The organism is Frigoribacterium sp. AC759, from assembly GCF_979256015.1.
Genome location: NZ_CEEDMT010000001.1, coordinates 1 through 57,463, shown reverse-complemented (window position 1 = coordinate 57,463; position 57,463 = coordinate 1). Strand labels below are relative to the sequence as shown.

The 57,463-nt window shown below is 71.4% G+C and carries 48 protein-coding genes and 1 tRNA gene (1 of these 49 cut by a window edge); 22 read left to right on the top strand and 27 right to left on the bottom strand.

All coding sequences use genetic code 11. The annotated features are described in order from the left end of the window. From ACZ6JE_RS00245 to ACZ6JE_RS00230, 4 genes are all read right to left on the bottom strand, one after another. A protein-coding gene (locus ACZ6JE_RS00245; RefSeq protein WP_464317891.1) for a bifunctional 2-methylcitrate synthase/citrate synthase crosses the window boundary here: on the bottom strand, positions 1 to 555 show its 5' portion. 627 nt of this gene lie to the left of the window's left edge; only the first 555 of its 1,182 coding nucleotides appear in the window; the start codon lies at positions 553 to 555; the stop codon falls past the left edge of the window. A 39-nt stretch (positions 556 to 594) separates the two neighbouring features. Further along, positions 595 to 1,497 (bottom strand): methylisocitrate lyase, encoded by a 903-nt coding sequence (prpB, locus tag ACZ6JE_RS00240; RefSeq protein WP_464317890.1) that lies wholly within the window; start codon positions 1,495 to 1,497, stop codon positions 595 to 597. Continuing rightward, positions 1,497 to 3,068: an MmgE/PrpD family protein gene (locus ACZ6JE_RS00235; protein WP_464318170.1), complete on the bottom strand. Its 1,572-nt coding sequence runs from the start codon at positions 3,066 to 3,068 to the stop codon at positions 1,497 to 1,499. Before ACZ6JE_RS00235 ends, prpB begins: the two co-directional genes overlap by 1 nt. Before the next feature lie 131 nt (positions 3,069 to 3,199). Then, a complete protein-coding gene (locus ACZ6JE_RS00230) occupies positions 3,200 to 4,783 on the bottom strand; it encodes a long-chain-fatty-acid--CoA ligase (protein WP_192059495.1) in 1,584 nt (527 codons plus the stop codon). A 175-nt stretch (positions 4,784 to 4,958) separates the two neighbouring features. Here ACZ6JE_RS00230 and hrpA point away from each other — a divergent pair, with 175 nt between their 5' ends. The 7 genes from hrpA to arfA all read left to right on the top strand — a co-directional run bounded on the left by hrpA (position 4,959) and on the right by arfA (position 16,130). Continuing rightward, on the top strand, positions 4,959 to 8,819 hold the full coding sequence (gene hrpA / locus ACZ6JE_RS00225; protein WP_464317889.1) for an ATP-dependent RNA helicase HrpA: 3,861 nt from the start codon (positions 4,959 to 4,961) through the stop codon (positions 8,817 to 8,819). Between the two features lie 103 nt (positions 8,820 to 8,922). Further along, on the top strand, positions 8,923 to 9,933 hold the full coding sequence (locus tag ACZ6JE_RS00220) for a LacI family DNA-binding transcriptional regulator (RefSeq protein ID WP_464317888.1): 1,011 nt from the start codon (positions 8,923 to 8,925) through the stop codon (positions 9,931 to 9,933). Positions 9,934 to 10,084: 151 nt separating this feature from the next. Next, positions 10,085 to 10,981, top strand: coding sequence for a glucose 1-dehydrogenase (locus ACZ6JE_RS00215; protein WP_464317887.1), 897 nt, complete (start codon positions 10,085 to 10,087; stop codon positions 10,979 to 10,981). A gap of 165 nt (positions 10,982 to 11,146) precedes the next feature. Next, the gene (locus ACZ6JE_RS00210; protein ID WP_320478568.1) at positions 11,147 to 12,514 is read left to right on the top strand and encodes an extracellular solute-binding protein; all 1,368 of its coding nucleotides are present in this window, start codon (positions 11,147 to 11,149) and stop codon (positions 12,512 to 12,514) included. 181 nt (positions 12,515 to 12,695) lie between these two features. After that, positions 12,696 to 13,601: a carbohydrate ABC transporter permease gene (locus tag ACZ6JE_RS00205; RefSeq protein ID WP_243215217.1), complete on the top strand. Its 906-nt coding sequence runs from the start codon at positions 12,696 to 12,698 to the stop codon at positions 13,599 to 13,601. Then, entirely contained in the window at positions 13,598 to 14,509 is a 912-nt protein-coding gene (locus ACZ6JE_RS00200) for a carbohydrate ABC transporter permease (protein ID WP_464317886.1), read from the top strand. The genes ACZ6JE_RS00205 and ACZ6JE_RS00200 overlap by 4 nt, the downstream gene beginning before the upstream one ends. Before the next feature lie 85 nt (positions 14,510 to 14,594). After that, positions 14,595 to 16,130 carry an arabinosylfuranosidase ArfA gene (gene arfA / locus ACZ6JE_RS00195; RefSeq protein WP_192059482.1) on the top strand — a complete coding sequence of 512 codons (1,536 nt, stop codon included), beginning with the start codon at positions 14,595 to 14,597 and terminating at the stop codon, positions 16,128 to 16,130. Between the two features lie 138 nt (positions 16,131 to 16,268). Here the strand turns inward: arfA and ACZ6JE_RS00190 are convergent, their stop codons facing one another. Together ACZ6JE_RS00190 and msuE are read right to left on the bottom strand one after the other, a co-directional pair. Continuing rightward, positions 16,269 to 16,673, bottom strand: a complete 405-nt coding sequence (locus ACZ6JE_RS00190; RefSeq protein WP_192059480.1) for a hypothetical protein — start codon at positions 16,671 to 16,673, stop codon at positions 16,269 to 16,271. A gap of 38 nt (positions 16,674 to 16,711) precedes the next feature. Beyond that, positions 16,712 to 17,338 (bottom strand): FMN reductase, encoded by a 627-nt coding sequence (gene msuE / locus ACZ6JE_RS00185; protein ID WP_464317885.1) that lies wholly within the window; start codon positions 17,336 to 17,338, stop codon positions 16,712 to 16,714. 159 nt (positions 17,339 to 17,497) lie between these two features. On the opposite strand from msuE, the gene ACZ6JE_RS00180 reads away from it, so the two are divergent. Continuing rightward, positions 17,498 to 18,271 (top strand): class I SAM-dependent methyltransferase, encoded by a 774-nt coding sequence (locus ACZ6JE_RS00180; RefSeq protein ID WP_192059476.1) that lies wholly within the window; start codon positions 17,498 to 17,500, stop codon positions 18,269 to 18,271. Positions 18,272 to 18,390: 119 nt separating this feature from the next. Here ACZ6JE_RS00180 and aztD read toward each other — a convergent pair whose 3' ends face one another. Genes aztD through aztB form a run of 4 tightly spaced genes read right to left on the bottom strand, consistent with a single transcriptional unit; the run spans position 18,391 to position 23,030 of the window. After that, a complete protein-coding gene (aztD, locus tag ACZ6JE_RS00175; protein ID WP_464317884.1) occupies positions 18,391 to 19,650 on the bottom strand; it encodes a zinc metallochaperone AztD in 1,260 nt (419 codons plus the stop codon). Positions 19,651 to 19,691: 41 nt separating this feature from the next. Next, positions 19,692 to 20,666, bottom strand: coding sequence for a zinc ABC transporter substrate-binding protein AztC (aztC, locus tag ACZ6JE_RS00170; protein ID WP_414655437.1), 975 nt, complete (start codon positions 20,664 to 20,666; stop codon positions 19,692 to 19,694). Next, positions 20,663 to 22,084, bottom strand: coding sequence for an ABC transporter (locus ACZ6JE_RS00165; RefSeq protein WP_464317883.1), 1,422 nt, complete (start codon positions 22,082 to 22,084; stop codon positions 20,663 to 20,665). Before ACZ6JE_RS00165 ends, aztC begins: the two co-directional genes overlap by 4 nt. After that, positions 22,059 to 23,030, bottom strand: a complete 972-nt coding sequence (gene aztB, locus ACZ6JE_RS00160; protein WP_464317882.1) for a zinc ABC transporter permease AztB — start codon at positions 23,028 to 23,030, stop codon at positions 22,059 to 22,061. The genes ACZ6JE_RS00165 and aztB overlap by 26 nt, the downstream gene beginning before the upstream one ends. Positions 23,031 to 23,081: 51 nt before the next feature. On the opposite strand from aztB, the gene aztA reads away from it, so the two are divergent. The 3 genes from aztA to kynU all read left to right on the top strand — a co-directional run bounded on the left by aztA (position 23,082) and on the right by kynU (position 26,299). Beyond that, entirely contained in the window at positions 23,082 to 23,753 is a 672-nt protein-coding gene (aztA, locus tag ACZ6JE_RS00155; protein ID WP_320477084.1) for a zinc ABC transporter ATP-binding protein AztA, read from the top strand. Positions 23,754 to 23,915: 162 nt separating this feature from the next. Then, on the top strand, positions 23,916 to 24,974 hold the full coding sequence (locus tag ACZ6JE_RS00150; RefSeq protein ID WP_464317881.1) for an amidohydrolase family protein: 1,059 nt from the start codon (positions 23,916 to 23,918) through the stop codon (positions 24,972 to 24,974). Between the two features lie 119 nt (positions 24,975 to 25,093). Next, positions 25,094 to 26,299, top strand: a complete 1,206-nt coding sequence (kynU, locus tag ACZ6JE_RS00145) for a kynureninase (protein ID WP_464318169.1) — start codon at positions 25,094 to 25,096, stop codon at positions 26,297 to 26,299. Positions 26,300 to 26,520: 221 nt separating this feature from the next. On the opposite strand, the gene ACZ6JE_RS00140 is transcribed toward kynU, so the two are convergent. The 5 genes from ACZ6JE_RS00140 to nrdH form a co-directional block, all read right to left on the bottom strand. Further along, positions 26,521 to 27,486 (bottom strand): hypothetical protein, encoded by a 966-nt coding sequence (locus ACZ6JE_RS00140; RefSeq protein ID WP_464317880.1) that lies wholly within the window; start codon positions 27,484 to 27,486, stop codon positions 26,521 to 26,523. Between the two features lie 130 nt (positions 27,487 to 27,616). After that, positions 27,617 to 28,618: a class 1b ribonucleoside-diphosphate reductase subunit beta gene (gene nrdF, locus ACZ6JE_RS00135; RefSeq protein ID WP_055794231.1), complete on the bottom strand. Its 1,002-nt coding sequence runs from the start codon at positions 28,616 to 28,618 to the stop codon at positions 27,617 to 27,619. Positions 28,619 to 28,733: 115 nt separating this feature from the next. Beyond that, positions 28,734 to 30,839, bottom strand: a complete 2,106-nt coding sequence (gene nrdE, locus ACZ6JE_RS00130) for a class 1b ribonucleoside-diphosphate reductase subunit alpha (protein WP_192060169.1) — start codon at positions 30,837 to 30,839, stop codon at positions 28,734 to 28,736. 38 nt (positions 30,840 to 30,877) lie between these two features. Continuing rightward, a complete protein-coding gene (gene nrdI / locus ACZ6JE_RS00125) occupies positions 30,878 to 31,294 on the bottom strand; it encodes a class Ib ribonucleoside-diphosphate reductase assembly flavoprotein NrdI (RefSeq protein WP_243214827.1) in 417 nt (138 codons plus the stop codon). Positions 31,295 to 31,374: 80 nt separating this feature from the next. Then, the gene (nrdH, locus tag ACZ6JE_RS00120; protein ID WP_055794227.1) at positions 31,375 to 31,608 is read right to left on the bottom strand and encodes a glutaredoxin-like protein NrdH; all 234 of its coding nucleotides are present in this window, start codon (positions 31,606 to 31,608) and stop codon (positions 31,375 to 31,377) included. Positions 31,609 to 31,938: 330 nt separating this feature from the next. Here nrdH and ACZ6JE_RS00115 point away from each other — a divergent pair, with 330 nt between their 5' ends. The 3 genes from ACZ6JE_RS00115 to ACZ6JE_RS00105 all read left to right on the top strand — a co-directional run bounded on the left by ACZ6JE_RS00115 (position 31,939) and on the right by ACZ6JE_RS00105 (position 34,835). Then, on the top strand, positions 31,939 to 33,147 hold the full coding sequence (locus ACZ6JE_RS00115; protein WP_243214829.1) for an MFS transporter: 1,209 nt from the start codon (positions 31,939 to 31,941) through the stop codon (positions 33,145 to 33,147). Between the two features lie 32 nt (positions 33,148 to 33,179). Then, on the top strand, positions 33,180 to 34,010 hold the full coding sequence (locus ACZ6JE_RS00110; RefSeq protein ID WP_464317879.1) for an aldo/keto reductase: 831 nt from the start codon (positions 33,180 to 33,182) through the stop codon (positions 34,008 to 34,010). Between the two features lie 291 nt (positions 34,011 to 34,301). Continuing rightward, positions 34,302 to 34,835 carry a ribonuclease H family protein gene (locus tag ACZ6JE_RS00105; protein WP_464317878.1) on the top strand — a complete coding sequence of 178 codons (534 nt, stop codon included), beginning with the start codon at positions 34,302 to 34,304 and terminating at the stop codon, positions 34,833 to 34,835. Positions 34,836 to 34,854: 19 nt separating this feature from the next. Here the strand turns inward: ACZ6JE_RS00105 and ACZ6JE_RS00100 are convergent, their stop codons facing one another. Both ACZ6JE_RS00100 and ACZ6JE_RS00095 read right to left on the bottom strand, forming a co-directional pair. Beyond that, positions 34,855 to 35,616: an SDR family NAD(P)-dependent oxidoreductase gene (locus tag ACZ6JE_RS00100; RefSeq protein ID WP_192059454.1), complete on the bottom strand. Its 762-nt coding sequence runs from the start codon at positions 35,614 to 35,616 to the stop codon at positions 34,855 to 34,857. Positions 35,617 to 35,693: 77 nt separating this feature from the next. Further along, entirely contained in the window at positions 35,694 to 38,264 is a 2,571-nt protein-coding gene (locus tag ACZ6JE_RS00095) for a DEAD/DEAH box helicase (RefSeq protein ID WP_464317877.1), read from the bottom strand. 515 nt (positions 38,265 to 38,779) lie between these two features. On the opposite strand from ACZ6JE_RS00095, the gene ACZ6JE_RS00090 reads away from it, so the two are divergent. After that, a complete protein-coding gene (locus ACZ6JE_RS00090; protein ID WP_192059451.1) occupies positions 38,780 to 39,721 on the top strand; it encodes an NAD-dependent epimerase/dehydratase family protein in 942 nt (313 codons plus the stop codon). 27 nt (positions 39,722 to 39,748) lie between these two features. Here the strand turns inward: ACZ6JE_RS00090 and ACZ6JE_RS00085 are convergent, their stop codons facing one another. The 5 genes from ACZ6JE_RS00085 to galU all read right to left on the bottom strand — a co-directional run bounded on the left by ACZ6JE_RS00085 (position 39,749) and on the right by galU (position 44,563). Then, positions 39,749 to 41,365, bottom strand: a complete 1,617-nt coding sequence (locus ACZ6JE_RS00085; RefSeq protein ID WP_464317876.1) for a DUF7059 domain-containing protein — start codon at positions 41,363 to 41,365, stop codon at positions 39,749 to 39,751. 323 nt (positions 41,366 to 41,688) lie between these two features. Then, a tRNA-Ala gene (locus tag ACZ6JE_RS00080) sits at positions 41,689 to 41,761 on the bottom strand. 54 nt (positions 41,762 to 41,815) lie between these two features. Continuing rightward, positions 41,816 to 42,886, bottom strand: a complete 1,071-nt coding sequence (locus tag ACZ6JE_RS00075; RefSeq protein ID WP_464317875.1) for a hypothetical protein — start codon at positions 42,884 to 42,886, stop codon at positions 41,816 to 41,818. A 123-nt stretch (positions 42,887 to 43,009) separates the two neighbouring features. Next, positions 43,010 to 43,657, bottom strand: a complete 648-nt coding sequence (locus tag ACZ6JE_RS00070) for a GNAT family N-acetyltransferase (protein WP_192059445.1) — start codon at positions 43,655 to 43,657, stop codon at positions 43,010 to 43,012. A gap of 12 nt (positions 43,658 to 43,669) precedes the next feature. Then, positions 43,670 to 44,563: a UTP--glucose-1-phosphate uridylyltransferase GalU gene (gene galU, locus ACZ6JE_RS00065; RefSeq protein ID WP_464317874.1), complete on the bottom strand. Its 894-nt coding sequence runs from the start codon at positions 44,561 to 44,563 to the stop codon at positions 43,670 to 43,672. 66 nt (positions 44,564 to 44,629) lie between these two features. Here galU and ACZ6JE_RS00060 point away from each other — a divergent pair, with 66 nt between their 5' ends. The 3 genes from ACZ6JE_RS00060 (at position 44,630) to mscL (ending at position 46,212) form a co-directional block, all read left to right on the top strand. Then, positions 44,630 to 45,208 carry a 5-formyltetrahydrofolate cyclo-ligase gene (locus ACZ6JE_RS00060; RefSeq protein WP_192059441.1) on the top strand — a complete coding sequence of 193 codons (579 nt, stop codon included), beginning with the start codon at positions 44,630 to 44,632 and terminating at the stop codon, positions 45,206 to 45,208. 30 nt (positions 45,209 to 45,238) lie between these two features. After that, complete coding sequence (locus ACZ6JE_RS00055; protein WP_320477092.1) at positions 45,239 to 45,634, top strand: FmdB family zinc ribbon protein; 396 nt, start codon at positions 45,239 to 45,241, stop codon at positions 45,632 to 45,634. 80 nt (positions 45,635 to 45,714) lie between these two features. After that, on the top strand, positions 45,715 to 46,212 hold the full coding sequence (mscL, locus tag ACZ6JE_RS00050; RefSeq protein WP_192059438.1) for a large conductance mechanosensitive channel protein MscL: 498 nt from the start codon (positions 45,715 to 45,717) through the stop codon (positions 46,210 to 46,212). Between the two features lie 561 nt (positions 46,213 to 46,773). Here the strand turns inward: mscL and ACZ6JE_RS00045 are convergent. Then, on the bottom strand, positions 46,774 to 46,989 hold the full coding sequence (locus ACZ6JE_RS00045; protein WP_464317873.1) for a hypothetical protein: 216 nt from the start codon (positions 46,987 to 46,989) through the stop codon (positions 46,774 to 46,776). Beyond that, positions 46,986 to 50,753 (bottom strand): AAA family ATPase, encoded by a 3,768-nt coding sequence (locus ACZ6JE_RS00040; protein ID WP_192059436.1) that lies wholly within the window; start codon positions 50,751 to 50,753, stop codon positions 46,986 to 46,988. The genes ACZ6JE_RS00045 and ACZ6JE_RS00040 overlap by 4 nt, the downstream gene beginning before the upstream one ends. Positions 50,754 to 50,906: 153 nt before the next feature. Here ACZ6JE_RS00040 and ACZ6JE_RS00035 point away from each other — a divergent pair, with 153 nt between their 5' ends. From ACZ6JE_RS00035 to ACZ6JE_RS00025, 3 genes are all read left to right on the top strand, one after another. Continuing rightward, positions 50,907 to 51,398 carry a hypothetical protein gene (locus tag ACZ6JE_RS00035; protein ID WP_320477095.1) on the top strand — a complete coding sequence of 164 codons (492 nt, stop codon included), beginning with the start codon at positions 50,907 to 50,909 and terminating at the stop codon, positions 51,396 to 51,398. 200 nt (positions 51,399 to 51,598) lie between these two features. Then, a complete protein-coding gene (locus tag ACZ6JE_RS00030; RefSeq protein WP_192059433.1) occupies positions 51,599 to 51,805 on the top strand; it encodes a YegP family protein in 207 nt (68 codons plus the stop codon). 7 nt (positions 51,806 to 51,812) lie between these two features. Then, entirely contained in the window at positions 51,813 to 52,781 is a 969-nt protein-coding gene (locus ACZ6JE_RS00025; RefSeq protein ID WP_192059431.1) for an epimerase, read from the top strand. 337 nt (positions 52,782 to 53,118) lie between these two features. Here the strand turns inward: ACZ6JE_RS00025 and ACZ6JE_RS00020 are convergent, their stop codons facing one another. The 3 genes from ACZ6JE_RS00020 to ACZ6JE_RS00010 all read right to left on the bottom strand — a co-directional run bounded on the left by ACZ6JE_RS00020 (position 53,119) and on the right by ACZ6JE_RS00010 (position 55,846). Beyond that, positions 53,119 to 54,096 (bottom strand): WcbI family polysaccharide biosynthesis putative acetyltransferase, encoded by a 978-nt coding sequence (locus tag ACZ6JE_RS00020; protein WP_464317872.1) that lies wholly within the window; start codon positions 54,094 to 54,096, stop codon positions 53,119 to 53,121. 148 nt (positions 54,097 to 54,244) lie between these two features. Further along, entirely contained in the window at positions 54,245 to 55,507 is a 1,263-nt protein-coding gene (locus ACZ6JE_RS00015; protein ID WP_464317871.1) for a DUF418 domain-containing protein, read from the bottom strand. Between the two features lie 93 nt (positions 55,508 to 55,600). Further along, positions 55,601 to 55,846, bottom strand: coding sequence for a glutaredoxin family protein (locus ACZ6JE_RS00010; protein WP_192059425.1), 246 nt, complete (start codon positions 55,844 to 55,846; stop codon positions 55,601 to 55,603). A gap of 147 nt (positions 55,847 to 55,993) precedes the next feature. Between ACZ6JE_RS00010 and ACZ6JE_RS00005 the strand changes: the two genes are divergently transcribed. Continuing rightward, on the top strand, positions 55,994 to 57,313 hold the full coding sequence (locus ACZ6JE_RS00005; protein WP_464317870.1) for an amidohydrolase family protein: 1,320 nt from the start codon (positions 55,994 to 55,996) through the stop codon (positions 57,311 to 57,313). Positions 57,314 to 57,463: the final 150 nt, after the last annotated feature.

Here is a 57,463-nt window from a genome sequence, read left to right as displayed (position 1 = left end):
GACGTCGAGCGGGTCGGCCTCGCGTCCGAACACCTGGTGGAGGAAGTCGGCGCTGTAGCCGAGGTCGTCGCGCGGGGCGATCGGGGGCAGATCGTGGCGTCGGCGCTGGTCGTAGGCGATGACGGCGGGCAGCACGGCGAACAGGCGGGTGGCGAGTCGTCGCGTCGCGGCGGCGTCGTACTCGCCCGGCGCGGTGCTCGACTCGGGCTGGGCCGCGCCGATGGCGCTGACGGCGGTCCGCACGACGTCCATCGGGTGCGCCGACGTCGGGATGAGATCGATCACGTGCAGGAGGCCCGGTGCCAGCGGGCGGGCGGCCCGCAGCTCGGCGTCGAAGGCGGCCCGTTCGGCGGCGGTCGGCAGTTCGCCGTGCAGCAGCAGGTAGGCGACGTCCTCGATGTCGCGCTCGGCGGCGAGCTGCTGCACGGGGTACCCCCGGTAGAGCAGCGAGTTGCTCGCCGCGTCGACCTTCGAGACCGCGGTGCGATCGACGACGACGCCGGCCAGCCCCTTGTGCAGCTCGACGGGCGGGTCGGTCGTGATGGTGTCGGTCATGGTCACTCCTTCGTGATCGGGTGTGCGTGCGAGGCGCGGTCAGCGCTCCACGGTGAAGTCGAAGACGCCCGAGTCGAACGCCGAATAGCCCCGGTAGTCGATCAGGTCGTAGAGATCGGTGCGGTGCTGCATGGAATCGAGCAGCGCCTCCTGGGTCCCCGCCGAGTCGATCTCGTCGAGCCCGCGGGCCGCCGCGCCCATGGCGAGCCGCAGCAGCGTCACGGGGTAGATGACGATCCGCACGCCGGCGTCGCGCAGCTCGTCGGCCGTGTGCAGGCGTCCCTTGCCGAACTCCGTCATGTTGGCCAGCACGGGCACGTCGACGGCCCGGGCGATCGCCTCGAACTCGTCGAGACCGGTCATCGCCTCGGGGAACACCGCGTCGGCGCCCGCGTCGACGAGCGCCCTCGCCCGGTCGACGGCCGCCGCCAGCCCGTCGATCGCCCGCACGTCGGTGCGCGCCATGATCAGCAGATCGGGGTCGCGTCGCCCGTCGGCCGCGGCACGGATCCGCTTCAGCGCGGTGTCGAGGTTGACCACCGCCTTGCCGTCGAGATGACCGCAGCGTTTGGGGTTGACCTGGTCCTCGATGTGCAGACCGGCGACCCCGGCATCCTCCATCGTCTGCACGGTGCGGGCGACGTTCATCGGCTCGCCGAAACCCGTGTCGGCGTCGACGAGCGTCGGCAGATCGGTCATCCGGGCGATCTGGTGCGCCCGCTGGGCCACCTCGGTCAGGGTCGTGAGGCCGATGTCGGGCAGCCCGAGATCGGCGCTGACGACGGCCCCCGAGACGTAGACGCCCTCGAAGCCCTTCTGCTCGATCAGGCGCGCGCTCAGCGGGTTGAAGGCGCCGGGGAGGCGCAGCAGCTCGTCGGTGTCGTCGAGTCGGGCCCGGAGGCGGCGGCGCTTCTCGGCCGGCGTCAGCGTCGAGTACAGCATCAGAACAGCCCGTCCGGCAGGGCCTCGTCGGCCGATCGGAGCGACCCGGGAGGCGCGGTGAGGGTGAGGGTCTGCAGCTCGCCGGCCCGCAGCTCGGGCAGGCGCTGCGCCACGTCGAGGAACCTCTCGATCTCGGCCGGGTCGAGCACCCCGTCGGCGAGGGTGCGGAACTTCCGCACGTAGTCGTCGCGACCGAAGGGCCGGGCGCCGAGCGGGTGGGCGTCCGCGACGGCGATCTCGTCGACGAGACGGCGGCCGTCGACGAACGTGACCTCGAGGCGACCGCCGAAGGCCTTCTCGGCGGGGTCGATCGAGTGGTACCGGCGGGTCCACTCGGCGTCCTCCGCGGTGGTGATGCGACGCCAGAGGGCGACCGTGTCGGGGCGTGCGGCGCGCTCGGGCGCGTAGCTGCGCTCGTGGTGCCACTCGCCGTCCTGGAGGGCGACGGCGACGATGTACGGGATCGAGTGGTCGAGCGTCTCGCGGCTGGCGGTCGGGTCGTACTTCTGCGGATCCCCCGCGCCCGAGCCGATCACGACGTGCGTGTGGTGACTGGTGTGCAGCACGATCGACTCGACGGCGGCGGGGTCGCGCAGCTCGGGATGCTCGCGACCGAGTCGGCGGGCGAGGTCGATCCAGGCCTGCGCCTGGTACTCGGCGCTGTGCTCCTTCGTGTAGCTGTCGAGGATGGCGCGCTTCGACTCGCCGGGGCCGGGCAGCGGCACCCGGTAGTGCGCGTCGGGGCCGTCGAGCAGCCAGGCGATGACGCCGTCCTCGCCCTCGTAGATCGGGCTGGGGCTCGTCTGACCGCGCAAGGCCCGGTCGACGGCCTCGACGGCCTGCTTGCCGGCGAATGCCGGGGCGTAGGCCTTCCAGGTCGAGATGAGGCCCTTGCGCGACTGACGCGTCGCCGTGGTGGTGTGCAGGGCCTGCGCGATCGCCTGAGCCGTCGTCTCGGCGTCCAGTCCGAGCAGCGCGCCGATGCCGCCCGCGGCGCTCGGGCCGAGGTGCGCGACGTGGTCGATCTTGTGGGCGTGCAGGCTGATCGCCTTGACGAGGTCGATCTGCAGCTCGTAGCCGGCGGCCAGACCGCGCACCAGCTGCTCGCCCGTCGCGCCGACGTGCTGGGCCACGGCGAGCACCGGCGGGATGTTGTCGCCCGGGTGCGAGTACTCGGCGGCGAGGAACGTGTCGTGGAAGTCGAGCTCGCGCACGGCCACGCCGTTCGCCCACGCGGCCCACTCGGGCTGCACGCGGGTCGCCGGGTCGAGGCCGACGACGGTGGCGCCCTCGCGACCGCGACCGGCGGTGCCCGGTCGACCCGCGCCTCCTCGGCCATCGGCGGGGGTCTGCAGGCGCGCCGCGGCCTGCGCTCGGGCGGCCGCCACGGGGGCCCGGCCGAGACTGGCAGCCGAGACGGCGGCGTTGTCGATGACCCGGTTGACGACCATGTCGACGACGTCGGCGTCGACGGCCACGGGGTCGAGGGCGACCGCGGCCAGCTTCGCGGCCAGCTCGTCGGCCCGGGCGAGCGGGTCGTCGGAACGGTGGACGTGCACGTCGTTGAGCATCACGCCCTCGACTCTAGGCGCGACGGGCCGCATCGCGCGACGGCCGTCGCCCCCAGGAGGCGCCGGTCGCCCTCAGGAGGCGCGGGTCGGCCTCAGGAGGCACGGGTCGGCTCACGAGGCGCCGGTCGCCCTCAGGAGGCGCGGGTCGGCTCCGCCACGCCGAACCGCTCGACGAGCGCCCGCTTGAGGATCTTGCCGCTCGGGCCGAGCGGAAGGGAGTCGACGACGTGCACCACGCGCGGGAACTTGTACGCCGCGATCGCGTCGGACACGAAGGTGACGAGCTCGGCGGGCTCGACCGTGGCGCCCTCGCGCAGCACGACGGCCGCCTCGATCTCCTGACCGTGCATCTCGTGCGGCACGCCGAAGACCGCCGCCATGGTCACGTCGGGGTGCTTGGCCAGCACCTCCTCGACCTGGCGGGGGTACACGTTGTACCCGTTGCGGATGATCATGTCCTTCGTGCGGTCGACGATGGTGAGGTAGCCGTCGTCGTCCTTGGTGCCGAGGTCGCCGGTGCGGAACCAGCCGTCGACGATCGCCTCGGCGGTGTCCTCGGGCCGGTTCAGGTAGCCGTTCATCAGGTTGTGGCCGCGGATGACCAGCTCGCCGATCTCGCCGTGCGGCAGCAGGGCGATCGAGTCGGTGACGGCGGGGTCGGCGATCTCGACGTCGACACCCCAGATCGGCGTGCCGATGGTGCCGGGCCGCGGAGTGCGACCGACGTGGTTGAAGGTCGCGACGGGCGACGTCTCGGTCAGCCCGTACCCCTCGTGCAGCGGGGCGCCGAAGACCTGCTCGAACCGCTCGAGGACGGCCAGGGGCAGCGAGGCCCCGCCCGAGACGGCGTAGCGGAGGCGCGGTCTGCCCTCCGAGCGCGTGGCCGCGTCGAGCAGGGCCATGTACATCGTGGGGACGCCCATGAAGATCGCGCAGTCGTGCTCGACCATGGCGGCGAGGGCCGCGTCGCCGTCGAAGCGCGGCAGCATGACGATCGTCGCGCCGGCGCGCAGCCCGGTGTTCATGGTGCAGGTCTGACCGAAGGTGTGGAACAGCGGGAGCGCGCCGAGCAGCACGTCGCCGCGCCGCATGTCGAAGGTGCTCATCAGGTTCGTGTTGACCTGCTCGATCAGGGCGAAGTGCGACCCCTCGGCGCCCTTCGGCTGACCGGTCGTGCCGCTCGTGTAGAGGATCGTCGCGGTGTCGAACGGGTCGCGGGGCACGTACGTGTCGAGCGGCTCGGCGGCCTCGGCGAGCGCCTCGAGCCGGTCGTGCCCGGTGCCGTGCGGGTCGACGGAGGTGCCCGGGGCGAGCACCGTGACGACGTCGACGCCGGCCAGGGAGGCGCCGGCGGCGCCCTCGGCGAGCAGCGGGGCCGCGCAGACCAGGATCGTCGCGCCGCTGTCGCGCAGCACGTACTCGATCTCGTGCCGTTTGAGCAGCGCGTGGACGGGGACCGCGACGGCGCCGAGGGCGAGCGTCGCGTAGTAGACGCGGGGGAAGTCGGCGACGTTGGGCACGAGCATGGCGACGCGGTCGCCCTCGTGCACGCCCTTGGCGCGGAGTGCGCCCGCGTAGGCGAGGGTCTGCTGCCAGAGCTGCGCGTAGGAGGTGCGCTCGGCTCCCACGATGACGGCGATGTCGTCGGCGAATCGGGTGGCCGATTCGGCCAGGATCGCGGCGACCGACGCGGTCGCGCGAGAGGGGGTGCTCATGTTCGGGTGTTCTCCGTCTCCGTTGACGAGTAATGCTCGCAGGATAGTACGCCGCCTCGCCAGACCCCCACCCGGGGTCCATCGACCCGTGCCGCCTCGGCGGGGTCGCCCCTGGGGAGGACGACCGGCCCCCCGCACCAGGGGAGGGCCCGTGAGCGCTTAAGCTGGAACGCCCATGATCCCCACCATCACGTACCCGCCCGAGCTCCCGGTCAGCCAGAGGCGCGACGACATCGCCACCGCGATCCGCGACAACCAGGTCGTCATCGTCGCCGGTGCCACCGGCTCGGGCAAGACGACGCAGCTGCCGAAGATCTGCCTCGAGCTCGGCCGCACGAAGATCGGCCATACGCAGCCCCGCCGCATCGCCGCCCGCACCATCAGCGAGCGCATCGCCGAAGAGCTCGGCGACGAGGTCGGCGGTGTCGTCGGCTACCAGGTCCGGTTCACCGACAAGGTCGGCGCCGACACGCAGATCAAGCTGATGACCGACGGCATCCTGCTGAACGAGATCCACTTCGACCGCGACCTCACCCGGTACGACACGATCATCATCGACGAGGCCCACGAGCGCAGCCTCACCATCGACTTCCTCCTCGGGTACCTCAAGCAGCTCCTCCCCCGCCGCCCCGACCTCAAGCTCATCATCACGAGCGCGACCATCGACCCGCAGTCGTTCTCGAAGCACTTCGGCGACGCCCCCATCGTCGAGGTCTCGGGCCGCACCTACCCGGTCGAGGTCCGCTACCGGCCACTCGTCGCCGACGACACCACGGGCGACGACGACGGCGACACCGACCCCGACGACGACCGTCAGGAGGCGCGGGCCGGCGACCGCAGACAGCGCGCCGACGACAAGGACTACCTGCAGGGCATCAACGAGGGCCTCGACGAGCTCGCCCGCGAGAGCACCGGCGACGTGCTGGTGTTCCTCAGCGGCGAGAACGAGATCCGCGACGCCGAAGAGAGCATCCGCGGCCGCAACCTGCCGCACACCGAGGTGCTGCCGCTCTACGGCCGCCTCAGCGCCGCCGATCAGCACCGCGTCTTCCAGCCCAGCGCCACCGCGGGCACCCGCCGCCGCATCGTCCTCGCCACGAACGTCGCCGAGACCAGCCTCACCGTGCCCGGCATCAAGTACGTGATCGACGCCGGCACCGCCCGCATCAGCCGCTACTCGACCCGCGCCAAGGTGCAGCGCCTCCCGATCGAGGCCATCTCGCAGGCCAGCGCCAACCAGCGCTCCGGCCGCTCGGGCCGCACGAGCAGCGGCATCGCGATCCGCCTCTACAGCGAGACGGACTTCGAGAAGCGCCCCGAGTACACCGAGCCCGAGATCCTCCGCACGAACCTCGCCGCGGTCATCCTGCAGATGATCTCTCTCGACCTCGGCGACATCGCGGCCTTCCCCTTCCTCCAGCCGCCCGACTCCCGCGGCATCAAAGACGGCCTCGACCTGTTGCGCGAGCTCGGCGCCGTCACCCAGGGCGGCAACATCACCCGCATCGGCAAGCAGCTGACCCGGCTGCCGATCGACCCGCGCCTCGCCCGCATGGTCGTCGAGTCGAAGACGCACGGCACGACCCGCGAGGTGCTCGCCATCGTCGCGGCCCTCAGCATCCAGGACCCTCGCGAGCGCCCGCTCGAGAGACGCGCCCAGGCCGACGAGAAGCACGCACGGTTCCGCGACCCGGCCGGCGACTTCATGACCCTGCTGAACCTCTGGAACCACCTCGAAGACAAGCAGAAGGAGCTCAGCGGCAACGCCTTCAAGCGCCTCTGCCGCGACGAGTTCCTCAACTACCTGCGGATCCGCGAATGGCAAGACGTATACCGCCAGCTGTCGCGCGCCTCCCGCCCCCTCGGTCTGCACATCGGCGAGCGCAGCACGAACCCCGACGGGGTGCACCGCAGCCTGCTCGCCGGTCTGCTCAGCCAGATCGGCCTGTTCGACCCGCAGAAGAAGGACTACGTCGGGGCGCGGCAGTCGCGTTTCGTGGTGTTCCCGGGCAGCGCGCTCGCGAAGAAGCAGCCCGCGGCGATCATGAGCGCCGAGCTGGTCGAGACGAGCCGCCTGTTCGCGCGCGTCAACGGCGCCATCGACCCCGCGTGGGCCGAGCCGCTCGCCCTCGATCTCGTGAAGCGCAGCTACGGCGAGCCGCACTGGGAGAAGAAGCAGGGCGCCGTCGTCGCCTACGAGCGGGTCACGCTCTACGGCGTGCCGATCGTGCCGAGGAGGCGCGTGCAGTTCTCGCGCATCGACCCGGCCTACGCGCGTGAGCTGTTCATCCGGCACGCCCTCGTCGAGGGCGACTGGGAGTCTCAGCAGGCCTTCGAGCGCAAGAACGAGCAGCTGATCCGCGAGCTGACCGAGGTGGAGGAGCGCACCCGCCGCCGCGACATCCTCGTCGACGGCGACGCGGCGTTCGAGTTCTTCCAGCGGCGGATCCCGGCCGACGTGTTCAGCACCCGCGACTTCGAGGGCTGGTGGCGCAAGGCGCAGAAGGACACCCCCGATCTGCTGACCATGACGGCGGCCGACCTGCTCGGCGACGACGAGCCCGACGTCGACGAGCAGGGGTTCCCCAGCACCTGGCAGCAGGGCGACCAGACGCTGACGCTGCGCTACCGGTTCGAGCCCGGCGCCGACGACGACGGCGTGACGGTGGTCGTGCCCCTGCCGCTGCTGCCGCGCCTCCGTCCGGTCGGGTTCGACTGGCAGGTGCCGGGTCTCCGCGACGAGCTGGTGACCTCGCTGATCAAGTCGCTGCCGAAGCAGATCCGCAAGAACGTCGTGCCCGCCGCCGACTGGGCGAAGAAGATCACCGACGAGCTGCCCGACGCTCCCCCGGCCGACACCGCCGAGCCGTTCACGGCGACCCTCGCGGCGGTCATCAAGAGGCTCACCTACACGCCCGTCGCGGTCGACGACTTCGACCTCGATCGCGTGCCCGCGCACCTCCGGGTGTCGTACGCCGTGGTCGACGACCGCGGTCGCGAGGTCGGCAGCGACAAAGACCTCGGAGCCCTGCAGCACCGGCTGCGCGACGCCACCCGCGACAGCGTCGCGCGCGTCACGCAGGGCGGCGGTCGCGACGCCCGCCGTCGCGGAGGCCGAGGAGGCGCGGGTCGGGTCGCCGACGCCGGTCAGCGCCCCGCGAACTCCCTCGAGCGCACCGGCATCACCTCGTGGGACTTCGACGAGCTGCCCGCCGTGGTCGACACCCGGCACGGCGACACGGTGATCCGCGCGTACCCGGCGCTGGTCGACCACGGCGACTCCGTCTCGATCACGCTGATGGCGACGCCGGTCGACCAGGCGCAGGCGACGCCGAAGGGCGTGCGGCGACTGCTGATGCTCGCGACCCCGTCTCCGATCGCGTACGTGCAGCAGCACCTGACGAGCCCCGAGAAGCTGATCCTCGCGACGAGTCCGTACCAGAACACGGCGGCGCTCTTCGCCGACTGCCTCGTCGCGGTCGTCGACGACGTCCTGTTCCGGGTGAAGCCCGACGGCATGGTGATGACCAAGAAGGAGTTCCTCTCGGCCCGCGACCGCGTCTCGAGCGCCGTCATGGACCAGATGTTCCAGACCGTGTCGCTGGTGGCGCGCACCCTGACGGCCGCCCGCGACGCCGACAAGGCGCTCAAGGGCGCGACGTCGATGAACCTCCTCGCGGCGCTGACCGACATGCGCCAGCAGCGCGATCGGCTCGTCCACCCCGGCTTCGTCTCGGCGACCGGGCTGCAGCAGCTGCAGCGCGTGCCGGTGTACCTCGTCGGCATCACCCGGCGCACGACGAAGCTGCTCGAGAACCCGCAGCGCGACCGCGTCTGGCTGAGCGAGGTGCAGCAGGCGACCGAGCGGTACGAGACCGCGGGCGGGACGTTCCCTCTGCCCGACACCGCGCCTCCTGCACTCGCCCGCGCGCGGTGGATGCTCGAGGAGTTCCGCCTCAGCCTGTTCGCTCAAGACCTGCGGCCGAGCGAGAGCGTCTCGCTGCAGCGCATCGTGAAGGTGCTCGCCTCGGCCTGAGCAGCTCCGACGCCGAGACCCCGCTCATCCGCCGAGACCCCGCCGCGCGCGCCGGGGTCTCAGCGCGTTCCCGGGGTCTCGTGGCCGCGACTAGCCTTGGCGCATGCGCGCGACGGTGAAGGACGTGGCGGCACTCGCCGGGGTGTCGCCGAAGACCGTCTCGAACGTCATCAACGGCGTCGTGTTCGTGCGACCCGAGACCCGCGAGCGCGTCGAACAGGCGCTGGCCGAGCTCGACTACGTGCCGAACCTCAGCGCCCGGGGGCTCCGCAACGGACGCACAGGGTCGATCGCCCTGGCGTTCCCCGACCTGACCACGCCGTACAGCGCCGAGATGTCGCACTGGTTCGTCGAGGTCGCGCACGAGCGCGGCTGGGCGGTGCAGCTCGAGCAGACCGGCACGCGCCCCGAACGCGAGGGCGAGCTGCTGCTGCGCGGCAAGGAGCACCTCGTCGACGGTCTCGTGCTCAACCCGACCAGCCTCGACGAGAGCGCGATCGTCGGCGCCGAGAGCCTGCCCCCGCTCGTCGTGATCGGCGAGGTCGAGCAGACCCTCGTCGACCAGGTGCGCGTCGACAGCGTCGCCGCGGCCCGCGACATGACCGAGCACCTGATCGGGCTCGGCCATCGCCGCATCGCCGTGCTCGGCAGCTCGGGTCGCGACTTCGACACGGCGACGGCGCGCGCCCGCACCCAGGGCTGGTCCGAGGCCATGGCCGCCGCCGGCCTCGCGGTCGACGAGGGCCTGCGCTGGTCGTGCGACGCGTGGTCGCCCGCCGCCGCCTCCGCCGCCGTGACCGAGGCCCTCGCCCGGCACGACGCGCCCGACGCGCTCTTCTGCTTCACCGACTCGCTGGCCATCGGCGCCGTGCACGCGCTCTGGTCGGCGGGCCTCCGCGTGCCGGGCGACGTGTCCGTCGCCGGGTTCGACGACATCGCCGACGGCCGCTTCGTGCTGCCGCCGCTCAGCACCGTGGCCCTCGACAAGCGGCTGTTCGCCGAACGCACCCTGGAGCTGCTGGCCGCCCGCATCGCCGAGCGCGACCGGCCGACCGAGCTCGTGATCATCCCGCACACGATCGTCGCGAGAGCCAGCACGGCTGCACGCCGCTGACCGGCTGGTCGACCGCCCGGGCCGCCCCGCGCCTCCTGCCGTTCCGTTCGTCGTCGGGATAGACGACGGCCGTTCTCCAGCGGCCCCCTCACGAGGAGGCGCGGCGAGGCCTACCGTCGGACCTCCCCTGCCGAGATCGAGAGGCTCCACCATGTCTGCAGACCAGTACGCATTCGAAGACCCCACCAAGAAGTTCGCCGACATCACCCCGAAGGCCCAGTACCTCGAGGGCGCCGGCACCGATGAGGAGCTCAGCTCGCCCGCCGACCACGGCGAGGAGACCTACCGCGGCTCGGGCCGCCTCGAGGGCCGCAGGGCTCTCGTCACCGGCGGCGACTCGGGCATCGGCGCGGCCGTCGCCATCGCCTACGCCCGCGAAGGCGCCGACGTCGCCATCAGCTACCTCGCCGAAGAGAAGGAGGACGCTCAGCGGATCGTCGCCCTCATCGAGGCCGCCGGTCGCAAGGCCGTCGCCCTGCCCGGCGACATCAAGAGCCGCGAGGTGTGCCTCGACATCGTGCAGAAGACCGTCGACGCGCTCGGCGGCCTCGACATCCTCGTGAACAACGCCGGCAAGCAGCAGCACGTCGAGGACTTCGCCGACCTCGACGACCAGAACTTCGACGACACCTACAAGACCAACGTGTACGCCATGTTCTGGATCACCAAGGCCGCCCTGCCGCACCTCGCCCCCGGCTCGACGATCATCAACACGACGTCGATCCAGGCGTACCAGCCGGCCCCGATGCTCGTCGACTACGCCTCGACGAAGGCCGCGATCAACACCTTCTCGAAGGGTCTCGCCATGCAGCTCGCGCCGAAGGGCATCCGCGTCAACGCGGTCGCGCCCGGCCCGATCTGGACCCCGCTGCAGCCCGCGGGCGGTCAGCCGTCCGACGCGCTGCCCGACGTCGGCAGCCAGACGGCCCTCGGCCGCTGGGGCCAGCCGGCCGAGCTCGCCCCCGCCTACGTGTTCCTCGCGTCGGGCGAGTCGAGCTACGTCGTCGGCGAGACGCTGCACGTCGACGGCGGCATGCCCACGCCGTAGGCGTCACGTCCGCCGAGGAGGCGCGGGTCGGGTCGCACCCGGCCCGCGCCTCCTCGCGTCCCACCCCACGGGCCACTCCGCGACGACGCCGGAGAAAGCTCTTGCGTTTGTATTACAACGATGTAATGCTGTCGGCAGTCGACGACTCACAAAGGAGTGAACCCGATGACCCCACGTTCCACGACGCCCGGCACACCGAGCGAGGCATCCGCGCCCCGCAGCCTCAGCCGCCGCAATCTGCTGGTCGGCGGTGCGGCCCTGCTGGGCGGCGCCTTCGCCGTCGGCGGTCTCGCCGGCTGCTCGACCGGGGTCACGGCCGGCTCCGGCGGTGTCGCGAGCCTCAGCTTCTGGCATCTGCTGAGCGGGGGCGACGGCATCAAGATGTCCGCCCTCGTCGACGAGGCCAACGCCCAGAACCCCGAGTTCGAGGCCACCCAGACGGTGCTCGCCTGGGGCACGCCGTACTACACGAAGCTCGCCATGGCCTCGGCCGGCGGCCGCGCCCCCGACGTCGCGATCATGCACGCATCCCGCGTGCCCGGCTACGCCCCCGGCGGACTGCTCGACCCGTGGGACGTCGAGAAGCTCGCCTCGTACGGCGTGCGCGAGCAGGACTTCGCCCCCGCCGTCTGGAAGGCCGGCTTCAGCGGCGACGAGCTCTTCTCGGTCGCCCTCGACTCGCACCCGTTCATCCTCCTGTACAACACCGAGATCGCCGAGAAGGCCGGGGCCCTCGGCAGCGACGGGCGCCTGGTCGAGATCACGAGCCCCGAGCAGTTCCTCGAGGTCGCCAACGCCATGCAGGCGGTCACCGGCAAGCACGGCGCCTCGTGGGGCTACCTCAATGACGGCGCCCAGCTGTGGCGCATGTTCTACACGTTCTACAAGCAGCAGGGCGCCGACATGGTGCTCACCGAGGGCGGAACGGTCGAGTACGACGAGGCGGCCGCCGTCACCGCTCTCGAGTTCATGCAGAAGATGACCGACGGCACGGCGATGGCCACCGCGAGCGACATCCAGTCGGGCATCGCCGAGTTCGTCAGCGGCGACAGCGGCATGCTCTTCACCGGCGTGTGGGAGGTGCCCAGCGCCCAGAAGGCCGGCATCCCGTTCGACGCGAGCATCATCCCGACCCTGTTCGGCACACCCGCCGTCTACGCCGACTCGCACTCGTTCGTGCTGCCCCGACAGGGCGAGGTCGACGAGGTGAAGCGAGAAGACGTCTACAAGATGGTCTCGACCATCCTGAAGGACTCCATCTCGTGGGCCGAGGCCGGTCACATCCCGGCGTACGGACCGGTCGTCGACAGCGCGGCCTACGCCGAACTGCAGCCGCAGGCCAACTACGCCGAGGCGGCCGAGTACCTCAACTACGACCCGCCCGCCTGGTTCAGCGGCTCGGGGTCCGACTTCCAGACGTACTTCCTCGACACGGTGCAGTCCGTGATCCTGTCGAAGAACGACGCCGCCGCGGGCATGCGCGCGTTCGTCGCCCGCGTGAACACGCAGCTCTCGCGACCGGCACCGGTGTGACCGGGCCCACCCGCTCCTCCTTGGCCCAGGCCCTCCAGGAGGCGCGGCTCCAGCGGTCGTCGCACCCGGCACCGCAGCACCCCACGACGCACGACGACGAAGGAGTCGACCTGTGACCAGCACGACGGTCAAGGCCCCCGCGGCCGCGCCGGGCACGACGCGATCGGCGGCACCCGCACGGGTGCGGACCGGCTCGCGCCTGAAGCCCGGGGCCCACAAAGACAACCGGATCGGCTGGGGGTTCGCGGCGCCGTTCGCGATCCTCTTCGGGCTGTTCCTGGTCTGGCCCGTCATCCACGGGCTGTACCTCAGCTTCACCGGGCAGAGCCTCACGGGCTCGGGCGGCGAGCTGATCGGCGTCGCCAACTACGCCGAGGCCTTCGCCGACGGCGACATGTGGCGCTCGATGGCGAACACTCTGTGGTTCACCGTGCTGAGCACGATCCCGCTCGTCGTCGTCGCCCTGCTGCTGGCGCTGCTCGTCAACACCGGTCTGCCCGGTCAGTGGCTCTGGCGGCTGAGCTTCTTCCTGCCGTATCTGCTGGCGTCGACCGTCGTCTCGCTGTTCTGGATCCAGCTCTACAGCCCCACGCTGGGGCCCATCAACAACGTGCTCGCGACCCTCGGGCTGCCGCAGCCGGCCTGGCTGCAAGACCCCAGCACGGCCATGATCGCCGTCGTCGCGACCACCGTGTGGTGGACGGTCGGCTTCAACTTCCTGCTGTATCTGGCCGCGCTGCAGAACATCCCCGACCAGCAGTACGAGGCCGCATCGCTCGACGGCGCCGGTCGGTGGCGCTCGCTGCTGTCGATCACCATCCCCCAGCTCGGCCCGACCACCGGTCTGATCGTCATCCTGCAGATCCTCGCCTCGCTGAAGGTCTTCGACCAGATCTACCAGATGACCACCGGCGGCCCGGCGGGCAGCACCCGCTCGGCCGTGCAGTACATCTTCGACACCGGGTTCACCGGCTACCGGTTCGGCTACTCGTCGGCCATCTCGTACATCTTCTTCGCCCTGATCATCGTCATCTCGGTCGCGCAGTTCGCCATCGCCGCGCAGCGCCGGAAAGGAGCCCAGCGATGACCGCCCCCGCCGTCGCCCCGGGCAGCGGACTCCGCGCCCCCACCGCCGACCGGGCCCCGCGTCCGCACAAGCCGGGTCAGCGCCGGTTCGGCCCGCTCGCCGTCGCCAGCGTGATCGTCCTGATCGTGCTCGCCGTCCTCTGGCTGCTGCCGTTCCTCTGGTCGCTGTCGACCTCGTTCAAGAGCGAGGCCGACGCCGCGGCGACACCGCAGACCTGGCTGCCGGCCGGAGGCTTCACCCTCGACGCCTACCGCGCGGTGCTGACCGAGGGCAACATCCCCGTCTGGCTCTTCAACAGCCTGCTGACCTCGATCGTCATCACCTTGATCGTCGTCGCGACCTCGGCTCTCGTGGCCTACGCGTTCTCGCGTCTCGACTTCGCCGGCAAGAAGTGGCTCTACGTCGCGACCATCGCGTCGATCATCATCCCGCCGCAGGTGCTGATCGTGCCGCTGTTCTACCAGATGCTCGCCTTCAACATGGTCGACACGTACTGGGGCGTGATCCTGCCGCAGGCCATCGCGCCGGCCATGGTCTTCGTGCTCAAGAAGTTCTTCGACCAGGTGCCCATCGAGCTCGAAGACGCGGCCCGCGTCGACGGCGCCGGCCGGATCCGGGTGTTCTTCACCATCCTCCTGCCGCTGTCGCGGCCCATCCTCGGCGCCGTGTCGATCTTCGTGTTCATCGGCGCGTGGAACAACTTCCTCTGGCCGTTCATCGTCACGAACGACTCCGCCCTGCTCACGCTGCCGGTCGGGCTGCAGACCATCGAGAGCGCCTACGGCATCCAGTACGCCCAGAACATGGCGTCGGCGATCCTGGCCGCGCTGCCGCTCATCCTGGTGTTCCTGTTCTTCCAGCGGCAGATCATCAAGGGCATCTCGACCACCGGCTTCGGGGGGCAGTGACCACCCGACCCGCGCCTCCCCCATCCCTCTCCGACCACGACACCGCACACACGTCATCGCACGCCACGACCTCCTGAGGAGTCCCATGTCCACCGCCCGCATCACCGTCGACCGCGAGTTCACGATCGGCGAGGTCCCCCGCCGCATCTTCGGCTCGTTCGTCGAGCACATGGGCCGCTGCGTCTACACCGGCATCTACGAGCCCGGTCACGCCACCGCCGACGAGAGCGGCTTCCGCCACGACGTCCTCGAGCTGACCAAGGAGCTCGGCGCCACCGTGATCCGCTACCCCGGCGGCAACTTCGTCTCCGGTTACAACTGGGAGGACGGCGTCGGCCCGGTCGACCAGCGCCCCCGCCGACTCGACGGCGCGTGGCACACCGTCGAGACGAACGCCTTCGGCCTGCACGAGTTCGTCGAGTGGTCGAAGCTGGCCGGCACCGAGGTCATGGAGGCCGTGAACCTCGGCACCCGCGGCGTCGACGCCGCCCGCGAGCTCGTCGAGTACGCGAACCACCCCGGCGGCACCGCCCTCAGCGACCGCCGCATCGCGAACGGGGCGAAGGATCCGTTCGACATCAAGCTCTGGTGCCTCGGCAACGAACTCGACGGCCCGTGGCAGATCGGCCACAAGACGGCCACCGAGTACGGCCGCCTGGCGCAGGAGGCCGCGAAGGCGATGAAGTTCGTCGACCCGACCATCGAGCTCGTCGCCGTCGGCAGCTCGGGTCGCGGCATGCCCACCTTCGGCGCCTGGGAGCACGAGGTGCTGACCCACGCCTACGACGAGGTCGAGTACGTCTCGATGCACGCCTACTACCAGGAGCACGACGGCGACGCGAAGAGCTTCCTCGCGACCGCGGTCGACATGGACGCCTTCATCGAGGAGGTCGTCTCGACCATCGACGGCGTCAAGGCGGCCGGCAAGCACAGCAAGCAGGTCGACATCTCGTTCGACGAGTGGAACGTCTGGTACCAGACCGGCCTCGACACCGACGACCAGCCGCACAACGTCTCGAAGGGCTGGGTCGAGCACCCTCGCCTGATCGAGGACCAGTACAACGTCACCGACGCCGTCGTGGTCGGCACGTTCCTCAACTCGCTGCTGCGCCACGGCGACCGGGTGAAGATCGCGAACCAGGCGCAGCTGGTGAACGTCATCGCGCCGATCCGCAGCGAGCAGGGCGGGCCGGCCTGGCGTCAGACGATCTTCTGGCCGTTCGCCCGCATGGCGGCGCTCGCGTCGGGTCAGATCCTCCGCACGCTCGTCACGAGCGACAAGGTCGACACGGCGAAGTACGGCGACGCCGACCTGGTCGACGTCAGCTCGACCTACGACGAGGAGACCGGGCGCGTCGCGTTCTTCCTCGCGAACCGCGGTCTGGACGAGGCGGCGGACGTCGAGCTCGCTCTGCGCGGGTTCTCGGGCGCACGCGTCACGCGCGCCGAGCTGCTCACGGTGCCCGAGGGCGGCGACCGCTTCACCTCGAACACCGAGCAGGCGCAGGACGCCGTCGGCCTGGTGCCGCTCGAGGGCGTCACCGTCGACGGGGGCTCGGCGCGGCTGACGCTGCCCGCCCTGTCGTGGGCCGTCGTCGAGTTCGAGGTCGGCAAGGCGTAATCCCCGCGGTCGTCACCGAGGAGGCGCGGCGCCGGTTCGACCGGCACCGCGCCTCCTGCGCTCCGCGAGACCCCACGGAATCGACGAGACCCCCGTGCGCGCACGGGGGTCTCTGCGTTCTCGTGGGGTCTCGGCGATTCAGCCGCGGGGGCGGAACAGCCGCGAGATGCTGTCGCGCACCGACTCCTCGATGGTGTCGGTGAAGCCGTTCGCCATGCCGAGCGCGTCGGCGGGGGCGGAGGCCGCCGTCATCGACGCCACGAGACGCTCACCGTGGTACGCCCGCGCCGCCTTGACCGACGCGAAGCCCAGCCCCAGCGTCGCGGCCGCCTCGGCGAGCAGCTCGGTGCGCTGTTCGTCGGTGCGGGTCAACGCGTCGGCGAGGGCCGTCACCGACGGGTCGTCGAGCCCGTCGGCCACCCACTGCTGCGCGCGGAGGGGCAGCGCCCCGGGGGCCAGCATGCCGAGCAGACGCTTCGCCTCGTCGTCTCGGAGCTCGGCGCGGGCGACCCCCGCGTCACGGGGCGTGGGCGAATCGGTCATGCTGCGACGATACCGGTCGGCCGGGCGCCGCCCGCGTCTCAGCTGTACAGCCGGGTCGGCGTCGCCGCGGCTCCCTCGAGCTCGGGCGCGACGTCGTCGTCCCGCTCGCCGAGCAGCTCGCGTTCGATGCGCTGCTTCTCGGCGATGCTCGACCGGATCAGGGGCAGCCCGCGCGCGATGGCGTTGCGGATCCGCTCCTGCAGCAGAGGGGCGGTGACGCGCCGGTCGGTGAAGTCGCTCGCGTGGGCGTAGACGCCGAGCGGCAGGGTCAGCGCCTGGAAGAACCCGAACAGCGGTCGCAGCGAGTGCTCGAGGATCAGCGCGTGCCGCTCGCTGCCGCCGGTCGCGGCCAGCAGCACGGGCACGTCGACGAGGGCGTACTGCTCGACGAAGTCGAAGAGGTGCTTGAACAGACCGGTGAAGGAGGCGCGGTAGACGGGCGAGGCGGCGATCAGCAGGTCGGCGGACTCGATGGCGCGGAGCTCGCGCTCGACGCGTTCGTCGAGCTGGTCGCGGGTGAGGGCGCCGGCGAAGAGCGGCCCGAGCTCGCTCACCCGGATGACATGGCGCTCGATCGGCAGCACCTCGGCGAGCTCGTCGAGGATGGCGTCGACCAGGGCGTCGGTCTTGGACGGCGTGCTGAGGGTGCCCGACACGGCGACCACGCGGAGCGGCTTCTGCGCGGCCGGTGAGCCCGTCGGTGCAGGCGTCGCTGCTGGAGGCGTCGGTTCAGGCGTCGGTGGAGGCGTCATCCGGACCATGCTCCCCCTCCATGCGGCGTAACAGTCGCACTGTGACGCAATGAGTCGTGCGACAGTGAGCCGGTGACGCATCAACCACTCGAGCACGGGTTCGACCCGGCCAATCCCGATTCCGATCTCGCCGCGTCGTTCGGCCTCGCCGCCGACGTGTACGAGCGCGGCCGACCGTCGTACCCGACGGAGGCCGTCGAGTGGCTCCTCCCGAGCGGCGCCTGTCACGTCGTCGACCTCGGTGCGGGCACCGGCAAGCTGACCCGCGTGCTGCTCGGCCGGGTGCCGGCGGTCACCGCCGTCGAGCCGTCGGAGGGCATGCGGCAGCAGCTCGAACGGGTCGTGCCCGCGGCGACGTCGGTCGCCGGGTCGGCCGAGTCGATGCCGCTCGACGACGACTCGGTCGACGCCGTGTTCGTGGCGCAGGCCTGGCACTGGGTCGACCCGGCACGGGCCGTGCCCGAGGTCGCCCGGGTGCTCCGCCCCGGCGGGACGCTCGCGCTGATCTGGAACATCCGCGATGAGAGCGTGCCCTGGGTGGCCGAGCTCAGCCGCGTGATGCGGCAGCCGCGCGAGCGCGACATGCAGTCGGACGCCCCACCCGTGGGCGCGCCGTTCGGCCCGATCGAACGGCACGACGTCGCGTGGGTGCACGAGATGGAGCGCGCCGACTTCCTCGACATGATCGCCTCGCGCAGCTACGTCATCACGCTGTCGCCCGGCGAACGCGCCGAGCTGCTCGCCCGGGTCGAGCATCTGCTCGACACCCACCCCGACACCCGGGGGCTCGCCCTCGTGCGGGTGCCGTACGTCGCCCGCTGCAGCCGCGCGGTGCTGCCCGGCTGACCGGCCGGCACCGCGCCTCCTCGGCTCCTAACCCGCTCGCCACCGGTCGGCGGGCACGACGACGCGAGCGGGACACCGCTGCCTGCGGTGCCTCGCTCGCGTCGCGATGCCGTTGGTGATCAGCCGGTGACCACCGCGATCTCGTTCGGGACCTCGGGCAGCTCGGTCGTGGCGAGCACCTCACCGGTGGCGACGTCGACCGCGTGGATCGACGACGCGGCCGTGTCGGTCACGTAGGCGGTGCCGCCCTGCACGATGAGGGCCGGGTGGGCGTCCTGCCACTCGGCCGGGCCCTCCCACGGGTCGATCACCGGGTACGAGGCGGTCTCGGCCCCCGTGGTCTCGTCGAGCACGTGCAGTGCGCCGTCGGTGCCGAGCACGACGATCTCGTCGTCGGGGCCGCGGGCGACGTCGCGCCAGGTGTACTCGACGCCGTCGGGCAGGTCGACGACCGTCGCGGTCTTCGCCTCGGTGTCGGTCAGCACGAGCCGGTGCAGCTCGTAGCCCTCGGCGTCGGGGTCGTCGTTGTAGTCGCCGACCGCGATGGGCGACGTGTCGGTGACGTACGCGTTGCCGGTGCGGCCGTAGGCGTCGGGGGCGTCGATCTTGGTGAACGCCCCGTCGTCGTAGACCAGCACGCCGTCGGTGCAGCCGAAGACGACGCGCTCGTCGGCCGCGGTGCCCTCGCCGTGGACGGACGGGCATTCCTCGCTGCGGGCGATCTCGGTGCGGTCGGCGTCGAGCGCCCGCGCGCCGGTGCGCTCGTCGGGGGTGCCGATCGTGGTCAGCAGGGTGCCGTCGGCGAGCTCGATCGAGACGCCGTGGTGCGCCTCCGGCGAGGAGATCGTCTCGGTCTCGGGCAGACCGCCGCTCGTGTCGAGCAGATCGGCGGAGTCGAAGACCGTGGTGTCACCCGTGCCGTCGGCGAAGAGGATCGTCCGGCCCTCGTGCCGCACGACGTGCCCGGGGGTGTCGCCCTCGAAGACGAGGTCGGTGAGCTCGGGGTCGGCGACGCGGTGCGCGCCGTCGGCGGTGGTCCAGGCGCCGGTGTCGAGCACCTGCCAACCGCCCGCGGTCGAGACCAGCACGTGACGACCGTCGCCGGCCGGGTTCAGCCGGTTGAAGCCCGCGAGGTCGATGTCGGCCTCGGTCTCGAGGGTCGCGCCGTCGAGCACGTAGAGGCCGCCGTCGTAGGTGAGGGCGATGCGCGGCTGGGCCGAGTCGACCTCGGCGCCCGCGGTCGTCGACGGGTCGTCCGCCGCCGGTCCGGAGCCCGACGAGCAGGCGGTGAGCAGCAGCGCCGACGAGGCGACGGCGGCGAGGGCGAAGGAGGCGCGGCGCACGCGGCGCGATCCCCTGCGGTCGAGGAGGTGGTTCATGTGTTCCTTTCGGTGGGGGCCGGTCGCCCGGACGCGAGGCGTCACGGCGACAGGCCGGTGGCGATGCGCTCCGTGTTCGTGCGCATCATCTGGAGGTAGGTCTCGGCGCCCTCGCCGGGTTCGCTGAGCGACTCGGTGAAGAGGTCGACGACGGCGACGTCGACCCCCGCCTCGTCGGCCAGCACCCGGGCGAGGCGGTCGGGCTGCGACGAGTCGGCGAAGATCGCGCGCACACCGGTGCGGTCGATCGCCGTCACGAGGTCGTCGAGGTCGGAGGCGCTCGGCGCGGCGAGGGTCGTCCCGCTCGGCACGACCGCTCCGATCACGTCGAAGTCGTAGCGCTCGGCGAGGTAGCCGAAGACGTGGTGATTCGTCACGAGGGCGCGCTGGCCCTCGGGGATGCCCGCGAACGCGGTGGTCATCTCGGCGTCGAGGCTCTCGAGCTCGGCCGTGTACCGGTCGGCGGCGGTCTCGAGCGCGGTGACGTCGACGTCGTCGCCGAGCTCGGTCTCCAGGGCGTCGGTCACCCCCGCGACGACCTCGACCATGCGGGTCGGGTCCGTCCAGAAGTGGGGGTCGTCGAGACCCTCGGCGTCGCCGTCGGCGTACACCAGCGGATCGATCAGGTCGCCGGCCTCGACGGTCGGCACGCCGTCGGCGGCAGCCGCGTCGACGTGCTGCTGCAGACCCTCCTCGAGCCCCAGCCCGTTGCTGACGACGAGGTCGGCTGTGCGGATGCGGGCGGCCTCCTGCGCCGATATCTCGAACGAGTGCGGGTCGGCGTTCGGGCGCATCAGCGTCATCACCTCGACCTGGTCGCCGACGAGCTCGCCCACGACGTCGCCGAGGATGTTGGTGGTCACCACCACGAGCGGGCGATCGGCGGCCGGCGTCGCGCAGCCGGCGAGCAGGCCGATCGCGAGCATCGTCGCGGTGGCTGCGGCGGTCGTGCGGGCGACCCTCCTGGCGGTGGCGGTCGCGGCGGTGGCGCGCGCGGTCGTCCGAGCCGCCCTCATCGGCCGGTCTCCGCGGCGAAGGACGGCGCGTCGACGTGGTCGAAGGTGCGCGACACCCGGCCGCCGTCGGCGTAGTCGATCTCGAAGACGGTGCCCTCGAGCGGGCCGTTCAGGTAGGCGCGGCTGGCGTCGACCGAGAGCGAGACACCGTGCAGGGCGGTGTCGTCTGCGACGGTGGAGGGCAGCAGGGGGTCCGTGGTCGCGACGAACCCGTCGTCGCGGGTGAGCACGACGACGCGCCCCGAGGTGTCGAGCCCGACGACGTGGCCGTCGGAGTCGTCGACGGCCGACACGCGTACGAGCGGCGCGGGGGTCTCGACGAGCGACCAGCTGCGCTCGCGGGTGTCGAGCAGCCAGGCGCCCCGGTCGCCCGCGACCGCCGCGACGGTCGGTCGGCCGCGACGTCCGTCGAAGGCGACGGCGCGCTCGTCGGCCGCGACGGCCTCGGGGTACGGGATGCGCTCGAACACGACCGGAGCGGAGGCCGCGGCGTCTGCGGCGTCGGACCCGGTCGCGCCCTCGCCGGCAGCACTCTCGTCGGCAGCCCCCTCGCCGTCGCCGGCATCGGCTGCGGCCTCGTCCGTCGTGGCGAGCAGGGCCCCGTCGGCGCAGCCGATCACGACGCCCACGCGGGTCTCGATGCTGCCGCGGGGGTCGACGCACTCGGCCTCGGCCCCCTCGACGAGTCGCCCCTCGCGGTCGAGCACCGCGATGACGTCCGGCCCGAGGTCGGCCACGGTGCTCGACAGCAGCGAGTCGCCGAACGGCACGAGCACGCCCTCGCCGCCGAGGGCACCGGTGCCGGCCCCGTCGAAGCGGGCCACCTCGTCGATCTCGCCGGCGCCCAGCGCCTCGGTGTCGAGCACGATCTGCTCGCCCGAGGCCGGGAACCGCACGGTGGTGAGATCCGCGCCCGGCACGACCCGCGCCTCCTCGGCTGCTCCTGCCGTCGCCTCGATCGAGCCGACCTGCCGGGCCTCGGCGCGGTAGTAGTGCGAGTGGTCGCCGTGGTCGACGGTCCAGACCCCGGTGTCGACCACGTCGACCGTTCCGGAGGCGCGGGTCGCGAACACGAACCGCCCGTCGGTCGAGAGACCGTCGGCCGGCTCCAGCTCGGCCACCGTCTCGTCGTCGCCGGTGAGCAGGTCGAGCAGGTCGACACGGCCCTCGGGGTCGATCGTGGCGAGTCTCAGCTGCGGTTCGCTGCCCTCGCTCGCTCCCTCGACGTAGCCGTGCGGGGTCGAGGCGTCGGTCGGCGCGGCGTCGTCGGAGCCGGTGTCGGAGCCGGACGACGAGCCGGGGGCGCTGCAGGCCGTGAGGACGACGAGCGTCGCGGCGGTCGCGGCGACGAGCGCGAGCGGACGGGTTCGGCGAAGGGGGCGCCGGGTCGGGTCAGACGAGGGGTCGTTCGGGTGCACGGAGGCCTTTCGGACGGGTCGGCGTGCCGACTTGGGCTGAGGTCGGCGTGCCGACGGGGGCGGAGGTCGAGGGGCCGACGGGGGCGGAGGGTGCCTCGCCGGGAGGAGGGGTCGCTCCCGGGCGGACCGCGACGGCGGAGACGAGGCGGCGGACGACGGCCGAGAGCGGCACGAGCGCGACGGCCACGCCGGCGATCGAGGCCCCGGCTGCCGTCCCGGCGTGCCAGGAGACGAGCAGCCCGACGAGGGCCGCGAGCGATCCGAACGCGGTCGCGAGCAGCATGGTCGAGGGCACCCGGCGCACCCAGTGCCCGGCGGCGACGGCCGGGGCGAGCAGCAGGGCGACGACGAGCAGCGACCCGACGGCCCCGTACGACGCCACCACGGCGATCGTCACGAGACCGACCAGCGCCACCCGGGCGAGGCGGGGTCGGAGACCGAGGGTCGAGGCGAGGCGCTCGTCGAACGCGAGGGCCACGAAAGGACGGTGCAGCACGGCGGCCAATAGCACGACGAGCACCAGGGCGCCGGTCATCAGCAGAAGGTCGCTCGTCGAGATCGCGAGCACGTCGCCGAAGAGGATGGACGTGACGTCGGTGGCGAAGGTCCGCGAGCGCGACACGATGACGACGCCGAGCGAGAGCATGCCCACGAAGAGCAGCCCGATCGCGGTGTCGGCGCCGATCTTCGCCCGCCGCTCGACGACGCCCACGCCGACGCTCATCACGAGGGCGCTGACGGCCGCGCCGACGACGACGGGCAGGCCGAGCAGCGCGGCGAGCGCGACGCCCGGCAGCATGCCGTGGGCCATCGCCTCGCCGAGGAACGCCATGCCGCGCAGCACGACCCACGTGCCGACGACGCCGCAGATGGCGGCGACGAGCACGCCGCCGAGCAGGGCTCGGAGCACGAAGGAGGCGCTGAGGGGATCGGTCAACCAGGTCACGATCGACGACTGTACATGAAAACGATTATCACTATGGATAGGCTGGGGATCATGAGCACGCCGCCCTCCGCCCCTCCGCCGTCACCCCTGGCCGTCCGCGGGCTGACCGCCGCTCACGACGATCGGCGCGTCGCACTGCACGCGGTCGACCTCGAGCTGCCGCGCGCCGCCGTCACCGCGCTCGTGGGGCACAACGGCTCGGGCAAGTCGACTCTGCTGGCCGTGCTGGCGGGCACGCACCTCCCGACGAGCGGCTCGGTGGACCTGCCGGGCGTGTCGTCGATCGCCTGGGTGGTGCAGCGCAGCGCGGCGCCCGACCGGCTGCCGGTCACGGTGCGCGACGTCGTCGGCATGGGCCGATGGCGCTCGCTCGGGGCCTGGCGCCGCCCGACCCGCACCGACCGCGCGCTCGTCGACGGAGCCCTCGAGCGGCTCGGCCTCGGCCCGCTCGCCGCGCGCCCCTTCGGCGAGCTCTCGGGCGGGCAGCGGCAGCGCACCCTGCTGGCGCAGGCGCTCGCCCAGCAGGCCGACCTCGTGCTGCTCGACGAGCCGGAGGCGGGGCTCGACGCCGACGCGCAGGGCATCGTCGCCGAGGTGGTCGCCGCCGAGGTCGCCCGCGGGGCCACCGTCGTGCACGCGACCCACCACGAGTCGTCGGCGGGTCGGGCCGACCGGGTCGTGCACCTCCGCGACGGACGGGTGATGCGCGTCGCCGATCGCTGAGGGGCGGAGCGGGGCCGGTCTGCGGTGCCGGCACCGCGCCTCCTGGGCTCCCCGCACCCGACGAACGGGCGGAACGGGCGACTCCGGCCGAGGCGGGCCGCCGGCCACGACCGCTTCGGCCGGACACGCCCGCTTCGCCGGGCGGCAGCATAAAGTCGACCCATGACCCAGGAGGCGCGGTTCGTCACGGTCGATCACGCCTGGTCGGGTGCGTGGTCGGGTCGCTCGGTGGTGCGCGTCTCGGGCGACATCGACCTGCTCGGTCCGCCCCGCGCCGTGCACGACGGCCTGCCGCATCTGCCCGGCACGCTGCTCGCGCCGTTCACCGACTCGCACGTGCACCTCGGGCTGATCGATCCGCTCGCCCTCGCCTCCGGCGGCATCGCCCGGGTCGACGACCTCGGCTGGGATCCGGACACCGCGTCGCTCTGGCCCGAGCACGGGCGCCTCGACCCCCGCTGGCCCGAGGTGCGCGTCGCCGGCGGCCTGCTCTGCCCGCCCGCCGGCTACCCGAGCCGCGCCGGGTGGGCACCCGACACAGCATCCGTGGTCGTGACCGACGCCGCGAGCGCGAGACGCGAGGTCGAGCGGATGCGCGACCTCGGGGCGTCGTTCGTCAAGATCAGCCTCAACTCCGACGACGGGCCGGTGTTCGACGACGTCACGCTGCGGGCGATCGTCGACGCCGCCAACGAGCATCTGCTCGTGCCGGTCGCTCACGTGCAGGGGGTCGGGCAGGCCCGACGCGCCCTCGCGGCCGGAGTGGCCCGCTTCGCGCACACCCCCTTCAGCGAGCGTCTCGACGACGAGCTCGTCGAACGCCTCGCCGCGCGCACCAGCTGGATCAGCACCCTCGACATCCACGGACACGGCCGAGGAGGCGCGGCGCACGACATCGCCGTCGAGAACCTCTCGAGGTTCCGGGCCGCCGGCGGTCACGTGCTGTACGGCACCGACCTCGGCAACGGCGATCTGCCCGTCGGGGTCAACGCGCGCGAGCTGCGGGCCCTGCAGCGGGCCGGGCTCGGCCTCGGTCTGCTGCTGCACGCGCTGACGGCGGGCGCTCAGCTCGGCGGAGCGGGCGAGAGCGGTCGCGGCACCTCGCGAGCCACCTGGATCCCGACGCCGCCGCCCCGACCCGACGACCCCGGCGCCGCCGCCGACTGGCTGGCCACCGCCACCGTGATCACCCCCGACACCCTGCTGGAGAAGACCTCGTGACCCGCGCCTCCTCGACCCCCGGCCCTGCCGACTCCGCCGCCGACATCGGCACCGGCACCTCTGCCGCCGCCGTCGTCTCTGACGCCACCGACTCCGCCGCCGCTCCCCCGACGCCCGAGCTGCCGTCCGAGCAGCTCGACGCCGCCGATCCGCTCGCGCGGTTCGTCGACCGGTTCGCACCGGCCGGCGACGTCGTCTCGTACCTCGACGGCAACTCGCTCGGGCGGCCGCTGCGGGTCACGCCCGAGAGGATCGCGTCGTTCGTGCGGCACGACTGGGGCAGCCGGCTGATCCGCTCGTGGGACGAGCAGTGGATGGCACGGCCCACCGAGCTCGGTGACCGCATCGGGGCGGCGGCGCTCGGAGCCGCCGCAGGGCAGACGGTCGTGGGCGACTCGACGACGGTGCTGCTCTACAAGGCGATCCGGGCGATGCTGGCGGCGAGGCCCGACCGGCACGAGATCGTGATCGACGACGACCAGTTCCCGACCGACCGCTTCGTCGTCGAGGGCATCGCCCGCGAGCGGGGGGCCACCGTGCGGTGGGTGCACGTCGACCCGGCTCTCGGCGTCACGGTCGACCTGCTGGCCGACGTGGTCGGGCCGGACACGGCGGTCGTGCTCGTCAACCACGTCTCGTACCGTTCGGGCTACCTGGTCGACATGCCGGCGATCACGCGACTCGTGCACGACGCGGGCGCGCTGGTGCTGTTCGACCTGTGCCATTCGGTCGGCGTCGTGCCGATGCGGCTCGACGAATGGGGCGTCGACGTGGCCGTCTGCTGCACGTACAAGTACCTGAACGGCGGGCCCGGGGCGCCGGCGTTCCTCTACGCGCGGAGCGATCTGCTGCCGTCGCTCGAGCAGCCGATCCAGGGCTGGATGGGAGCGGCCGACGTGTTCGCGATGGCCGACGGCTACACACCGGCGTCGGGCATCCGGCGGTTCATCAGCGGCACCCCGCCGATCGTCGGCATGCTGCCGCTGGGTGACATGCTCGAGCTGGTCGAGGAGGCGGGCATCGACGCGATCCGCGCCAAGTCGCTCGCGCTGACGGACTACGCGTTCGAGCTGGTCGACGCGTGGCTGGTGCCGCTCGGGGTCGAGGTCGCGACGCCGCGCTCAGCCGAGTCGCGGGGCAGTCACGTGACGGTGCGGCACCCGGCGTTCCGTGCCGTCGTGGCTGCGCTCTGGGAGGAGGGAGTCGTGCCCGACTTCCGCAACCCGGACGGGCTGCGCATCGGACTCTCCCCGCTCTCGACGACATTCGCCGAGGTGCGGGTCGGCGTCGCGGCGATCCGCACCGCGCTGCTCGCCGGCGCCTGACGCCTGACGCCTGACGCCGCGCCGCGCTCTTCGTCACCTGACGCCGCGCCGTGCTCTTCGTCACCTGACGCCGCGCTGCCGCCGCTACGCACCTTGCCGAAGAACCGCGTTCGCGAAGATGAACCGCCGTATATCGCGGTTCATCTTCGCGAACGCGGTTCACGGCGCCGCAGACGGGGCTGCGGTGCGGCCGCACCGCGGTTCATCTTCGCGAACGCGGTTCACGGCGTCGCGGACGGGGCGCCGGTGCGGCCGGTGCGGCCGCGCAACCGCGCCAGCACCGGGCGGCGCGCGACCAGGCCGGCAGCCGCCAGCACGGCTGCGAGCACGACCGGACTCCAACCCGCCGTCGAGACGAGCGCCGAGGTGAACACCTGCCCGGCCATGTCGACCATCTCGAACGGGTAGCTCGCGTACACGCGGGTGCCCGCGGCGCTCGAGACCGCGGTGATCGCCGCCGGTCCGATCCAGAGAGCGAGCAGTGAGACCGCCGCTCCGAGGACCCGGCCGATCGTGGTCGACCCCGCCCAGACGACGGCGGCCGCCACGAGGACGGCGGGCGACCAGCGGAGGACCGCCTCAGCGGCGGGCACGGCTTCGGTGATGAGCGAGAACGGCGGGTAGACGAGCGCGTGACCCCATTCGACGACGGCCACGGCGCCGACGCTGAGACCGACGACGGCCGCCCCGCGCGGGGCCCGTGCGATGAGCAGCAGCACGACGACCCCGAGGGCGATCCCGATGGCCGAGGCGGCGATGACCGCGGCGAGGTAGACGACGGACTCGAGGCTGTCGGGCAGCCCCGCTCTGACGGTCGTCGTGCTCTGGACGAGCGCGACGAGCTGCGCGCCGACGGTGCCGATCAGGAGCGCGATGACGGTGCCCCGCCGATGACGGAATCCGCTCGCACGGGCCACGAGACCGGCCACGGCGGACCCGGTCACGAGCAGTGCCGCCTGGAGCGTGAGGGCGTACTGACTGAAGGGCAGCAACGACACGGGCATGGCGTCGGGTGCGGCCGTCACGCCGTCGGGGGCGACGACGGGAGTCGTCCAGAGGTTCTGGAGAGGGAGGCGCGCCCCGGTCAGCAGCCAGGGCAGCAGCCCGAAGGCGACCGCCACCACCCCGAGGCCGACGCAGATCATGGTGAGGCGCAGATCGATCGGTGCTCGTTCCCCCGTGGTCATGCTCAGACCCTATCGGGGACGTCTCCCGGGCCCGAGACGACGACGGCGGGCGACCACGGAGATCCGTGGTCGCCCGCCGTACGAGCGGGGCGGGGCTCGGAGCGAGCCGCGCCTCCTGCAGGGGGGGGGGTTAGAAGTCCCAGTCCTCGTCTTCGGTGGTGACGGCCTTGCCGATCACGTACGACGAGCCCGACCCCGAGAAGAAGTCGTGGTTCTCGTCGGCGTTCGGCGACAGCGCCGACAGGATCGCCGGGTTCACGTCGGTGGTCTCTTTCGGGAACATGGCCTCGTAACCGAGGTTCATCAGCGCTTTGTTGGCGTTGTAGTGCAGGAACTTCTTGACGTCTTCCGTCAGGCCGACCGAGTCGTAGAGGTCCTGCGTGTACTGGATCTCGTTCTCGTAGAGCTCGAAGAGCAGGTTGAACGTGTAGTCCTTGATCTCCTGCTTGCGCTCTTCGGAGGCGCCTTCGAGCCCCTTCTGGAACTTGTAGCCGATGTAGTACCCGTGCACGGCCTCGTCACGGATGATGAGGCGGATCAGGTCGGCCGTGTTGGTGAGCTTCGCCCGCGAGGACCAGTACATCGGCAGGTAGAAGCCGCTGTAGAACAGGAACGACTCGAGCAGCGTCGAGGCGACCTTGCGCTTCAGCGGGTCGTCGCCCGTGTAGTAGTCGAGGACGATCTGGGCCTTCTTCTGCAGGTTCGGGTTCTCGACCGACCAGCGGAAGGCGTCGTCGATCTCGGGCGTCGACGCGAGGGTCGAGAAGATCGACGAGTAGCTCTTGGCGTGCACCGACTCCATGAACGCGATGTTCGTGTAGACGGCCTCTTCGTGGGGGGTGATCGCGTCGGGGATGAGGCTGATCGCGCCGACGGTGCCCTGGATGGTGTCGAGCAGGGTCAGACCCGTGAACACGCGCATGGTGAGCTGCTGCTCTTCGGGCGTGAGGGTGTTCCACGACTGGACGTCGTTCGACAGCGGGATCTTCTCGGGCAGCCAGAAGTTGTTGACCAGGCGGTTCCAGACGTCGACGTCTTTCTCGTCGTGGATGCGGTTCCAGTTGATCGCGCTGACCGACTTGATCAGCGGGATCGACTTGCCGGTCGCGTGGACCGGGTCGGTGATGGTCATGACATGCCTTTCGAAGACAGGATCGGGAGTTCAGGAGGCGCGGGTCGGTCTTCGAGACCGACCCGCGCCGGGTGCCGCGAGGGGTGCGCCGCCGAGGCGGCGCACGATCGGGGCACTAGAGCATGCAGCTGACGCAGCCGTCGACCTCGGTGCCCTCGAGCGCGAGCTGGCGGAGACGGATGTAGTAGATCGTCTTGATGCCCTTGCGCCATGCGTAGATCTGCGCCTTGTTGATGTCGCGCGTCGACGCGGTGTCCTTGAAGAACAGCGTGAGCGAGAGACCCTGGTCGACGTGCTGCGTCGCCGCGGCGTACGTGTCGATGATCTTCTCGGGGCCGATCTCGTAGGCGTCGGTGTAGTACTCGAGGTTCTCGTTCGTCATGAACGGAGCCGGGTAGTACACGCGACCGAGCTTGCCCTCCTTGCGGATCTCGATCTTCGACGCGATCGGGTGGATCGACGACGTCGAGTGGTTGATGTACGAGATCGAGCCGGTCGGGGGCACCGCCTGCAGGTTCTGGTTGTACAGACCGTGCGCCATGACGCTGGCCTTCAGCTCGCGCCAGTCGTCTTGCGTGGGGATGGCGACCTGGGCGTCGGCGAACAGCGACGCACCGCGAGCGGTCGAGGGGGCCCACACCTGCTCGGTGTACTTGTCGAAGAACTCACCCGACGCGTAGGTGCTGTCGGCGAAGCCGCCGAAGGTGACACCGCGTTCGATCGCGATGGTGTTCGAGGCCCGCAGGGCGTGGAACAGCACCGTGTAGAAGTAGATGTTCGTGAAGTCGATGGCCTCTTCGCTGCCGTAGTGCACGTGCTCACGGGCGAGGTAGCCGTGCAGGTTCATCTGGCCGAGGCCGATGGCGTGCGACTGGTCGTTGCCGACCTCGATCGAGCGGACCGAGGCGATGTGGCTCATGTCGCTGACCGCGCTGAGACCGCGGATCGCGGTCTCGACGGTCTTGCCGAGGTCGGGGGCGTCCATCGACAGCGCGATGTTCATCGAGCCGAGGTTGCACGAGATGTCTTTTCCGATCTCGTTGTAGCTCAGGTCCTCGTTGAACGTCGTGGGCGTGTTGACCTGCAGGATCTCCGAGCACAGGTTCGACATGTTGATGCGGCCCTTGATCGGGTTCGCCTTGTTGACCGTGTCTTCGAACACGATGTAGGGGTAGCCCGACTCGAACTGGATCTCCGCGATCGTCTGGAAGAAGTCGCGCGCCTTGATCTTCGTCTTCTTGATGCGCGAGTCGGCGACCATCTCGCGGTACTTCTCGCTGATCGCGACGTCGCCGAAGGGGACCCCGTAGACCTTCTCGACGTCGTACGGCGAGAAGAGGTACATGTCTTCGTTGTTCTTCGCGAGCTCGAACGTGATGTCGGGCACGACGACGCCGAGCGACAGCGTCTTGATGCGGATCTTCTCGTCGGCGTTCTCACGCTTCGTGTCGAGGAACCGCATGATGTCGGGGTGGTGCGCGCTCAGGTAGACCGCACCGGCACCCTGACGGGCGCCGAGCTGGTTGGCGTAGCTGAAGCTGTCTTCGAGCAGCTTCATGACGGGGATGATGCCCGACGACTGGTTCTCGATCTGCTTGATCGGCGCACCGGCCTCGCGGATGTTCGAGAGCGAGAGGGCGACGCCGCCACCGCGCTTCGACAGCTGCAGCGACGAGTTGATGCCGCGCGAGATCGACTCCATGTTGTCTTCGATGCGCAGCAGGAAGCAGCTGACGAGCTCGCCGCGCTGGGCCTTGGCCGTGTTGAGGAACGTCGGCGTCGCGGGCTGGAATCGACCCGCGATGATCTCCTCGACGAGGTCGACGGCGAGCTTCTCGTCGCCCTGGGCGAGACCGAGGGCGGTCATGACCACGCGATCCTCGAAGCGCTCGAGGTAGCGCTTCCCGTCGAACGTCTTCAGCGTGTACGACGTGTAGTACTTGAACGCGCCGAGGAACGTCTGGAATCGGAACTTCTTCGAGTACGCGAGGTCATTGAGCTTCTCGACGAACGAGAAGTCGTACTGCTCGATGGTCGCGGCCTCGTAGTACTCGTTCTCGACCAGGTAGTCGAGACGTTCGCGCAGGTTGTGGAAGAAGACCGTGTTCTGGTTGACGTGCTGCAGGAAGTACTGCTTCGCCGCCTCACGGTCTTTGTCGAACTGGATCTCGCCCGACGGACCGTAGAGGTTGAGCATCGCGTTGAGGGCGTGGTAGTCCATCCCGGTGGTGCCCGCCAGGCCCTGCCCGGGCGCGGCGATCAGTTCGAGATCATCGACTGCTGAATCCAAAATTCTTCCAATCCTGTGTGTACGGCGTTGACGTCGTCTGGTGTTCCGAAGACCTCGAAACGGTAGAGAAGGGGAACCTCGCACTTGGCGGCGACGATGTCGCCGGCCAGGCAGTAGCCCTCTCCGAAGTTGGTGTTGCCCGCCGCGATCACGCCTCGGATGAGGCGCCGGTTGCCCTCGTCGTTGAGGAACCGGATGACCTGCTTCGGGACGGCGCCCCGCCCTTCGCCGCCACCGTAGGTGGGCAGGACGAGGACGTAGGGGTCGGTGGCGTGGAGTGCCGGCTCGGACGGGAAGAGCGGGATCCGCTCCGCCGGTGCACCCAGCTTCTCGACGAACCGCCGGGTGTTGCCCGAGACGCTGGAGAAGTAGACGAGGTTCGTCATGGCCGCGGGGCCCTCCTGCGTGGTCGGTGGGTGGGCGCGGGCTCCGTCGTGACGACGTCGACCCTGCGCACCCGGGTGGGTCAGGAGATGCGGGCGGCGAGGCCGGCGATCTTGTCGGGGCGGAATCCGCTCCAGTGGTCGTCGTCGGCGATGACCACGGGGGCCTGCAGGTAGCCGAGGGCCTTGACGGTCTCGAGCGCGGCGTCGTCGGCCGTGACGTCGAGGATGTCGTACTCGATGCCCTTGTTGTCGAGGGCGCGGTACGTGGCCGTGCACTGGACGCAGGACGGCTTGGTGTAGACGGTGATGGCCATGGGATCCCCTGTGTTCTGGCCGGCTTTCGAGGCCGGGTCTGGTGGTTCGCGGGCCACGGTGCGTAGTGCCCGTGGCGACTCTTCGATACTACATCTAGTGGCCGACACTGGCACGCGCAACTAGATGCGGTGTTACACGGGTGTAACTCTCACACGGCTGACTTTCCACAGGGTCTCCCACAAGTTGCCAACAGTTCTGCGGGTGTTGTCCCCGTTTCCGGTGAGTTCTCCACATCCTTCTCCCCACCTCCGACATTCGAAACGGGTTGTCCCCACTTCGGGCCGACGGCGTGTCGCGACGACCCCGTCCGCTCGTAGACTTGTCCCCTCGTGAGCACCTATTCGACCCTGCTGAAGACGCCCGGCGTCTCGCGCATCATCGCGGCCCAGCTGACCGCGCGCTTCCCGTTCGGCATGCTGTCGCTCGCGTTCCTGCTGCACGTCGAGCACGTGCACCACTCGTACGCCGCCGCCGGCCTCGTCCTGGCCGCGACGAGCATCGGCCAGGCCATCTCGGGCCCGCTCACGAGTCGCTGGATGGGCCGCTGGGCCATGCGCCCCGTGCTGACCCTCACGCTGATCGTCTGCTTCGCGTCGATGATCACCTTCACCCTGGTCGACTTCTCCGTGCCGGCGTTCATGGCGCTCGGGTTCGTGACCGGCCTCAGCGTGCCGCCGGTGCAGCCGGCCGTCCGCACCATCTACCCCAAGATGGTCACCTCGAATCAGCTCACCCCGCTCTTCTCGCTCGATGCCTCGGCACAGGAGATCATCTGGGTGGCGGGTCCGGTCATCACGACCTTCGTCGGCACCCAGGTCGGCACGCAAGAGGCCATCTGGCTCGCCGCCGCGTTCCTCGTCGGCGGGGGCATCTGGTTCATCGCCTCGCCCGAGGTCGGCCGGGTCCGCATCCCCCGCAGCAAGCGGGCCTTCGGCAAGGTGCTGGCCCGCCCCACCGTGCTGCTCGCCACCGTCGCCGGGTTCCTGCTCATCGGGGCCTGCGCCGCCGTCGAGGCCGGTGTCGTCGCCCTCTTCGGCGAGGGCAGCGCCGACTCGGGCATCGCACTGGCGATCTTCGCCGCCGGCTCGCTGGTCGGCGGGCTCGCGCTCGGGCACGTGCCGGTCGGCCCCTGGGCCCTCGCCCGTCGACTCGCCATCGTCTTCGTCGGCATGACCCTCGCCGTCTTCATGACCGGGCTGTGGCCGCTCAGCGTCACCCTGCTGATCGCCGGCGTGGGCATCGCGCCCGCCCTGGCCGTCATGTTCGCCATCGTCTCGTCGAGCGTCAAGTTCAGCGACACGGCCGAGGCCTACGGCTGGGCGGGCACCGGCCAGCTGATCGGCTCGGCGCTCGGCTCGGCCATCGCCGGCTTCTACATCGACCGCATCGGCGGGCAGGGCGGCCTGATCGTCGCCGCCGTCTTCGCACTGGTCGGCATGCTCGTCGGCATCGCGTTCCACAGGTCGCTCCCCGATCTGCGCGGTCGCGACGCCAGCCCGCTGCCCGACACCGAGCCGGTGGCGATCCAGCCCAGCTGACCCGCGCCTCCTCGGGCTGGCAGGATCGATGCATGCCCGACATCCAGATCCCCCGCGTCGCACTGAACGACGGCACGACCATCCCCCAGCTCGGACTCGGCGTCTACAAGGTCGCCGACGACGAGGCCGAGAGGGTCGTCCGCATCGCCCTCGACGAGGGCTACCGGCACATCGACACCGCGACCCTCTACGGCAACGAGGCGGGCGTCGGGCGAGCGATGCGCGCCTCCGGCCTCGATCGCGACGACGTCTATCTGACGACCAAGGTCTGGAACACCGAGCACGGCTACGACGAGACCCTGCGCGCGTTCGACGAGAGCCTCCGCCTGCTCGACACCGACCACGTCGATCTGTACCTCATCCACTGGCCCGCAGCGAGCCGCGACCGCTACGTCGAGACCTACCGGGCCCTCGAGACGATCCGCTCCGAGGGGCGGGCGCGGTCGATCGGCGTCAGCAACTTCCAGGTGCCGCATCTCGAGCGGCTGCTCGGCGAGACCGAGGTCGTGCCGGTCGTCAACCAGGTCGAGGCGCACCCGTGGCTGCCCCAGCGCGAGCTGCGGGCCTTCGGCGACGCGCACGGCATCGTCACCGAGGCGTGGTCACCGCTCGCCCGCGGGCGGATCCTCGACGACGAGGTGCTGCTCGGCATCGCCGATCGGCTGGGCGTGAGCGTCGCGCAGGTCGTCATCCGCTGGCACCTGCAGCAGGGTCTCGTGGTGATCCCCAAATCGGCCACCGCGTCGCGCATCCGCTCGAACCTCGACGTGTTCGGCTTCGAGCTCGACGACGCCGACCTCGACGCGATCGCCGCCCTCGAGTCGGGGCAGCGCACCGGGTCGCACCCCGACGACGTCGACTGACCCGCGCCTCCCCCGCGTTCTCGCGTGCGCGCCGGGGTCGCCGGGGTCGCCGGTGTCGCCGTAGCCGTGGTAGCCGGGGTCGGGCGGGTTCCCGTCATCGGGGGCGGGTCAGCGCTGACCCGCCGCCGATGACGGGAACCCGCCGCAGTGCCCCAGGAGGCGCGGGCCAGGCCCCCGAGGAGGCGCGGCGCAGGAGGCGCGGGCCGGGCCCCCGAGGAGGCGCGGCGCAGGAGGCGCGGGCCGGGTCCGTTAGCGTGGTCGAGCACGCCGTCGACGCAAGGAGCACCCCGCATGACCATCACCGCCGCAGCAGACGGTTCGGCCCTCGGCAACCCCGGGCCGGCCGGTTGGGCCTGGTACGTGGACGACGAGCGCTGGGCCGCGGGCGGCTGGCCGCGCGCGACGAACAACCAGGGCGAGCTGACCGCCGTGCTCGAGCTGCTGCGGGCGACCGCCGGCACCGACGACGATCTGCACATCCTCTGCGACAGCCAGTACACGATCAAGGCCTGCACCGAGTGGATGCCGGGCTGGAAGCGCAAGGGCTGGCGCAAGGCCGACGGCAAGCCGGTGCTGAACGTCGAGATCCTGAAGGAGCTGGACGAGGCCCTGGCCGGGCGGAAGGTCCGGTTCGAGTGGGTGCGGGGTCACATGGGCCACGAGATGAACGAGGCCGCCGACGTGCGCGCCCGCGGTGCGGCGACGGCGTTCCAGAACCGCACGGCCGTTCCGAGCGGCCCGGGCTGGCCGGGTGCCCCCGTGTCGACGACCGACCCGATGGCGGCGCCGGCGACCCCGCCCGCGCCTCCTGCGACCCTGTTCTGAGGCGGTCCCGCCCGGCGGGCTACATCGAGGGGTGCGTGCTCGACAGCCCGCCGTCGACGACGAACTGCCCGCCGGTCGAGAAGGCCGAGTCGTCTGACGCGAGGTGCAGAGCGAGCCCCGCGACCTCTTCGGGCCGCGCGAGGCGCCCGCGGGGGCTCATCGTCTTGAAGGCGTCGAGCAGGCCGGGCTGCGCCTCGACCTGCCGACGGAACATCGCGGTGTCCGTCGGACCGGGGTGCAGCGAGTTGATGCGGATGTCCCAGCCCTCCTGAGCGGCGTGGGCCGCGCTCGAGCGGGTCAGGCCGACGAGAGCGTGCTTGCTCGCGGTGTAGGCGGCATCGTCGCCGAACCCGAGGAACGACGTCGCAGGGGCGAGGTTGATGATCGATCCGCCCTCGCCGTCGGGGTTCGACCGCATCTGCTCGATGGCGAATCGCGTGCCGAGCATGACGCCGGTGACGTTGACGGCGAAGACCCGGTTCCAGCTCTCGAGCTGGGTCACGTCGATCGACTGACCGGACACGATGCCGGCGTTGTTGACGAGCACGTCGAGGCGGCCGTGCCGCTCGGCGACGTGGTCCATGACGCGCTTCCAGTCGCCGCCGTTCGCGACGTCGTGCCGGAGGAACTCCGCGCCGGCCTCGGCCGCCACGGCCGACCCGTCGACGATGTCGGTGGCGACGACGTGAGCACCCTCGTCGGCGAATCGACGCACGATGGCCTCACCGATTCCGGATGCGGCCCCCGTGACGATCGCGACTTTTCCGGACAGGCGAGACATGGGTCCTCCTCGTGGAGCGGAGCACGGTGGTGCTGCGGTCATCGGCGGCCCCCGGGTCGGGGAGCACGGTGACGACGTTACTCCTCGACGACCATGCCCCTGGTGCGTTCGGAGGCCGGCCCGACCGCGGTCACGGTGACCACGGCCTCGCCGCGTTCGTCGCTCGAGGCCAGGTCGACGACGGCGGAGATGCCGAAGTCGTGGTCGCCCTCCGGGTCGGCGAAGATCTGGCGCACCCGCCACACCGTCGGCAGCTGCTCGACGACCAGCATGTGCGGCCCCCGGGCGGCCGCATCGGTGCCCATCGAGTCGTACTCGTCGTAGTAGCGGTCGAGCGCCTCGCCCCACCGGTCGACGTCCCAGCCCGATGCGGCGTCGATCCGACCGAGCGCCTCGGCGTCGTCGCGCGCGGCGAGCTGGACGCGTCGGAACATCTCGTTGCGGACCGCGATGCGGAAGGCCCGTTCGTTCGCGCTGAACCGCCGGAGGACCGGGGGGACGATGTCGTCGTGGGCGTCGACCTCGCGGGGGTTCAGCATCTCCTCCCATTCGTCGAGGAGGCTCGAGTCGACCTGGCGCACCAGCTCGCCCAGCCACTCGATCAGGTCGGCGAGCTCGTCGGTCTTCGCTTCGTCGGGCACCGTCTGCCTCAGCGCCCGGAAGGCGTCGGACAGGTAGCGCAGCACCAGCCCCTCCGACCGGGCGAGGCCGTAGAAGTTGACGAAGTCGCCGAAGGTCATCGCGCGCTCGTAGAGATCGCGGACCACCGACTTCGGGCTGAGCTCGAAGTCGCCGATCCACGGCTGCGACGCCTTGTAGGTCTCGAACAGGGCGGTCAGCAGCTCGTCGAGCGGCTTGGGATGGGTGACCTGCTCGAGCAGCTCCATCCGCTGGTCGTACTCGATGCCCTCGGACTTCATGGCCGCGACGGCCTCGCCCCGCGCCTTGAACTGCTGCTGCGAGAGGATCGGCCTCGGGTCGTCGAGCGTCGACTCGACGACGGACACGACGTCGAGCGCGTAGCTGGGCGATTCACGGTCGAGCACGTCGAAGGTCGCGAGTGCGAACGGCGACAGGGGCTGGTTCAGCGCGAAGTTGGCCTGCAGATCGACGGTGAGTCGGATGACGGGGTCGCCACCGTCGATCGACGGCTCTTGCACGACGACCTCGGCCGTCCGCAGCGTGCGGTAGATCGAGATGGCCTGACGCGCCATCGCGTACTGCCGCGAGCGCGGTTCGTGGTTGTCGAAGACGAGCGACCGCACGTTCTCGAACACGTCGCCACCGCGGCCGATGACGTTCAGCAGCATGGCGTGGGTGATCTGCATGTGCGAGGTCAGGGCCTCGGGCTCGGCGGCGATCAGCTTCTGGAAGCTCGGCTCGCCCCACGACACGAAGCCGTCCGGTGCTTTCTTGCGGACGATCTTGCGCTTCTTCTTGGGGTCGTCGCCCGCCTTCTCGATGGCCTTGAGGTTGTCGATCTCGTGCTCGGGCGCCTGCAGCACCACCGAGCCCGACGTGTCGTAACCCGCACGACCGGCACGCCCGGCGATCTGGTGGAACTCCCTGGCCGACAGCTGCCGCATGCGCGTGCCGTCGAACTTCGTGAGGGCGGTCAGCAGCACGGTGCGGATGGGCACGTTGATGCCGACGCCGAGGGTGTCGGTGCCGCAGATGACCCGCAGCAGGCCGCGCTGGGCGAGCTGCTCGACGAGACGGCGGTACTTGGGCAGCATACCGGCGTGGTGCACGCCGATGCCCGAGCGGACGAGGCGCCCGAGCGTCTTGCCGAAGCCCGTGCTGAACCGGAACCCGCCGATCAGCTCCGCGATCTCGTCGCGCTGCTCTCGGGTGGCGACCTTGATGCTCGAGAGGGCCTGTGCCCGCTCGAGGGCCGCCGCCTGCGAGAAGTGCACGACGTACACCGGCGCTTCGCCCGTGGCGAGCAGGTCCTCGACCGTCTCCTGCACGGGCGTCTGCGCGTACGTGTAGTGCAGGGGCACCGGCCGCTCGACCCCGGTGACCCGGGCGACGGGGCGACCGGTGCGCCTCGAGAGGTCGTCGGTGATGCGCGTGACGTCGCCCAACGTGGCCGCCATGAGCAGGAACTGCACGCGGGGAAGCAGCAGCAGGGGCACCTGCCAGGCCCACCCCCGCGACTGGTCGCCGTAGAAGTGGAACTCGTCCATCACGACCTGGTCGACCTCGGAGTCGGCGCCGTGGCGCAGCACGAGGTTCGCCAGGATCTCGGCCGTGCAGCAGATGATGGGCGCGTCGGAGTTGACCGACGAGTCGCCGGTGACCATGCCGACGTTCTCGGGTCCGAACAGCTCGACGAGCGCGAAGAACTTCTCGCTGACCAGGGCCTTGATCGGTGCCGTGTAATAGCTGCGCTGCCCCTTGCTGAGCGCCACGAAGTGGGCCCCGGCGGCCACGAGCGACTTGCCGGTGCCGGTCGGTGTGCTGAGGATGACGGACGCCCCCGAGACGAGCTCGATCATGGCCTCGTCCTGTGCGGGGTAGAGCGGCAGCCCCCGACCCTCGGCCCACCCCGCGAAGTCGGCGTACGCGGCGTCCGCATCGTAGGAGGCGGTGCCCGGGTGGGCGGGGAGGAGGGCGGCCAGAGGAGCGGCGGGAGCGGACGACATGATGTGTCGATCTTGCCTCATCGGGCCCGGTCGCCGCCGAGCCGGAGGAGCCCCTCCACCGGTGGGACGCGGCAGCACCACCGGTGGAGGAGCGGGTACGGACGCCGGGACGCCCCTGTGCACTTCGCCCCATCTCACCCCTGATCCGCTCGTGAGATGAGGATCACTCGATACTGTCACGGGAACGGGTCGGAGACAAGGCACGCCCCCGTCGACGAGTCGAGACTCGGACGGGGGCGTGCGGGCCGCACCCCGAACGAGGACCGGACGTGATCGGATCAGGAGATCACGATCGGCCGCGTCGGACGTGTGACGGGTGCGAGCGTCTCGGTAACCAGCCGAGGACGCACTACAAGATAACCGGTCATGACGGTCGCGCGGCAGCGAGACCGGGTGATTGTCAGCGGGTCATCCCTCCCCACCCGCCGGCACCCTGCACATCGACCACCGAGCGACCCCGGTGTCGGTGGCGGCTGATAGAACGGAATCCCAACCACAGGCAGGAAGACCCGACGATGACGTCCACTCCCCCCAGCAACTCCGCCGGCAGCAGCTCCGACCAGGGCGGGTCGCGCCCCGGCAGCCGACAGCGCGTCGCCGTCACCGGCGGCAGCGGCAAGCTCGGCCGCGCCGTCGTCCGCGATCTCGCGGAGAACGGCTACGAGGTCGTGCTGCTCGACCGCGTGCCGAGCCCCGAACCCGTCGACGGCGTCGTCTACGTGAAGGTCGATCTGACCGACTACGGCCAGGTCGCTCAGGCTCTGACCAGCGTCGACGACCGCTACGACCAGATCGACGCCGTCGTGCACCTCGGCGCCATCCCGGCACCCGGGCTCGTGCCGAACGCGGCGCTGTTCACCAACAACGTCACCTCGAGCTACAACGTCTTCGCCGCCGCCCGGGCCGCGAAGATCCGCAACGTCGTCTGGGCCTCGAGCGAGACGCTGCTCGGCATCCCCTTCGATATCGACCCGCCCTACCTCCCCGTCGACGAGGAGTACCCGGTGCGCCCCGAGTCGTCGTACTCGCTCGGAAAGGCCGTCGAAGAGGAGATGGCCCGGCACTTCACCCGCTGGGATCGCCAGCTCAAGCTGATCGGTCTGCGCTTCTCGAACGTGATGGACGACACCGACTACGAGGCGTTCCCGTTCGACGAGTCCCCCGAAGAGCGCACGTTCAACCTCTTCTCGTACATCGACGCCCGCGACGGCGCCCAGGCCGTCCGCAAGGCCCTGCAGTCCGATCTGGTCGGCTTCGAGGCCTTCATCATCGCGAACGCCGACACCGTGATGAACACTCCCACCGCCGTGCTCGCCGACCGGTTCTACCCCCAGGTCGAGCGCCGCGCGGCGATCGAGGGCACCGAGCCCCTGCTCAGCTCCGACAAGGCGCGCGATCTCCTCGGGTTCGTGCCCGAGTACTCGTGGCGCACCTGGGGCGACCGGGTCGGCAGGTAGCCGGCCGCCGCTCACCCGACGGGCGACTCAGAGTCGCAGCATGCCCACGGTGACCAGCTCGCGGAGGCGCGGCGCCAGCTCCTGACGGAGCCGCGCCTCCTCGACATCGAGCAGCTGTGCCAGGGCACCGGCGATCGCCGCTGCGGACAGCTCCCCGTCCGAAGCCCCGACCAGCGCCGAGAGCGCTGTTCCCGACTCGATGCTCCGGGCGAAGCCGCCGCCCTGCCTGAGGGTGATGACGGTGGGGTCGTCGTTGCCGGGCCAGTAGTGCCGCTCTTCGGTGACGTCGCCGGCGACCCGCGGGTGCGTCGCCAGCAGGGCGTCGTCATCCAGACCCCGCAGGGTGTCGAGCGAGTCGAGCGTCGCCAGGAGGTGCGCCCCGAGTCCGACCTCGTTCGCCCCCATCGCCCCGAGGAGGCGCTCGATGCGGACCACGGGCGCAGTCGCCTCATCGACCGGTCGCCGCAGCGTCACGTAGCCGAACCCGACCTGCTCGATGCGCCGCGTCTCGAAGTCGCCGAGCCAGGCCTCGTAGAGCCGCTCGAAGTCATCGGTGCCGGGGCGGGTGCCGCCGTCTCGGATCCAGGTCTCGGCGTAGGCGGCTGGGTCCTGCAGCTCGCGTTCGACCACCCACACGTCGAGGGGCAAGAGACCGCGCGCCGCCCAGTCGGAGACGGAGTACGCGCCCTTCTTCGCCGGCGAGCCGCCTGCGCCGGCGGACTCCCAGTTGCCGAGCAGCTGAGCGATGCCACCCGGGGTCAGATGCTGCCCGACCTCGGCGACGACGGACGCCACGAGGTCGTCGCCCTCCATACCGCCGTCCCGGTACTCGTACTCGGGCACCCCCTCGAGACGTGGCGTGATGACGAAGGGCGGGTTGGAGACCACGTGGTCGAAGGTCTCGCCGGCGACGGGCTCGAAGAGGCTGCCCAGGCGGAACTCGATGCCGTCGATCAGGTTCAGCGCGGCGTTGAACGCCGCGAAGTCGAGGGCACGGCGCGAGATGTCGGTGGCGACCACGTGCCGCGCGTGCCGAGCGACGTGCATCGCCTGGATGCCGCAGCCGGTGCCGAGGTCGAGCGCGCGATCGACGTCGCGCGGAACGATCAGCCCGGCCAGCGTGGCCGAGGCGCCGCCCACGCCGAGCACGTGGTCTTCGCGCAGGGCGCCGCCGAGGGCGAGCTCGCCGAGGTCGGAGGCGATCCACCACGCGGCCTCGCCGACCCCGTCGACGAACGAGTAGGGGCGGAGGTCGACCCGCGCCCGGACGGTCGGGGCGGTCGTCTGCGTGGCCGGCGCCGACGCGGTGGTCGGTGCCGACGCGGTGTCGAGCTCGATCAGCCCGAGGGTCTCGGCCCCGTCGACGCCGAGGGTGGGCAGAGCGCGCTCGACGTCGGCCCGGGGCTGCGGATAACCGAGGATGAACAGCAGAGCGAGGGTCGCCGCCGTGCGGATGCCGTCGTTCGACTCGACGCTGCGGCGGAGTGCGCGCCGGGCCGCGACCCGCTCACCCCGGAACAGCGCGGCACCGGCCGTCGGCCCCCACGCGTCGGGGCCGCTGAGGCGATCGACGGTGAACCCGGACGACGACAGGTCGGAGCGGAGACGGGCGAGCAGAGCAGGATCGGTCGAGACGAGAGGCACGCCCCCATCTTTCCGCACCTGTCCTGGTGCCGTCCGCGGCGGTCGCGGCCCGCGCCTCCTCGGCTCCACCCTGGCCTCGGTGCCGAACCCGACCGCGTCGGGCGTCTTCTCCGGGCCGAACCCGACCGCGTCGGGCGACTTCACCGGGCCGAACCCGACCGTTCCGCTCTCGATGCCGTCCATAACGTGGCGTCGTGCGGGGTTCAACCCCGGTGTGGTCGCGATTTGCACACCCGGCGGGGCGGGGCGGACGACGCCCGGACGTGCGAGAGGCCCCCGTCGCCGGGGGCCTCTGGGCGACTCGTGGAGCCGCGTGCATTCCGTGGAGCTAAGGGGATTCGAACCCCTGACCTTCTCATTGCGAACGAGACGCGCTACCAACTGCGCCATAGCCCCGGAAACTGCTCTGCAACGATAGCACCCCCGCAGCGGCGCTTCGACCCCGACCGCTCAGACGGCGCGGCGACGCGCGAGAGCCTCGTCGAGCCGGAAGCTGGGCTCGCCGAGGTCGCCGACGATGCCCATCCGGGCGAAGCGGCTGTCGACCGCAGGAGGCGCGGGCTCGGCAGCAGGGGCGGCCTGCGCCGCCGGGGCGGTCGCCTCCGCCGTCGCCGCCGGACGCTCGCGCTCCGGGCGCTTCGCGGGGGCGTTCAGGGCCGCCTCGGCTCGGGCCGCCTGACGGAGCGCGTCGAGCTGCGCCTCGCGGAGGGCCTGCACCGAACGGGCTGCCTCGGCCTGGAGATCGGGCTCGATGTCGGTGCGGGCCGAGGCGGCCGCGCGCGGCGACATGCCCGTGCCCGCGACGGCGCGCTGACGCCCGCGGCGGAGGTAGAGCGGCGTCGGGACGGGGACGGGGGTCCACTGTCGTGACGCCGTCTGCCGACCCTCGCGCGCCTCCTCGGTGACCGTCGCCTCGTCGGCGGTGTCGGCGAAGTCGCGGAACGGCTGCGACACCCGCGGCTCGGCGACGACCTGACGGCGCGATCGTGCCCGCGAGACGGCAGCGAGCTGCGACAGCATCGTGACCGCGACGGCCCCGAAGACGAGACCTGCGACCCCGAGAAGCCACGCCGCCTGCAGATTCAGCACGGCGACCGCGATGGCCACGACGCTGAGCACGAGCGTGGCGGTCGAGACCAGTCGCGACCGACGCAGACGGCGTGCCGCGAGGGCGGGGTCGCGGTCGGCGGCGGACAGCTTCGGACCGGCGGCGGCCAGCTCGCGGGTGATCGCACGCTGCCTCGCGGCCTCGTGCGCCCGGCGCAGGGCCTCGCGCCGCGCCTCCTCGTCTCGGAGGATCCGCTGCGCGTCGGCGACGGACTTCGCGTTCGCCTCGACGCGGACCTCCTCGGGCAGCTCGGCGGTCTGCGCGAGGATGCGGAGGGTCTGCTGCAGACGGATGGCGTTGCGTTCGGTGGCCAGGTACTCCTGACGTTTGTGCCAGGTGGGCACGAGATACGCGACCCAGAGCACGGCGACCAGCGCCAGCACGGCGCCGCCACCCCAGGACTCGATGTTCATGGTGATAAAGGTATGAGTGCCGAGGGGGCCACGACGCGCAGTCGGCAGGTGTGTCTGCCCGATCGGGCGACGGATCCGCCCCGAGAGGGAGCACGGAGCCGTCGTGCCGGTCGGATCGCCGGCTCAGATCGGGAGGGCGCGCTCCGCCTCGACGAGGGCCTCGGCCGGGATGCTGCCCTGGCCCGCGGGCACCTCGCCCGCCATCCAGCGCGCGAGGACTCCCCCGGGCACCTCCTCGGCGACCAGCGCGAAGCAGAAGTGGTCGCGCCACATGCCGTTGATGTGGATGTACCGCCGACGCAGGCCCTCGTAACGGAAGCCGAGCTTCTCGACGACACGCAGCGACGGGGCGTTCTCGGGCCGGATGCAGACCTCCATCCGGTGGAGTCCGAGCACACGGAAGCAGTAGTCGGTGGCGAGGGCCACGGCCGTCGGCGTCGCGTCGTGCCCCGCGGCGGCCCGGGTCACCCAGTAGCCGATGGTGGCCGAGCCGAGCGAGCCGTAGGTGATGCCGCTGACGTTGAGCTGACCGACGAAGCGACCGTCGAGCTCGATGGCGAACGGCAGACCCAGACCGGCGCGGGCGTTCGTCTGCAGCGAGCGGATGCTGCCGCGGACGTCGTGGCTCGTGAAGCCGGACGGGTTCGTGGCCTCCCATTGGCGGAGCCACGCCCGGTTCTCGGTCAGCGCCGCATCGAGGTCACGGGTGTCGCGGAGGCGGAGGGGCCGGATGCCGATCCGCCCCTCCGCCAACGTGGGGATGTTCGCCACGGTCGTGTCCGCCTACTCCAGCCCGGCGGCGAACTCTTTGATCCACGGGCGCAGCTCGGCGCCGAGATCGTCGCGATCGCTGGCGAGCTGCACGATGGCCTTGATGTAGTCGAGCTTGTCGCCGGTGTCGTAGCGACGCCCGCGGAAGACGACGCCGTAGACGCCGCCCGTCCACTCCTCGGCGCTGGCCATCTTCATCAGCGCGTCGGTCAGCTGGATCTCGCCGCCCTTGCCCGGCTCCTGCTTCTCGAGCACGTCGAAGACCTCGGGCCGGATGACGTAGCGGCCGATGATCGCGAGGTTGGAGGGGGCCTCGCCCTGCGCGGGCTTCTCGACGAGGCCGGTGATCTTGACGACGTCGTCGACGTCGGCCGGCTCGACGGTGGCGATGCCGTAGAGGTGGGTCATCGAGGGGTCGACCTCGAGCAGCGCGACGACGGTCGCGTTCTTCTCGCCCTGCACCTCGATCATGCGGGTGAGCAGCGGGTCGCGGGCGTCGATGATGTCGTCGCCGAGCAGCACGGCGAACGGCTCGCGACCGACGTGCATCTTGGCGCGGAGGACCGCGTGGCCGAGACCGAGCGGGTCGCCCTGACGCACGTAGTGCATGTCGGCGAGGTCGGTCGACTGGTTGACCTTGGCGAGCTTGTCGTGGTCGCCCTTCTTCCGCAGCGTCTCTTCGAGCTCGCTCACGTGGTCGAAGTGGTTCTCGAGGGCGTTCTTGTTACGCCCGGTGATCATCAGCACGTCGGTGAGGCCCGCGGTGACGGCCTCCTCGACGACGTACTGGATCGCCGGCTTGTCGACGACCGGCAGCATCTCCTTCGGCATGGCTTTGGTCGCGGGGAGGAACCGAGTCCCGAGACCCGCTGCGGGAATGACTGCTTTGGTTATAGAGAAGCCCATGCGGGTCAGCGTACCGATCCGAGGCCATCTGCGGGCGTGTCGGTCGTTCCCCCTACGATTGGGCGCATGACGGACGAGGTCGGCAACGAGAAACGCGCCCTACGAGCCGAGCTGCGCCAGCGGCGACGCAACCGCAGCGAGCTCGACCGCGCCGAGGCGAGCGAGGGCATCACCCGGCGGCTGATCGACCTCGCCACGCGACTCGAGGTCCGCTCGATCTCGGCCTACCTGTCGACGACCGACGAGCCCGACACCCGCCCCTTCGTCAACTGGGCCTACGCCAACGGCATCCGCGTGCTGTTCCCGATCTCGCGCGAAGACGGCCTGCTCGACTGGGCGGTGGGCGACGGCGAGAGCGAGAGGCGCGGCCTCTTCGACCTGCCCGAACCGGTCGGCGAGGTGCTCAGCCCGATGGCCATCAACGACGTCGACCTGATCGTCGTGCCCGCGGCGCTCATCGACCACGGCGGCATGCGGATGGGCTGGGGTCGTGGCTACTTCGACAAGACCCTCGGCTCGATGGAGAAACGCCCGCCGGTCTATGCTGTGGTGTTCGATCCCGAGTACGTCGACAGCGTGCCGCGCGAACGCCACGACCAGCCCGTCGACGGGGTCGTGACACCCTCCGGTGTCCACGAGTTCTGACCCGGCCCGCTCCCCCTCTCGAGGACCACAGTGCCCACGTATTCCTACCGCTGCACCGAGTGCGACAACGCCTTCGACATCGTCCAGTCGTTCACCGACGACACGCTGACGGTCTGCCCCGTCTGCGAGGGCCGGCTCCGCAAGGTGTTCAGCCCCGTCGGCGTCACCTTCAACGGCTCGGGCTTCTACCGCACCGACTCACGGGGGTCGAAGGGGTCGGGTTCGGGGTCGAGCGACAAGGGGTCGGGCTCGGGGTCGAGCTCGGGGTCCGGCTCGGGCTCTGGGTCGAGCGGCGGATCGTCCGACAAGAAGAGCTCAGGAGGCGCGGCGACGTCCTCGACGTCGTCCTCCGGCGGCAGCGGCTCGGGTTCGTCGGGCGGCGGCTCGGGTTCGTCGAGCAGCAGCGGCGGCAAGTCCTCGTCCTGATCGGTCGTCGGCACGGTCGGCGTGGTTGAGTGCTCCCTGAGAGCACGTACCCCGACCCACCGATCCGAAGGAGCACGCCCGTGAAGGGTTTCAAAGAGTTCATCCTGCGCGGCAACGTGATCGACCTGGCCGTCGCCGTGGTCATCGGCGCCGCGTTCACCGCCATCGTCACGTCGCTGGTGACCAACATCTTCAACCCGTTGATCGGTGCGGCGTTCAACGCGCAGTCGCTGGACGACAGCCTGATTCTCACGATCCCGACGGTCGGCGGCGAGGAGGCGCGGCTGCTGTTCGGTGCCGTCCTCGGCTCGGCGATCCAGTTCGTGATCATCGCGGCCGTCGTCTACTTCTGCCTCGTGCTGCCGGTGAACCACCTCCTGAAGCGCACCTTCGCCCGGCAGGCCGCCGAAGAGACCCCCGCCGACGTGCCGCCCACCGACGTCGAGCTGCTCAGCGAGATCCGCGATCTGCTGCGGGCGCAGAACGCCGCAGCCGTCGCCGGTTCGGGGTCGCACGCCGCGCCTCCTGCGGAGGGTGTCGACCGCTCGGGCACGAACGGCCCGCTCGGGAGCCGCTGAGCTGTAGCGCATGTCGCCGACCACGGCCCGCCACGATCATGTGGCGGGCCGTGGTCGTTCTGCGCTGAACGGAGTGACCCGGAACGGCCTCTCCGCCACGCCCTAGGCCCGGTTTGAGGCACTTCGTTGGGCGGCGCGGCAGCGCAGAGCAAGCGCGCCGAACGACGTGACCCGAAGGGACCCCTCCGCCACGCCCAAGGCCCGGTTTGAGGCACTTCGATGGGCGGCGCGGAAGCGGAGCTCAGCCGCGCCAAACGATGTGACCCGAAAGGGCCCCTCCGCCGCGCTCAAGCCTCGGTTTCAGGCACTTCGTTCGGCGGCGCGGCGGCGGCGCGCAGCGCAGCCGCAAAGCGGGGCCAGTCAGCTGAACTAAGTGACCCGAAGGGGCACCTCCGCCACGCGAGAGGCCCGGTTTGAGGCACTTCGTTGGGCGGCGCGGCAGCGCAGAGCAAGCGCGCCGAACAATGTGACCGGAAGGGGCCCCTCCGCCGCGGTTCAGGCACGGTTTGGGGCACCTCGTTCAGCGGCGCGGCAGCGCAGCGGTGAGGCAGCGCCGCAGGCTCAGCCCCAGTGGGGCGGCACGTCGGCGCGCAGCTGCGCGTCGTTCTCGGCCGACGCATGCCGAGGAGGCTCGGGTGCCGGAGTCGGATCGCTGCCGGGAACCGGGTCGGTCGAGACCCGACGCCCTCCGCGACGTCGCACCACGAGCGGGGTCGGGGCGACCGCCTCGACGACCGGAGGTGTGTCGTCGTCGGGCGCCGCGCCTCCTCGGGTCACCCTCGGTTGACGTGCTGACTGGCCGGCACGCTCGGGATCTCGGTCGTGCGCGAACCCTCGATGCCGAGCACCTCGGCCACGCGCGACGCCACCGCGTCGGGGTCGGTGAAGAGCTGGAACGCGTGCACCCGCACGTAGTGCCAGCCGAGGCGGCGCAGCGTCTCGGGGCGCGCCCGCAGCGACTCGCGGAGACTCGTGCGCGAGAGGGTCGTGTCGGTCTCGATGGTGACGCAGACCCCGTCGTGCGCCGCCACGAGCCCGAGCTTGCCCCGGTGACCCAGCGCGACGGGGATGCCCTTCGCCTCGAGCCTGCGGGCCAGATCGACCAGCATCGGGTCGCTGTCGTCGGGGACGTGCTCCGCCGTCGTGCGCACCTGCACCTCGGTGAGGATCTCCGAGAGCGCGACGGTTCCGTGGCCCATGCGCCCGCCGTCGATGTCGCGCGGCTGGAAGCACGTCACGATCACCATCGAGCGGCGTGCACGGGTCATCGCGACCGCGAGCAGACGCTCGCCGCCGGGCTGCCCGAGCGGACCGAAGTCGCTCAGCACGCGGCCGTGAGGGGTGCGTCCGTAGCCGATCGAGAAGATCACGTGGTCACGGCTCTGCGCGACGCTCTGCTCGAGGGTCGCGACCATGAACGGCTCGGCGCGGTCGCCGACGACGAACTCGGTCAGGTCTTTATGACCCGAGACCGCGGTGAGCACGGCCTGCTGCACCCGCACGGCGTGCTTGGCGCTGGCGGTGATCACCATCAGCGACTCGCGGGGGCGGGTGCGGGCGTGCTCGACGACGAGCGACACGACGCGGTCGACCTCGGCGTCGACGCTCTCGACGGCTCCGGACTCGGGGTCGGGCACGGCCGTGCCACCCGAGACGTAGTCGAGCGCGATGCTGCCGTGCCCGAGGAAGCTCCCCGCCCAGGGCAGCGACTCGATCCGCCCGCCGTAGAAGCGGCGGTTGACCAGCTCGGCGAGGTCTTCGCCACCGGCGCGGTAGCTGCGGGTCAGCGACAGCGTGGGCAGCAGCGCCGACAGGCGGGCGAGCGCGCTGTCGGAGTGGAGGGCCTCGAGGGTGGCGTCGTCGTGCGACGGCGGGCGCTTGCCCGGCGTGACGGCGATGTCGAACTCGGACGGCGTCTGCGTGACGGGGTCGCCGAACGCGACCGTCTGCTTGCCGCGACGGATGGCGCCGACGTTCTCGGCGATCGTGGTCGCCCCCGCGTCGACGAGGATCACGGTGTCGAACGGGACGGTGTCGGCGATGGTGTGCACCTCGTACGGCGAGGCCAGCCAGACCGGTGCGATCGATCGCGACAGATGCGGGGCGGCGTCGTGCAGGAGGCGCGCGGTCACGTGCTCCTGACGCAGGAGGCGCTTGAGCGCGGCCGCCTCGTCGGGCCAGTCGACGAGACCGATCGTCCAGTTCTCGGCCAGCAGCCAGCCGAGGAGCTGCGCGCTGCCGGCGGCGTGCGCCTCGTCGACGAGCCGGAAGTCGGCCTCGAGCCGGTCGAGCATCGCCGTGTTGGCACCGAGCAGCGCCCGGTCCGCCTCGAGCAGCGACTCGAGCGCCGAACGCCACCAGGCGAGCTCGAGCTCGGCGGCGACCTGCTGCTCGGGCACGTGCCGGTTCGCGAGATCGGTGAGCAGCGGGGTCAGCTCGAGGTCGCGGAGCGTCGTCATCAGCTCGGTGCGCTCCTGAAGGTTCTGCAGCACGTCGCTCTCGGCGGCGAGGGCCTCGAGGCGCTGCTGCAGCTCGACGACGCCGATCTCGGTGAGCCGTTCGTCGCCGGTGAGCCCGAGCGGACGATCGAGACGGTCCAGGTCTTGAGAGACCTGCTGGTGCAGCACGTGGGTGTCGGCGATGCCGGTCGGCACCTCGGGCGGGATGCCCGCGGCGACGTAGCGCTGCCATTCGTAGCGCTGCTGCTGGATGCGCTGCAGGGCGCCGTGCAGGTCGGCGATGTGGACGCCCGGGCGGACGTACTCGCGCGCGAGCTTCTTCAGACGGCGGCGGTTCGCGCTCGACATGTCGGGCGCCTCGCGCTTCGGCGCGGTCGCCGCGACGAGCTCGGCGACGGACCGGTCGAACACCACGGGCAGGAACTTGTCGAGGGTGTCGCGGATGTCGGTCAGGAGGCGCAGGTAGACACCCAACTCGGCGATCGACTCGAACGGTCGCATGCGGGTGCTGCCGATGACGTCGCCGGCACGCTCGAGGAGGCGCGGCAGGTCTCTGTGGTTCAGGTTCTTGGCCAGCTGATGGGCGTCGCCCGCGCCGAACGACTCGGAGAACTGCGAGCCGTACCAGGGCGAGTCGCCCGGGCCGTAGCGGAACTCGCCGAGGTTGGCGGCGTTGACCATCGTCTCGGCGACCCGCGAGCGGCCGTCGACCATGGCCTCGATGCTGCGCCTGCTGAGTCGGGCGGTCGTGGCGGGCGGCGCGGGGAGGAGCGCGAGGCGCGAGAGCTCGGTGAGGCAGTCGAGCACGGAGACCTCGAGGCGGGGATCGCGCTTGCTGAGGGCGCCGCGGTAGTCGACGAGCACCTTGCGGAGGCGCACCAGCGCGTCGTCCACCTCGCCCATCTGCGGCCGGGCGGCCTTCTCGTTGCGACCGATGGCGCGCACGACGTCGCGGCGCAGGGTCTTGGGAGCCACGGCGACCCCGGGCAGGCCCACCTCGGTGAGGCGGTCGCCGATGCCGTTCAGGGTCGCGCGTCGGGCGCTGACGACCAGCACCCGCTTGTTCTGCGACACCAGCCGACCCAGGGCGTTGACGATGGTCTGCGTGCCGCCCGTGCCGGGCAGCGTCTTCACGACGACGGAGTTGCCGGCCGCGATCTGGGCGACCACGTTCTCCTGTTCGGGGTCGGCGTCGAGCAGCAGGGTGTCCGTCTCGGGGCTGCGCTCGTCCTGCGGGGTCGCCGACGCCGACCGGTGGCCCTCGGCGACCTGGCGGAGCGCCATCGCGTTGCCGGTGAGCGCGTCGAGCACGGGGTGGCCGAGCTCACGGGTGTCGAGCGCCATCTCGGTGCCGACCTCGGCGAAGGTCGAGACGATGAGACGGGGCTGCACGGTGAACCACTCGAGGTGCGCCGTCAGACCGCGCAGCCGGTCGATGACGGGGTTCGGCGTGAACGAGCCCTCGCGGCTCGCGAGGGCGACGAACGACTCGGCGTCGAGCGCGATGTCGAACTGCTCGTGCAGGGCGTCGACCAGTGCCGGGTTCAGGAACGGCTTGCCGAGCAGCTTGACCTCGAAGTCGCGCCCGTGCCGGCGGATGGCGAGCGGGCGGAGCAGCACGGGTGCCCGGTAGTCGTGGCCGGCGTGCGACCAGGCGGCGACGCCGATGGCCAGATGCACGGCGTCGATGCCGCGGACCGTCGCGAGCTCGAGACCCTTCGCGGCGATCTCGCCGGCGGCGAGGCGTGCGGTGCGGAGAGCCAGATCGTCGCGGATCAGGCTCGACAGCAGAGTGGTCTTGCCGGTGATGAACTGCGCGAGACCGCCGGGGTGGGTCGTGCTCAGCTCGATGCGTGCACGCTGCTCGTCGCCGAAGTGCAGCAGGGTCGACCGGCCGCCGACCTCGCCCAGCTGCTGACGCCAGACCGCCCAGACGGGTTCGGCCGCGTTGCCGACCGTCAGACCCGGATCACCGAAGCTCACGGTGTGCGGTGAGCCTGCGCCACCGGGCGCGCTCGTCGGGACGCCCACGGAACTCGTTCCGTCGTCGTCGTTGTCATGCTGTCTGTCGGCGCGCCACACACCTCATACCTTAAGGCGTCGATGCCGGGATCTTCGGGAGGACCGGCGGTTACCGCCGACCTGCACCATCGTTTCTCTACGTTCTATGTGACATGACGGTGCCTGTCATGTCACTGCGCGTGGTTGGGTTATGGTCATCACAGTCGATTGTGAATGAGCCAGTCGACCCGGAGCGAACCACGGGAGACCACCTTGCCCTTCGAGAAGAAGTACAGCACGGCCATTCGCGAGCAGTCGCTCGCCCATGTCCTGGAACGGCGCCTGGCAGAGCCCGGCAACCGCGCGGTGATCCGCGAGACCGCCGCGCAGTTCGGCATCGGCGAGCAGTCGCTGCGCGGCTGGATCCGGGCGCACGAGCGAGCCAACGCCCCCGCGACGGCGGGTGCCGACGCGAGAGCGGCCGGAGACGACGCCGAGACGGGCGGAGTGCGAGCGGGCGGGGCGCCGGCCGGCGCAGCACCGGCCGACCAGACGCAGGCGGGCGGGGCGCAGGCGGGCGACGGGCCGGCCGGGTCGGGCTCGGGCGACGCCGCGTTCGACGACACCCCCGCCGGGCGCATCGCCGCACTCGAGGCCGAGGTCGCACGACTCCGCCGCGACCGGGAGGCACTGAAGACGGCGATGGCCGTCGTGCTCGTCGACTGATCGCCGGGCGGAGACCGACGACACGGCCACCGGGTCTCGACGGGGGGATCGAGAGCGGGCGGCCGTGTCGCGGCGCACCCAGTATGCGATCTGAAATGTCATACGTCAAGCCCGCCGATGTCATCTGGTCTCGTCCGGCGTCGTGGTCGTAGTGTGTCCTTCACCGACAGCGCGTCGCACGTTCCGATTTGGGGGCCACCATGGCTGGAAGATTCATCGTCACCCGTGACGCGGAGGGTCAGTTCCGGTTCGCTCTGACCACGGCGACCGGTGAGGTCGTCGCAACGTCCGACGCGTACCGCCAGAAGGGCTCCGCGATGAACGCCATCGACTCGATGCGCCTCCTCGCCGCCGACGCCATCGTCGACGACCGAACCGAGTCGGCCGAGCCGACCCGGGCCGACTAGGCGTCGCGTGACCCAGCACGTCGTCCTCGCCGGCGCCTCCGGGTTCATCGGAAAGCACCTGGCCGACGCCTTCCGGGCCGAGGGCGCCCGCGTCAGCCTCATCGGCCGCCGCGGGCCGGACGCCCGGTGGGGCGACACCGCCGCGATCACCGAACTGCTCGACGGCGCCGACCTGCTGGTCAACCTCGCCGGCAAGAGCGTCAACTGCCGCTACTCGCCGGCGAACCGCGCGGAGATCCTGCGCTCCCGGGTCGCGACCACCCGCGAACTGGGCGAAGCGATCGCCGCCTGCGCCGCGCCTCCTCGGCTCTGGCTCAACTCGTCGACCTCGACGATCTACCGCCACGCCGACGACCGCCCCATGTCCGAAGCCGAGGGCGAGATCGGCTCCGGCTTCTCGGTCGACGTCGCGACCGCGTGGGAGGACGCCCTGTTCGCCCCCGACCTGCCGAACACCCGCCGCGTGGCACTGCGCATCTCGATCGTCCTCGGCGACGGCGGCGCCCTGACCCCTCTCGTCAACCTCGCCCGAGCGGGGCTCGGCGGCCCCCAGCTCGACGGGCGCTGGCCGGCGACCCGCTCACGGCTCTGGGCCGGCACGTACCACCGGCGCGCGACGCCCGGCGGCCGGCAGAAGTTCAGCTGGATCCACATCGACGACATGATCGGGTCGCTCCGCTGGCTGCGCGACCACGACGAGATCGAGGGCGTCGTCAACATCGCGTCGCCGAACCCGGTCGACAACCGCACCATGATGGACGTCGTCCGCCGCGCCGTCGGCATGCCGATCGGGCTGCCCGCCTTCCGCTGGATGCTCGAGATCGGCATGGCGGTGTTCCGCACCGAGAGCGAGCTCGTGCTCAAGAGCCGCTGGATCGAGCCGCGGCGGCTGGTCGACGGCGGGTACGTCTTCGAGCATCCGCACATCGAGGAGGCGGTCGGCACGATCGTCGCGGAGCGTCGCCGGCGCCGGTAGTCGCGCCTCGGACGCTGGCGCCGTCGTCGTCGTCGCAGGCGTCGTCGTCGCAGGCGTCGTCGTCGCAGGCGTCGTCGTCGCAGGCGTCGTCGTCGTCGTCCCATGAACCTCGTTCGCGAAGATGAACCGCGTTATATCGCGGTTCATCTTCGCGAACGAGGTTCTTCGGACCGGCGGCCGGGCGGCGGCCGGGCGGCGGCCGGGCGGCGGCCGACCGACGGCCGGGCCACGGCCGGCCAGGCGGCGGCCGACCAGGCGGCGGGCGGCCAGGCGGCGCCCGACCGGCGCCCGACCGACGTCCGCCCGGCGCCCGGCGGACCGCCGCCCAACGGCCGCCTCAGCGCAGGCCGAGGGTCGCGAGCGCGCCGGCGTGCCGTGCGAGACCCGCATCGACGGCGTCGGGATGCTCCGCGTACCAGGCGAGATGGGCGGCGCGGACCTCGTCGGTCGAGACGGACGCGCCGTCGACGACCCAGTGGTCGGTCGGCGACGCATCGAGGCCGAACGCCTCGATCACGGCCGCCTCCCGCGGCGCGTGCACGCGATCGAGCAGCGGCCGACCCGGATCGACGACGTGCTCGGGCAGACCGAGTGCGGCGCGCACCCGCGTCGCAGCCGCACTCCAGACCGGGTTGCCGGGGTGGTTCAGCGTGCGCATCTGATCGAACGAGGGGCGCTCGAACAGGTCGGACAGCACCACGGTCTCGTTCGCGGCCTCGCGGCGGCGCAGCTGGTCGAGCGACTCGTCGGCGATGGTGTGGACGGTTCTCGTGTCGAGGCGGGCGGCGACTCCGGCTGCCGGCACCGCGCCTCCTTCGCGTCGGATCGCCGCTTCGACCAGCACCCGCAGGTCGTGGTACTCGACGACGGGCGGCACCAGCGACGTGTCGCTCGGCGGTCGGACGATCGCGTGGGTCGGGTAAAGCCCGGCGACGCGGATCACCGGCACGCGCAGCACGCGCCCTCCGGCGGGCAGCAGCGCGGCCAGCTGAGCCGTGCCGAGGGGCATGCCGTGGTAGTCGGTGCGCACCGGCTGCGACACGAGCACCGCCGCCCGCGACAGCCAGTACCGCAGATACGGCAGGTCGCTCGCCGTGAGCTCGTGCACCGCCGGGATGCGGATCGTCGCGAGGCCCGGCCCCTCGAGCATCTGCCGCAGGCTCTCGGCCTGGCAGTTGCCGACCACGATCGCGACGTCGTCGGCCGGGCCCTCCGCCAGCGAGTAGAAGACGCCGTAGTGATGCGCGCGGGGGTCCGCGTCGACCGGAGGCGCAGGAGGCGCAGGAGGCGCGGCAGAGGGAGAGGAGTCGGTCACGGTCCCAGCATGGCCCGGTGCGGCGCCGGGTGCGTCGCGGTCGGGCCCGGACGTCGGATGCCCGGCACCCGGTGCGGCGCCCGGTGCGCCGCGGTCGGGCCCGGACGTCGGGCACCCGGCACCCGGTGCGGCACCGGGTGCGTCGCGGTCAGCGACCGTAGCTCAGCCGACGGAGCAGCCGCTCGGCCGGCCCCGGCGTCGACGTGCGCTCGAGCACCACGGCGACGACCACGGTGGCCAGCCACACGCCGACGGCGACGAGCGCCACGCGCAGCGTCCCCGCTTCGACACCGAGCCCCAGCGCCCACGGCTTCAGCAGCACGACGAAGAGCACCGACTGCAGCAGATAGCAGGTGAGCGATCGACGGCCCACCGCGACGAGGGCCGACAGCACGAAGCCCGGCTGCGCTCCAGGCCCCACGACGGACCCCGCGGCGGGCCCGGCTGCGCGCCCCGCCGCCCCGGTACCCGAGGAGGCGCGCTCGGCACGCCGCGCCGCCCACCAGCCGACGAGCCCGAAGAACGCCAGAGCGCCTGCGATGCCCGTCGTGCCGTGCAGCATGCCGAGCAGGTAGAGCAGCCCCTCGCCGGGCTGCCAGACGCCGATGGCGGCGAGCACGAGCGGCAGGGCGCCCAGGATGCTGATCGGGAACCCGACGAGCGTCAGTCGGCGCAGCAGCACGACGTGCCGCTCGGGCTGCTCGAGCACGCGGCGGCGGCCGAGCAGGGTGCCGATCGCGGCGAGCGGCAGCAGCATCGCGACGGTGAACGGCGCGGTGAAGACGAGCCCCGCGAGGGCGATCACCCGCCAGAGGAGGTCGCCGAGCACGGTGCGCTGGTCGAAGGGGAGCCAGGAGGTGTCGCCCGCACCGCCGCCGAGGCCGTCGACCCCGGCCATGACGACGAAGACGACGAGAGTCGACCAGCCCACGACCCGGAAGACCTTGTCGCTCGCGGCGAACATCGCCGCGAGCACCAGCCCGAGGGCGCCGTAGCTGAGCAGGATGTCGCCCTCGAAGAGCAGCACGATGTGCAGCGCGCCGAACACGATCAGCCAGAGGCTGCGCCGCAGCAGCAGCGACCGCGCTCGGCCCCGATCGACGCCCCGCTCGGCCTGTCGGCGGATCAGCACGGTGAAGCCGTACGCGAAGAGCAGGGTGAACAGCGGGAAGGCCCGGTTGTCGACGAAGGTGCCGACCAGCACGTCGGCCACGTGGTCGCCCGTCGAGCCGTCGACGGGTCGGGCCAGCGGACCCATCGTGCGGCCGACGATGTAGTAGACCGAGTTCGCGAGCGCGATGCCGAGCAGCGCGACGCCCCTCAGCAGATCGGGTGCGACGAAGCGTTCGGACGCGGCCACCGGCCCGCTGTACGCGACGGGCGGCGGCTTGGGCGACAGGTCGGTGCTCATGCGATCAGCCTGGCCGACAGCACACCGGCGACGCCACCGCCGGGAGAGGGAGATGGGGACGACGCGCAGGCCGCGCGGCCTGGGGAGGACCGGTCAGAGCTTGGCCGCGAGCTCCGGGTCGGTCGGCTCGACGAGGTGCGTGCCGTCGGGGAACACGACGACGGGGATGTTCGTGCGACCGCTCACGGCGTAGGCGCGATCGGCGCCGTCGGCGACGGCCTCGAGGTCGACGTAGTCGTACTCGACCCCGCGCGAGTCGAGCAGCGCCTTCGAGCGACGGCAGTCGCGGCACCATTCGGCGCCGAACATGAGGATGCGGTCGGGGGCACTGTCAGACATAAGCGTGATTCTAAGCCTCGGTTCCGAGGGCATGCTGGGACACCGGCGGAGACACCCGTCCGCGGGCTCCGTCACGCGGCAGCCGGCGGGTCGGGCCGAGGAGGCGCGGGTAACGTCCCCGACACACGTCGCTGCTAGACACGCCCCATGCTCGAGATCACCGGCGCCACCCGCATCGTCGTCGACGACCAGACCGAGACCACCGGCAGCCTCTTCGTCGAGGGTGGGGTGATCGTCGACGGCTCGTCGGGCGAGGTCACCGAGACCCTCGACGCGAGCGGCTGCGTCGTCACTCCCGGCCTCGTCAACGCGCATCACCATCTGCTGCAGAGCGGATTCCGCACCCTGCCGGGCACCCGCGGCGTCCCGATGGCCGACTGGCTGCCCGCGATGGCCGGGGCCTACGGCGCCGCCGGCATCGATCCGTCGCTCGTCGCCGCGACCACGGCCGTCGGCGTCGCCGAGGGCCTGCTCAGCGGGGTGACGACCGTGGCCGACCACCACCTGAACTGGCCGGTGCCGGCGGTCTCGGCCGCCGACACGGTGGCCGTCGCCCGGGCCGTCGCCGAGGCCGCGCGAGCGCTCGGGGGGCGACTCGTGTTCGTGCGCGGCTCGGCGCGCGACGATCCGCAGACGGCGGCCGGCTCGGCGGAGGCGATCGTGCGCGGCCTGCTGACCCGCGCCTCCGGAAGCATCCCGACCGGTGGCGTCTCGGACGACGGCATGCTCCAGGTCGCCGTCGGACCGGCCGGCGTGCACAGCGACGGCCGCGAGACGTTCGAGCTGCTGGGCGAGGTCGCCGCCCGCCACGGGCTCAGGAGGCGCACCCAGGCGAACGAGCAGGTCGACGTCGTCATCGCCCTCGAGCGCTACGGACGACGCCCGCTCGACCTGCTCGACGAATGGGGCTGGCTCGCGGACGACGTCACGATCGCCCACCTCTGCGCCGTCGAGCCGGGCGAGATCGCCCGTCTGGCCGCCGCGGGCGTCAGCGCGACGCACGCCCCGGGGTGCGACCTGCCGATGGGCTGGGGCATCGCCCCGGTCGCCGCCCTGCTGGCCGCCGGAGTGCCCGTCGGCCTCGGCACGAGCGGGGGCGGCAGCAACGACGCCGGGCATCTGCTCGCCGACGCGCGGCTCGCGATGCAGGTCGCACCGCTCGTGGGGCCTCCGATCGCAGCGCGCATGATGCTGGGCCTGGCGACGGCGGGCTCGGCGGCCGGGCTCGGACGACCCGAGCTGGGGCATCTGCGACCGGGCGCCGCGGCCGACCTCTGCCTGTGGGACGTCACCGGGGTTGCCGACGCGGGGGTCGCCGACCCCGTCGCCGGGCTGCTCTGGGCGGCGCCGGGGCGCCGACCGCGCGACGTCTACGTGGCGGGGAGGCGCGTGGTCGAGGGCGGGCGGCTCGTCGCCGCCGACGAGCGCGACCTCGTCGCCGCGCTGGCGACGCGCCTCGCCCGCTGAGGCGCCGGAGGCGGAGCCGCCCGCACCGCACGCAGTGACGCGCCGCCTGCGCCCGCCTCGTGCTCGACCTGTAGCGGCGCGCGAGACGCAGACGAACATGCGGTCGCCGGCGGCCTGCTCGTCGGGTGTGAGGATCGAGTCGCGGTGGTC

Bases quoted from the DNA above. Each gene is read 5' to 3' on its own strand.
- prpB (WP_464317890.1), bottom strand. From the start codon at position 1,497: ATGCTGTACTCGACGCTGACGCCGGCCGAGAAGCGCCGCCGCCTCCGG.
- ACZ6JE_RS00235 (WP_464318170.1), bottom strand. From the start codon at position 3,068: ATGCTCAACGACGTGCACGTCCACCGTTCCGACGACCCGCTCGCCCGG.
- ACZ6JE_RS00230 (WP_192059495.1), bottom strand. From the start codon at position 4,783: ATGAGCACCCCCTCTCGCGCGACCGCGTCGGTCGCCGCGATCCTGGCC.
- hrpA (WP_464317889.1), top strand. From the start codon at position 4,959: ATGATCCCCACCATCACGTACCCGCCCGAGCTCCCGGTCAGCCAGAGG.
- ACZ6JE_RS00220 (WP_464317888.1), top strand. From the start codon at position 8,923: ATGCGCGCGACGGTGAAGGACGTGGCGGCACTCGCCGGGGTGTCGCCG.
- ACZ6JE_RS00215 (WP_464317887.1), top strand. From the start codon at position 10,085: ATGTCTGCAGACCAGTACGCATTCGAAGACCCCACCAAGAAGTTCGCC.
- ACZ6JE_RS00210 (WP_320478568.1), top strand. From the start codon at position 11,147: ATGACCCCACGTTCCACGACGCCCGGCACACCGAGCGAGGCATCCGCG.
- ACZ6JE_RS00200 (WP_464317886.1), top strand. From the start codon at position 13,598: ATGACCGCCCCCGCCGTCGCCCCGGGCAGCGGACTCCGCGCCCCCACC.
- arfA (WP_192059482.1), top strand. From the start codon at position 14,595: ATGTCCACCGCCCGCATCACCGTCGACCGCGAGTTCACGATCGGCGAG.
- ACZ6JE_RS00190 (WP_192059480.1), bottom strand. From the start codon at position 16,673: ATGACCGATTCGCCCACGCCCCGTGACGCGGGGGTCGCCCGCGCCGAG.
- aztD (WP_464317884.1), bottom strand. From the start codon at position 19,650: ATGAACCACCTCCTCGACCGCAGGGGATCGCGCCGCGTGCGCCGCGCC.
- aztC (WP_414655437.1), bottom strand. From the start codon at position 20,666: ATGAGGGCGGCTCGGACGACCGCGCGCGCCACCGCCGCGACCGCCACC.
- aztA (WP_320477084.1), top strand. From the start codon at position 23,082: ATGAGCACGCCGCCCTCCGCCCCTCCGCCGTCACCCCTGGCCGTCCGC.
- ACZ6JE_RS00150 (WP_464317881.1), top strand. From the start codon at position 23,916: ATGACCCAGGAGGCGCGGTTCGTCACGGTCGATCACGCCTGGTCGGGT.
- ACZ6JE_RS00140 (WP_464317880.1), bottom strand. From the start codon at position 27,486: ATGACCACGGGGGAACGAGCACCGATCGATCTGCGCCTCACCATGATC.
- nrdF (WP_055794231.1), bottom strand. From the start codon at position 28,618: ATGACCATCACCGACCCGGTCCACGCGACCGGCAAGTCGATCCCGCTG.
- nrdE (WP_192060169.1), bottom strand. From the start codon at position 30,839: ATGGACTACCACGCCCTCAACGCGATGCTCAACCTCTACGGTCCGTCG.
- nrdI (WP_243214827.1), bottom strand. From the start codon at position 31,294: ATGACGAACCTCGTCTACTTCTCCAGCGTCTCGGGCAACACCCGGCGG.
- nrdH (WP_055794227.1), bottom strand. From the start codon at position 31,608: ATGGCCATCACCGTCTACACCAAGCCGTCCTGCGTCCAGTGCACGGCC.
- ACZ6JE_RS00110 (WP_464317879.1), top strand. From the start codon at position 33,180: ATGCCCGACATCCAGATCCCCCGCGTCGCACTGAACGACGGCACGACC.
- ACZ6JE_RS00105 (WP_464317878.1), top strand. From the start codon at position 34,302: ATGACCATCACCGCCGCAGCAGACGGTTCGGCCCTCGGCAACCCCGGG.
- ACZ6JE_RS00100 (WP_192059454.1), bottom strand. From the start codon at position 35,616: ATGTCTCGCCTGTCCGGAAAAGTCGCGATCGTCACGGGGGCCGCATCC.
- ACZ6JE_RS00095 (WP_464317877.1), bottom strand. From the start codon at position 38,264: ATGTCGTCCGCTCCCGCCGCTCCTCTGGCCGCCCTCCTCCCCGCCCAC.
- ACZ6JE_RS00090 (WP_192059451.1), top strand. From the start codon at position 38,780: ATGACGTCCACTCCCCCCAGCAACTCCGCCGGCAGCAGCTCCGACCAG.
- ACZ6JE_RS00075 (WP_464317875.1), bottom strand. From the start codon at position 42,886: ATGAACATCGAGTCCTGGGGTGGCGGCGCCGTGCTGGCGCTGGTCGCC.
- galU (WP_464317874.1), bottom strand. From the start codon at position 44,563: ATGGGCTTCTCTATAACCAAAGCAGTCATTCCCGCAGCGGGTCTCGGG.
- ACZ6JE_RS00060 (WP_192059441.1), top strand. From the start codon at position 44,630: ATGACGGACGAGGTCGGCAACGAGAAACGCGCCCTACGAGCCGAGCTG.
- ACZ6JE_RS00035 (WP_320477095.1), top strand. From the start codon at position 50,907: ATGAGCCAGTCGACCCGGAGCGAACCACGGGAGACCACCTTGCCCTTC.
- ACZ6JE_RS00030 (WP_192059433.1), top strand. From the start codon at position 51,599: ATGGCTGGAAGATTCATCGTCACCCGTGACGCGGAGGGTCAGTTCCGG.
- ACZ6JE_RS00015 (WP_464317871.1), bottom strand. From the start codon at position 55,507: ATGAGCACCGACCTGTCGCCCAAGCCGCCGCCCGTCGCGTACAGCGGG.
- ACZ6JE_RS00010 (WP_192059425.1), bottom strand. From the start codon at position 55,846: ATGTCTGACAGTGCCCCCGACCGCATCCTCATGTTCGGCGCCGAATGG.
- ACZ6JE_RS00005 (WP_464317870.1), top strand. From the start codon at position 55,994: ATGCTCGAGATCACCGGCGCCACCCGCATCGTCGTCGACGACCAGACC.